Consider the following 57,671-nt stretch of genomic DNA (forward strand, 5'->3'; position numbering starts at 1 on the left):
CTGGCCCTCGTCGCCGGATTCGCGTGGGATGTCGCCGTCGCGGTGGAGCAGGAGTTCGGTGTGCCGTGGACGACCGCCATCGGGATGCCCGAGTTCTGGCAGGACACGTTCGGCTGGATGTTCGATCCTTCGAACCTGCTCACGCTCATCCTGGCGCTCGGCTTCGGCTTCCTCGGATGCTTCTGGACGCTCCGCCAGCTCAGCCGCTCCACGAAGGCGGTCGCGTCGGGCCCGGCGAGCGGTGCCGTGGCGGCTGCCCCGGCCGAGGGAACGACGGAGGGCGCGACGGCGACGGGGACGGGTGAAGCCGACTCCGGCCAGGAGCAGCGTCCTTCACCGCCTTCGGAGCCGTCTGGCTCGTAGCGCTCGCTGCGTCGCACCATCGCTGCACCCCACCTTTATTGCGTCCACGCAACACCGCGCGGCACGGCCAGGCGGCACGGCCAGGCGGCATCGCCACGGGGCATCGCGATCGCGGCTATCGTGAACCTCGACGTGAACGGAGCAACCGTGGGCAACACTGCAGACACCGTCATTCCGGCTCCCGCCTCGCAGACCGCGGGCGATGGCGCTTTCGATCTCGGCCGGGCGACGGCGATCGCCGCGACCGCCGATGCCGCGCCCGTCGGCGAATATCTGGCCTCCCTGCTTCGCACGGCGACCGGGCTGTACCTTCCGGTCGGCCGCGACGGCAACGTGGTCCTCACGATCGAGCCGGGACATCCGGAGGGCGGGTATGACCTGGCGGTGGCGCCGGACGGCATCCGTCTCGCCGCGAACGATGCCGCAGGGCTCTTCCTGGGGGTGCAGACTTTGCGACAGCTATTGCCGCCGTCATCCGCCGATTCCCCGGCATCCCTGGTACCCCCGGAGATCGCCGCGACCACGATCTCCGACCATCCGCGCTTCGCCTACCGCGGCGCGATGCTGGATGTCGCCCGCCACTTCTTCGGCGTCGACGAGGTCAAGCGCTACATCGACGACATTGCGCTGCTCAAGCTCAATGTGCTGCACCTGCACCTCACGGACGATCAAGGCTGGCGGCTCGAGATCGAGGGGTGGCCGCGGCTCACACAGCATGGCGGCTCGACGCAGGTCGGTGGCGCAGGCGGCGGCTTCTACACCCAGGACGATTTTCGCGAGATCGTCGCCTACGCCACTTCGCGCTTCATCACGATCGTTCCCGAGATCGACCTGCCCGGTCACACCAACGCTGCCCTCTCCTCCTACCCCGAGCTGACCTGCGACGGCCATGCCCCCAAGCTCTACGAGGGCATCGAGGTCGGGTTCTCGTCGCTGTGCATCGACAACGCGCACACCTACGAGTTCGTGGCGGATGTCCTCGGCCAGGTCGCCGCACTCACCCCCGGCCCGTGGATCCACATCGGGGGCGACGAGGCCCTGTCGACTCCTGACGCGGACTATCTGCGGTTCATCGAGCGGGCATCCGGGATCGCCGCCGCAACCGGCAAGACCGTGATCGGCTGGCACGAGATGGGGCGGAGCCCGGACCTGCCGGCGGGGACGGTCGGCGAATACTGGAGCTTCACGACGCCGGAGGGCGATGCGGCCGAGGTATCCCGGAGGTTCGTCGACCGTGGCGGACGGCTCATTCTCGCGCCCGCGGATGTCGCCTACCTGGACATGAAGTACGACGAGTCGAGTGCGCTCGGGCTGGTCTGGGCGAAGGGGCCGACGAGCATCGAGGATGCGTACGGTTGGGATCCCGCCGAGGTCATCCCCGGTGTCGGCGATGCGCAGCTGCTTGGGGTCGAGGCGCCGCTGTGGACGGAGACGATCGTCACGATGACCGACATCGAGTCGATGGCGTTTCCCAGGATCGCCGCGATCGCCGAGCTTGCCTGGTCGCCGCGTCGCACTCGCGACTTCACCGAGTTCGCCTCGCGTCTGGCGGCGTTCGGCGCGCACCTCGCCGCGCTCGGCATCGCCTTTCACCGCGCGCCCGGAGTGCCCTGGCGGTAGCCGGATCCCGCGGCAATCCGTTGCGGAACGAGCTGGCGGTTCCGGAATGCATCCGAGAGGGCATCCGAGAGCACGTCAGGCGGGGAGAAGCGTGGGGGTCCGCAGCGCACCACCCAGTGCATCCCGCAGCGCAGGCGACTTGGTCGGCATGGACCTGCGCGTTCGGGCGGGGTCGACATCCGATGGCGGAATGAGCCAGTACTCGCACTCGCCCGCGCCAGCAATCCCCGGTGGCCCGCCGCGCGTCGTGAGCTCGATCTCCCAGTGATTGTCGTGCAGGAGCAGGTGGTGGTGTCGGCAGAGAAGGATGCCGTTGTCGACGTCAGTCGGCCCGTGGTCGCGGTCCCACCAGCGAACGTGATGCGCCTCGGTCCACTCCGGCGGCCGCTCGCAGCCGGGCCACCGGCATCCGCCGTCGCGCGCGGAGAGCAGCCGGCGTTGGACCCGGTTGAAGTATCGCGCGGTGCGGCCGAGGTTGGCCGGCTGCATCCGGTCGTCGAAGGCGATGGTCTCGCTTCCGGCGGAGCACAGGTGGCGCTCAACGGTGGCGATGGAGACGGGAAGGTCCTGGCCTTCGATCCACCCGCGGCCGCTGCCACTCTCGAGGTCTTTCGCCGCCACGAGTATGCGCACGGCGGGGCGGTTCAGCCCGACGATCGTTGTCGGGTCGGTGTCGAGGGCAAGCTGGACGAGTTCGAGCAGGCTGTCGGATGCGAGTTGCTCCATGGTGCGCTCGTCGCGTTCGATCGCCTCCGCGCGCTCTCGTTCGCCCTCGGCGATGAATCGTGGCCCGCGGCGGCGGGGGGAGGTGATCTTGTCGTAGACGTCATCGATGAGCGCAGCACCCTCAGGGTCGAGGTCCCAGGTGTAGCGGGTCATGCCGTCCGGACGACGCCACCGACGGAACGCGCGCAGCGAACGGCGCTGCCGCTCTCGCTCGGCGATTCCCGCGGCATCCAGTTCGTCGCGGGCATCCCGCGCGAGCCGCAGCACGCGATCGGCGTCGATGGTCACCCGGCTGAGTGCCGCACCCGCCCCAGCCGAAGAGGTCCAGCTCGCGATCATGTCGACGAGCCTCGCGGCCGCTGCGGCGAGCACCTCCCGGTCGATGCCGGGTCCGGGCTCGCCGAGGCCATTGCGCAGGGCCTCGGCCGCCGCAATGCTGAGGCTCCCGGAGGCGACGGCGGCGCCCACGACGGCCAGCCACGGCTTCGACGCGATCCGGAACGCCTCCTCAGGGTCATCGACCCCGTTGGCCCGTGCCTGCCCCAGCAGGTCGGCATCGTTCAGCATGCTCCCGACGCGCACGAGAGTGCCGGCCTCGCGCGACGACGACCCGGTGATACCGCGGATGAGCGCCTCAGGCGTGCGAAACCCCTGCTTGCGAGCCAGCCCGTCCAACCCCGCCTCGGCGCAGGAGCGCCGGACGGTCTCCCCCGCCAGCACTGCCGCGCACGCGTCCACGTGCCGCTTCACCTCGGCGAGCGCGCGCTGGGCAGCCAGGAGCCCGGCGTCATCGAGTGCGCGCGAACCCGGTGCGTTCTCGCCCGCGCGGGCGGCAGCATCCGCCAACACCTCGAGTGAAGATGTGAAGATATTTGCGGATGTTGACATGCATACAGTCTTCGGGAATCGAATATCAATTTCCAGCGATGGTCCAGATCTCCGGAGAAGTCGTTCCCGGGGCACCCTGTGGAGGAGGAGTGCGGCCCTGCGCCCAGCCACACCCCGCAGCACGCTCGGCGCCGGCGGTCGCCAGAGCTCTCACCACCCGAAACCGCCCGCCTCCACCGACAGCAATTGGGGATAGTCTCATCGCAACCGCACGTCGAGATGAGGACGGTCATGGCCTTCAAGCATCGCGTCGGCTGGTACGTGCCGCTTGCGGTCGTCCTGGCCACGGCGGTCCCCGTCGCGGGCGCGACCATCTCCGGGTTCGACGAGAACGTCGCGGCGCAGGCTCTCGCACCCATGGCGGCACGGACGGTCGTTCCGGCCCCCGTGTTTCGAGTCCAGGGCACCGGCTCGTTCACCCTCGACAAGAGCACCGCCGTCGACGCACGGGATGAGGCGGCTCCCGTCGGCGAATACCTCGTGAACCTCCTCCGTCCCGCGACCGGACTTCCGCTCCCGATGTCGGGGGTCGGCGACATCGAGCTCGTCGTTGAGCCTGGCCACCCGCCAGGCGGCTACGACCTGCGCGTCTCGCCATCCGGCATCTGGATCGCCGCCGATGACGCGGCCGGCCTGTTCCTCGGTGTCCAGACGCTGCGACAGCTGCTTCCGCCCGCGTCGACCGGCACCACCCGGTTCGGCGTCGCCTCGACGACCATCTCCGACCAGCCGCGGTTCTCCTACCGCGGGGCCATGCTGGATGTCGCGCGGCATTTCTTCCCTGTCTCCGTCGTCAAGCGGTACATCGACGACATAGCGTTGTTGAAACTCAACGTGCTGCACCTGCACCTCGCAGACGACCAGGGCTGGCGCATCGCGATCGACGGATGGCCGCGCCTCACCTCGATCGGCGGCTCGAGCGAGGTGGGCGGCGGCACCGGCGGCTTCTACACCCAGGCGCAGTACCGCGACATCGTCGCGTACGCGGCATCCCGGTACATCACGATCGTCCCCGAAATCGACATGCCCGGGCATACGAATGCTGCCCTCGCCTCCTATCCGGCCCTCAACTGCAGCGGGGTGGCACCTCCGCTGTACCACGGCACGAGCGTCGGGTTCTCGTCGCTGTGCGTCGACAAATCCATCACCTGGACCTTCCTGACGGATGTCCTCACCCAGCTCGCCGCGCTCACGCCGGGCCCATGGCTCCACGTGGGTGGGGACGAGTCGGCCGCGACGCCGCTGAACGACTACTACCGCTTCGTCGCCCGCGTCGGAACGATCGTCGCCGGCACAGGCAAGACGATGATCGGATGGCACGACATCGGCCGGAGCCTGAGCCTTCCCAAGGGAACGATCGGCGAATACTGGGACTTCACAACCCCGCGGCCGGGCTCCGGCGCCCTGTCACGCAGTCTCGTGAAACGCGGCGGAAAACTCATCATGGCCCCCGCGAACGTCGCATACCTCGACCAGAAGTATGCCCTGGGCGAGAACATCGGCACCCAGTGGGCCCAGGCGCCGCTCACGATCCAGGAATCGTACGGATGGGACCCCGCGACGGTCGTGAGCGGGGTGGGAGAGGAGCAGATCCTCGGCGTCGAAGCGCCCCTCTGGTCAGAGACCTTCTCGACGCTCAGCCAGCTCGAATACCTCGCGTTCCCGCGCATCGTCGCGATCGCCGAGGTGGGATGGACCCCGCAGAAGGATCGCCACTTCAAGGACTTCGCGTCGAGGCTGGCGTCGTTCGCGAACTACCTCCAGGCACTCGGAATCAACTACAAACGCACCCCGGGAGTACCGTGGCACTGAGCATCGTCCGGGCGGCCGACATCGCCCGACGCCGCGAAGGGATACGCCCATGACCGCCGTCGTGCACGTTGTGCGGTCTCTGCTCGCTCCCCTGACGCGGACGCGCGCCTTCCGCTGGCTGGGTCCTCGGGCGCTCCCGCCGCTGGAGTTCCTCGCGAAGGGTCTGAGCGGCGGTCGAGTCCAGATCAGCGGCCTGCTCGTACACTCCCTCACCCTGTACACCACTGGCGCGCACTCGGGACAGTCGCGTGTCACCGAGCTGATGTACACGCCGGATGGCCGTGGCCGCGCCATCGTCGCCGGGACGAGCTTCGCCCGGGAACGCCATCCGGGCTGGACGTACAACCTCCTCGCGAACCCGGATGCCGTGATCACCGTGCGCCATCGTCGCCTTGCCGTGCACGCCGACGCCATCGGCGACACCGAGCGCGATGCCGCCTGGGTCCTCATCGAGGCGCAGTGGCCCGGATACCGTCACTACGAACGCGAATCGGGACGGACGGTGCGCCTCTTCCGCCTCACCCCCACCGCGGAGCTGCCTGGCGACTTGCCCGGCTGACCACTCACGGGAGCTGGCGAACGCGACGCACGCGTCGGTTCCCGAAACCGACCGAACCGGCGGTCCTCACTATGCGGCCGCCCCGCCGTCACGGGAACGCCTGACAGCGATGACCCGATCGCTGACCAGGATGAGGACGACGACGAACGCGACGACGGCGACATCCGCGAACGGGAGCACGGTGAGGCTGAAGCCGGTGAGCAGAATCGACCCGACGAGCGCGCCTCCGCCGATCCCGACGTTGAAGGAGGTCGTCACGAGGGCCGCGGACACGTCCCGGATCTGCGGGGACGCGATCTGCAGCACCCGTGTCTGGAGCAGAGCAGGCGCCCCGCCGAACGCGATCCCCCACACCACGAGCGCAATGACGACGACGACCTGCTCGTTCGGGAACAGGGCCGTCGTGAGTACTGCGAGGCCGACGAACCCGACGCTCGCGATCAGTCCTGCCCTCGGGAACCGCCCGCCGAACACGCCGACGAGAACGAGGCCGACGGCTCCGGACGCGCCGTAGACGAGCAGCAGGATGCTCACCGATTCGCCGGAGAAGCCATTGACATCCGTAAAGAAGGGGACGATGTACGTGTAGTAGAGGTTGTGCCCGATCATGATGAGCGTCGTGATGACGCACACCAGGATCACTCCCCTGAGGGTGCGATCCCTGCGCAGGGGGAGGGCGATCTCGCCCGTCGCGAGAGGCTGGATGTGGTTGACCGGCGGCAGGAACACCCACACGAGTGCGGCGAGCACGAGCACCGCGACCCCGACGACGACGAACGCGACGCGCCAGTCGAGCAGGTGACCCAGTGCGGTACCGGCCGGCACTCCGAGAACGAACGCCGCCGACCCGCCCGCCGAGGTGATCGCCACGGCGCGGGCGAGGTGTCGCTTCTCCACGAGGTGCCCCGGATACGCACCGACGACGGCCCAGAACAGTCCGTGCGCGAGGCCTCCGAGGATCCTCGAGAAGACCATGACCTCGTAGGTCGGTGCGACGGCGCTCAGGAAGTTGGACGCGGCGAAGGTGATGAGCACGACGATCACGAGCGGCTTGCGCGGGAGGCGCCGGGTGATCGCAGCGAGGGGTGCTGCACTCAGGACGACGGTCGCCGCGAACACCGTGATCAGCAGGCCGACGCTCGTCTGCGGCACGCCGAGCCCGTCCGCCATCTCGGGCAGGAGACCGGTCGGCAGGAACTCGCTCGTCACGGCGATGAAGATGGCGCCGGCGAGCGTCAGCAGGCCGACCCACGGGAACGGGGTATCTGTACGACGCGCGCGCATGGCCGGAAACCCTTCGAATGGTGTGGTGTGGTGCGCGAAGCCGCCCGCTGGATGCCGCACGAGAGCGTCATCCGTTCCAGCCTACCCGCACCGATCCAATACGCTTGGGGGCTATGAGCGAGACGATGCCGGATGGCGCGAACCGCGCGGGGCACTGGGTTCTCACGCTCGTCTGCACCGACCGGCCGGGCATCGTGCACGCCGTGAGCGGTGCGATCGTCGACGCCGGTGGCAACATCACGGAGTCGCAGCAGTTCGCGAGCCTCGACACCGGGATGTTCTTCATGCGGCTTCAGGTGGAGGCGGCAACGGACCGAGAGACCTTCCAGGCGAAACTCGCCCCGGTCACCGACCGCTACGGAATGACCTGGACGCTGGATGTCGTCGGCCGTCCCCTGCGCACCCTCGTTCTCGTGTCGAAGGCCGGCCACTGCCTCGCGGATCTCCTGTTCCGCCAGCGTGCGGGGCAGCTCAGGGTCGACCTTCCGCTCGTGCTCAGCAATCATCCGGATCTCGCGGGTCTCGCCGAGTTCTACGGTGTCGGATTCGAGGCGCACTCCGTCGTCTCGCCCGAGCAGAAGCTGGCGTTCGAACGACGCATCATCGAGACCATCGACGAGCACGACATCGAACTCGTCGTGCTCGCCCGCTACATGCAGGTGCTCTCCCCTGAGCTGTGCGAGCGGCTGCAGGGACGGATCATCAACATCCACCATTCCTTCCTGCCCGGTTTCAAGGGAGCGAACCCCTACCGCCAGGCCCACGCCAGGGGCGTCAAGCTCATCGGCGCGACGGCGCACTTCGTCACGGGTGAACTCGACGAAGGTCCGATCATCGAGCAGAACGTCGTGCGGGTCGACCACTCGCGAACGCCGGCGGAGCTCATGGCGATCGGCCAGGACGAAGAGTCCCGCACCCTCACCCAGGCGGTCACCTGGTTCGCAGAGCACCGTGTGCTGCTCGACGGCCAGCGCACCATCATCTTCCGCTGACCGCTCGGTAGGCTGAAGGCGTGTCGAACACCGCCGAGAAGGTCCGCATCGGACCCAACGACGTCGTGCGGTTCCTGCTGGAGCTGTTCGCCTTCTTCTCGCTCGGCTATTGGGGCTACCTCGCCTGGCCGTTCCCCTGGCCGGGCATCCTGTTCATGATCGGCGCGCCCCTCTTCGCCATCGTCGTCTGGGGACTGTTCCGCTCGCCCAAGGCCATCGTGCGAGTGGACATCGTCGGGCGAGGCATCGTGGAGATCGCGGTCATGGGCTCAGCGACGATCGCCTGGGCGATGCTCGGGCATCCGATCGTCGCTGTCGTCTTCGGCGTGATCGCACTCGTGAGCGGAATCATCAACCTGCGCACGGAGTCGGCGAGGGAGGCGGCATCGTGAGCATCCTGTTCCACGATGCGCGCAAACTCGACGTGGACGGCGAGGTCGATGAGTTCTGGATGATCGCAAACGGCGACACGATCACGGCGACCGGGAGCGGACGGCACCCGGATGTCGATGACGGGACAACGCGGGTCGACGTCGCCGGTCGCCGGCTCGTGCCGGGCTTCATCGACCTTCACGGCCACGGCGGTGGCGGCCACTCCTACGACGGGGACGCGAACGAGATCCGCGAGGGGATCGCGGCCCATCGCGCTCACGGAACGACCCGCACCGTGGTGAGTCTCGTCACGAACCCGCTCGACGACCTGCGCCGGAGCCTGTCGACCGTCGCGGACCTGTGTAGCGAGGACCCCACCATCCTGGGCTCCCATCTCGAGGGCCCCTTCCTCTCCGAGGCGAGGAAGGGCGCGCACAATCCCGACCATCTCCGTCCGCCGTCGGCGTACGAGCTCGAGGAACTCCTCGGCGCGAGCCGCGGCACGCTCCGCCAGCTCACGATCGCCCCGGAGCTCGCGGGGGCCTTCGAGGCGATCGACGTTCTCGTCGAGGCATCCGTCGTCGTCGCGATCGGCCACTCGGAGGCGGACTTCGACCTCGCACGCGAGGCGTTCGATCGAGGCGCCCGTATCCTCACGCACGCGTTCAATGCCATGGAAGGCATACATCACCGCGCCCCCGGACCCGTCGTCGCGGCTTTCGAGGACGACCGGGTCACCCTCGAACTCGTCCTCGACGGCCACCACGTTCATCCGGATGTCGCGCGCATGGCGTTCCACTCGGCCCCCGGCCGCATCGCGCTCGTCACCGACGCCATGGCAGCGGCCGGAACCTCGGTGGATGGCGGAGAGTATCGGGTCGGCTCTCTCGACGTGACGGTGCGCGACGGTCTTGCCGTGCTCGCCGGAACCACCACGATCGCAGGGTCGACCCTCACGCAGGACGCCGCGCTCCGGCTCGCCGTGTCGCGCGCGGGAATCCCGGCAAGGGATGCCGTCGCCGCTCTCACGTCGACGCCCGCGAAGGCACTCGGACTCGACCACCGCCTCGGCAGACTTCGTGCCGGCTTCGCTGCGGATGCCGTGATTCTCGACCACGACCTCTCGGTCGCCGCGGTCTGGGCGAACGGTTCTCCCGTCTAGTCCTTCTCCCACTCCAGGCGATTCGCCCAGGCGTACCGGTAGTACTCGGCATTCGCGAGCCCGGAGGCCGCAGCATCATCCACGATGACCATCACGCGCGGGTGGAGCTGGATGACGGAGGCGGGCACGCTCGCAGTCAACGGGCCCTCGAGCGCGTCGGCGACGATGCCGGCCTTCGCCTCCCCGAACGCGAGCAGGACGAGTCGACGAGCTCGCAGGATCGTTCCGAGCCCCTGCGTGACGCAGTGCGTCGGGACCGCCTCGAGCGAATCGAAGAAGCGGGCATTGTCGATCCTGGTCTGCTGCGCGAGAGTCTTCACACGCGTGAGCGACGCGAACGATGAGCCGGGCTCGTTGAATCCGACGTGCCCTGTGCGCCCGATCCCCAGCACCTGAAGATCGATGCCTCCCGCGGCATCTATCGCGACCTCGTAGTCATCGCCCGCCGTCTCGATCCGGCCGCTGTCCGCCGGGACGTGAACGAGCGACGGGGTGAGCCCGAGCGGACCGACGACCTCCCGGTCGATCACCGCACGATACGACTCCGGATGCCCCACGGGGAGTCCGACGTATTCGTCGAGCGCGAAGCCGCGGACGCCGGTGAGGTCGAGGTGGCGAGCCGCCAGCGCCGCCCAGGTGGTGAGCGGAGTCGATCCCGTCGCGAGGCCGAGCACGGCATCCGGCTTCCGTCTGACCAGCTTCTCGATCTCGTGCGCCGCGATCTCACCCGCTGCGGCGGCGTCGGGGACGATGACGACCTCAGCCATCAGGCCACCGTCACGGAGCCCTGTGCGCGCACGCCGGCGTATGCGGCGCCGATCGCCGCCGAAGGAAAACCGCCGGGAACGAGCCGCACGCGATCGGCGAGTTCGAGGGACGCGAGGAACGGGGACTCGGTCGCCCGCTCCGCGAGAACAGACCGAATGCCATCGATCAGAGGCGCCCCGAGGGACGAGATGCCTCCACCGATGACCACAAGATCCACATCGACAGTCAACACCAAAACCCGCACGGCCGATGCCACGTTGTCGAGGAGCCGGCTCCGCACGAGAATGGCGGACTCGTCACCGGCCTCCGCGGCTTCGAACAGGTGCTGCGCGGGCATCGGGTGATCCGTCGGCCACTGCCGGGTGATCGCGGAGCCCGACGCCATGAGTTCGAGGCAGCCGCGCTGGCCGCACGGGCACAGCGGGCCGGCCGGATCGACCGGAATGTGGCCGATCTCCCCGGCGGTCCCCCTCGAGCCGCGCCAGAGCCCCCCTGCCACGACGATGCCGGCGGCGAGGCCCGTGCCGAGATTCAGATACGCCATCGAATGGTCGTTCGCGTCAGGCCAGCCCTCGGTCTCGAGCAGGTGGTACACGCCGAGGGCTGCGGCGTTCACGTCGTTCTCGATGTGCACGTGGACACCGAGCCTCGACGAGAGCAGGTCGCCGAGGTCGAGGCCCTGCACTCCGAGGTTGACCGCGTGGGTCACCGTTCCGTGAACCGTGTCCACCCGGCCCGGCACACCGACGCCCACCGAATCCGCTTCCCTCACGGGAATTCCGGCCAGCGCGGCGACGCGGTTCACCGCATCGACGGCGGTGTTCAGCACCGCGTCGGCGCCGTACCCCGTCCCGAGCCTCACCTGGTGGAGGATCCCGCCGTCAGCGTCGATCGCCACGGCATCCGTCTTCGTCCCGCCGATGTCCACGCCGATGCGCACGCCTGATCCATTCCCGGTCATCCCTTGACCGCCCCGCTCACGAGCCCCTGCGTCATCCGACCCTGGATGACGAGGAAGAAGATGATGACCGGGATCGACATGAGGGTGGATCCGGCCATGATCGCCGCCCAGTTCGTCGTCCCGTGCGCGACCTGGAAGGTGCGCAGCCACACCGGCAGCGTCATCATCTCCGGCCGCGACATCACGACGAGGGCGAGGAGGAACTCGTTCCAGGCCTGGATGAATCCGAACACGCCCGTCGCGACGAGGCCGGGCGCCAGGAGCGGGAACGTGATCTTCCAGAACGCTCCCGTGCGGGAGAGCCCGTCGATCATGCCCGCCTCTTCGAGGTCGACGGGCACGCCGTTCACGAATCCGCGCAACGTCCAGATCGTGAACGGCAGGACGGTCGCGACGTAGACGAGCGTGAGGCCGGCGATCGTGTTGAGCAGCGCCCAGTCGTCCAGGACGCGGTAGGTGGACACGATCATCGCCTCGCCGGGGATCATCTGCACGATGAGGATCGTCAGGATGAAGGACTTGCGCGAACGGAACCGGAAACGCGTGACGGCCAGGGATGCGAGGAACGCGAAGATGAGGGCGATCACGACGGTCAGGACCGTGACGATGACGGAGTTGCCGAGGGCCGGCAGGAACTGCGCCCGATCGGTCGCGAACAGCACGGTCTCGTAATTGCGGAACGTGAAGGTCTTCGGCCAGAAGTTCACCTGGGATCCGATGATCTCGTTGTTCGGCTGGAAGGAGGTCTGCAGCATCCAGTACACGGGGAAGGCGGCGCACACGAACACGATGACCGCGATGACGCTGAGCACGATCGAACTCACGCGCCTGCGCACGCTGCGTTTGCGGTGCGGAATCCTTGCCCGCACTGTCGCGGTGGTCACAGTTGCTCCTCCTTGAGGCTCTGGCGAACGTAATAGAGGGAGATCGCCATCATGAAGAACACCGTGATGACGGCAATGGCGCCGCCGATGCCGTACTCACCCGAGCCGAGTGCCACCTGGTAGATGTAGACGCCGAGCGTCGAGGTCTGCTCCCGGATGCCGCCGATCCCCTGCAGCGCGTAGATCTGCGTGAACACGCGAAGGTCCCAGATGACCTGGAGGATCGTGACGACGAGGAAGATCGACTTGAGATACGGGAACACGATGAGACGGAACCGCTGCGTGCTGCGCGCACCGTCGAGTTGCGCGGCCTCCATGACCTCGTCGGGTATCTGGGTGAGCCCTGCGTAGACCGTGAAGGCGACGAACGGGATGGCTCCCCACACGACGATGACCGTCGCGACGAAGAAGAAGCTCAGCGGGTTGATGAGCCAGGAGTGCGCGTGGAAGTCGAGCCCGAAGAAGTTCGTGAGCGCGTAGTTGACGACGCCGTACGAGGTGTCGAACATCCAGCCCCAGACGATCGTCGCGGTGAGCGCGGGCATCGCCCAGGCGAGCAGGAGGCCGACGGACAGGAGCAGTCGGAAGAAGCGGTTCACCTTCGTCATGAGCAGCGCGATGAGCGTTCCGCCGACCATCGTGACGACGACGTTGACGAGGCAGAACAGGATGCTGCGCACCATGACGTTCCAGAACGCCGGGTCGCCGAGAACCTTCGTGTAGTTCTCGAAGCCGATGAAGGGCGCCGGCGCTCCGAACACCTGTGCGCGGCCGAACTCCTGGAACGAGATGATGAACAGCTGGATGAGCGGCCAGCCGATCACGACGAGCAGAACGGCCGTCGCAGGGATGAGCAGCATGTACGGCGTGAAGCGCGCACGCCGGTTCACCAGTGTCGACAAGGTCCAACCCTCCTTCGTGAGTCTGTCGCGCTTAAGATAGGCCGTGCCCCGACCTTTCCTAGGGCGATGGGCAGTACGAAGGGATGCTCGGCGCGACATGCACGGTCACGCCGAGCATCCTCCATGGGGCGAGCAGACTAGCCGTTCAGGATCCCGTCGATCTTCGCGTCGAGCGCCTTGGCGAGGGAGGGGATGTCCCCGCCCTGGGCGATCTGCACGAAGAAGTCGGTGAGCGCTCCTGACGCCTCGACGTCTGCCCACTTGGGCGACGCCGGGGTGAGACGGGCGTTCCCGGCGGCGGAGGAGATCGCCTTGGCGACCTCATCCGTTCCGAGGGTGCTCGCGAGCGACACCTTGGCCGGCACGAGACCGTTCTTGCCGTAGATCGTCTGGAAACCATCGCTCAGGATGATCTTCAGCGCCTTGACGGCGAGCCCGGGGTGAGCGGACTTCGCCGAGACGGCGATGTTCGATCCACCGGCGAACACCTGGCCGGCGCCTCCGTCGGCTCCGGGGAGGGCGTAGACGCCGAGGTTCGACTCCTGGTCCGGGCAACCGGGAGTTTCGGCATCCGCTGCGGCCAGGATCGACCACTTCACCCAGCTCGGGGCGGAGAGCTGCAGGGTCGTCCCCTCACAGAATCCGACCTGCGGGTTCGTCTCGTTGCCGTCCTTCGGAGCGGTCGACGCCTTCGTCATGAGCTCCTGCACCTGCTCGAGACCCTTGATGGATCCCGCCGAGGAGAACTGCGACGCCCACGTGCCGTCCTTGAACGTTGCGATCTCTCCACCGTTCTCCCAGATGAAGGGGAGCGCGTTGTACCAGTCCTGCCCGGGCCACCACAGGCCGGACTTTCCGGGGTTGTCCGCGGCGAGCTTCTCCGCGTTGGAGATGTACTGGGCGAGCGTCGTCGGCACCGTCAGTCCGGATGCTGCGAGCGCATCCTTCTTGTAGAAGACGAGTCGCGATCCGGAGTAGAGCGGTGCGGCGTAGAACTTGCCGTCATAGCTTCCGGCCTCGACGAACCCGGGTAGAAGGTCGTCGCCGCCGAGTGCCTTGTACTGGTCGGTGAGGTCGAGGAACGCGCCGGACGACGTGAAGGCCGCCGCCTGCGTGTTGCCGACCTCGACGACATCCGGGCTGTCGCTTCCCGACAGGCTCGTCGTGAGCTTGTCGACGAGGCCGGTCCAGGACTGCTCCTCGATCGTGAGCGTCGACCCGGGGTTCTCCTTCTCGAACGTCGTCTTCAGATAGTCGCGAGCGTCCTGTGGCGTATCGGTGCCCACAAGCCAGACGCGGATGTCCGCGGGTCCGTCGTCGGCGGCGGGAGTCTTCGTCCCACCTCCGGCGCAACCCGCGAGGGTGATCGCAGCAGCAGCGGCAAGAGCCACAAAGCTGAGCTTCCTCATGGTGTTTTCCTTTCCTAGGGCGATGGTGTCAGCGCGGTGCCGGACACCCCGTGGTGCGCGGAGTCAGGAGACCCCGAGTTGCGCGGAGAGCACCATCACGGCAGCGCCGCGCACGACGATGTCCTCTCCGAGCGTTGTCATCCGTAACGTGAGATCGCCGTGGAACTGGGCCATCGTGCGGTTGCGGAGTGTTTCGATGGTCGCCGCGGCGAGCGGGCCATCAAGCAGGTGGGTCGGACCGCTCAGGACGATCTCGGCCAGATTGAGCGCTCCGACGATCGCGGCGAGGGAGATGCCGAGGTGCCGGCCCGCTTCTGCCAGCACGTCGTCGGTGGATGCGCTGTTCGCGCGGGCGGCGGCGAGCGCCGCTTCGAGGCGGGGAGCCGCGAGCCAGGTCTCGAGGCATCCGTTCTTGCCGCACACGCACGGAAGGCCGCCATCGGTTCCGACGACGACGTGGCCGATCTCGCCCGCCGCGAACCGGCTGCCATACAGTGGGGTTCCGCCGACCAGGAGGCCCGCGCCGACACCGTGCCCGACCTTGACGAGCATCATGTCGCGGTCGGCTCCGCCGAAGCTGTGCTCGGCGAGCACGGCGGCGTTCGCGTCGTTGCCGACGACGACGGGGAGCGAGAACTCCTGGAGGAGGATGCGCTGCAGCGGGACGTCTGTCCAGCCGAGATTCGGTGCGGAGAGCACTGTACCGGTGAAGTCGACGACGCCGGGGGAACCGACTCCGATGCCGAGGATCGGGCTGGTGGCGAGCGCGAGAAGTTCCCCGACGAGCCCGACGACCTTCGCCGCGGCATCCGCCCCCGTGCTCCCGGCCAGTGTCACCTCACGGTGTTCGAGGATCCCGCCGTCCAGGTCGAGCAGCGCACCGCGGAACATCGCGTAGTCGCTCAGGTCGATCCCGACGATCTGGAAAGCGCTTCGGTTGATGTCCAGGAGGGTCGCCGGCTTGCCGGGGCGAGCATCCTCGCGCTGGCCGGTCTCGACGATGAGGCCCTCGGAGATGAACTCGCCGACGAGGTCGGAGATTGTCACCCGCGTGAGCCCGGTGCTGCGCGCGATGTCCGCGCGGCTCTGCTGGCCGGCACGGTAGAGGGTCTGGAGGACGAGAGAGCGGTTGTGGCTGCGCGCGTGCTCCGGCAGGATCTTCGCGCTCGGGCGCAGCGCGCGACCCGAGCTGAATCCCTGGGTCGTGTGGTCGGCGATACCGGGTCCGCGAGCCGCCGTGGCGGACGTCGGGGAGAGGCTTCGCTGCGCTCCCGCTGCAGTCATTTTGTTAGTAAACCGTACAAACAAACTCCTGTCCAGTGTTTCGGCAACTTTTTCATGTCGAGACGCGCGACCTCCTTAGTGAGCGCGATTCGATTGATACTGTCGACGGGGGTAGAAGGGACTTCTCATGCGGACTGTGGGCCTTGTCTTCCGCAGGTCCACGTCCCAGTCCGGACTCCTCTCCACGGTCGGTGCCGTCGCACTCGTCCTGACGGCGCTCGTCGTCGGACTGTTCGGCTACCTCGACTTCTCCGCCACCATCAACACCCGGCACTTCCTCGCGGATGCCGCTCCGACGGCGAGCAGCCTCCGCGTGGAGGCGAAGCTCGGCAGCGACCCCGCGGCGCAGACATCCGCCGCAGACGCGTTCTTCGCGCGCACCTTCGCGGGCATCCCGGTCACGATCGATCGGACGCTCATCGACTTCCCCCTGTCCGCGGCGAAGGATGGCAAGCAGCTCACCCTGGACGATGGAAGTGAAGCGCGCATCACGCCGTGGTCGGATGCCTCTCTCGCCGACTTTGCCAATCTCGTCGCTGGCACGTGGCCGACGACGACCACCACGAGCGACCCGCTGCAGGGAGCGCTCCAGGCCGAGGCGGCGAAGCGGCTCGGCCTCTCCGTCGGCGACGTCCTGTCGGTCGGAAGCGGCTCAGAGGCGAAGGATGTCGAGATCGTCGCGACCTGGCTGCCGAATAACGCACTCGACCAGCACTGGTTCTCCGACCCCGGCGTCGCGACCGGAACGGCGATCCCTGCCGGGGACGGCACGCCGAGCTTCGGCCCGCTCATCGTCGACGAAGCGGCGATCGCGACGCTCGGCCCGATCCCCTCCGTCCACTGGACGATCGCCGCCGACTCGCACGTCATCACCCCCTCCGAGCTCGACCGCCTGGGCACGATCGCCACGACACTTCGGGACTCCATCGCCGCCGACGAGAAGTTCGACGCCGGCGGCGCCCTCGTAGACGGCACCCTCGCGCAGACCGCCTCGACGGTCCAGCGGAACCTCGAGTCCGTGCGCGGGGTCACGCCCGTCGGCATCCTGCTCGTGGCCCTCATCGGCCTCATCGCCCTCATCCAGTTGGCCCGGCTGCTGTCGCTCGCGCGGAGGCCGGAGAACGCCCTCCTGAGGTCGCGCGGCGCCTCTGCGCAGTGGCTGACGACGGCCGGGCTCATCGAATCGGCGGTCGTGGCCGCCCTCGGATGTGCAGCAGGGTTCGCTGCCGCGGCCGGCGCACTCCTCGCACTGTTCGGTGCGGATGCCGCGGCCTTCGCACCCTGGGAGTTCGCCCTCGTCAACGCTGTCGCCGTGCTCGTGATCTTCGGCCTCACGGCGTTCCTCGACTCGATCCGGCTCGCCAAGCGCGATGCGATCGACGACTCCGGCCGGACGCAGGCGGCAGCGACCATCGGTACGGCCGTGCTCGCTCTCGCCGCAGCAGGGGTCGCCGTCTGGCAGTCGCTACTGTACGGTTCGCCGCTCATCACGAATGCCGCCGGCCGCACGACCGTGAATCCGCTCGCCGTTATCGCCCCCACGCTCGCCCTCATCGCCATCGCCCTCGTCCTGCTCGTGGTGTTCGGCCCGCTCGCCTCCGCCTGGCAGCGGATCGCCTCCGCGCGACCGCGGTTGCAGCCGTCCTACTCCGCGCGGCAGGTGGCGAGGGGGCTCGGCAGCTATGCGGTCGCCGTGCTGGTGGTTGCGCTGGCCGTCGGCGGCGTCGTCATCGCATCCGGGTACTCCGGCTCCTGGCATTCGCTCACCCAGCGCAATGCAGAGCTCGTCACGGGCGCGGATGCCAAGGTCGCCCTCACCACGTCTGCCTTCCCGCAGGCGGATGCCACACCGGTGACCGGCGCAGAGTTCCTCGACGTGCCGGGAGTGACGGCCGCCGCTCCCGTGCTCTCCACCACGATCTCGATCGGCGATGGCGACGACGGCCAGCTCACCGCTATTCCTCACGACGAGATCGAGAAGGTCGTGACGCACGCCGGCGGTTCTCTCGATCCGGCAAGGCTCGCGCGCGAAGTCGGCGACTCCAAGGTCAACGGCATCGAGTTGCCCCAGGATGCCACCGCCTTCTCCCTCACGATGACGGTCCGCCAGGGCTTCGATTCCGAGTCCTCCTCTCACATTCCCAACAGCGGCTGGGTGCAGGGAGTCGTCTGGCTCCGGGATGCAGCGGGTGCCGTCATCACGATGAAGCTCCCCCAGATCGACATCGCGCCGCTGAGCTCCGAGGATACGGTCGTGACGACCGCGACCGTCGATCTTCCGACGAGTCGCGACCCGTGGCGGCTCGTCGCCATCGACTATTACGTGAGTGCGTACCAGGGTTTCCTTAACACGACGTTCAGCGATCTCGAGGCGACCACCGCATCCGGCCCTCAGCACGTCGCCCTCGACACGAGAAGCTGGGGGATGCCGCTCCTGTTCGCGTTCGGGTCCAGCACGGTACCTGCCGCCGACGGGCTGACCCTTGGCATACCCGGCGATCAAGGTCGGCCGTATAGCCTGCGCTTCGCCGTGCAGGGCGATGACCCGGAGTCCTCGGTCGCGCCCGGCGCCGGCATCAACAGCTACTTCGAGTCGCCGCCGCTCCCTCTCGTGGTGAGCAAGGAGCTCGCGAGCCACTACGACGTCGGCCCCGGCGACCCCTTCACCCTCCGTTTCGCGGGAACCGGTCTGAGCATCAACGGCAGGATCGCCGCCGTCGCGAGCCTGCTGCCGGGCGTCCAGTCCCCGCATGCGATAGTCGTCGACCTGAACGCCCTCACCGAATACATCATGGCCTCGAGCAATGTCGTACCCCGCGCCAACCAGGTCTGGCTCGCGACCGATGGAGCGGTCGACCTGGGAAGCGCCGTTCCGAATGACGCGACCGTCGTCACCGCGAACGACGCGGTCGATTCCGCGTTCGCCGCGCCGGCAGAACTCGCCCTGTGGATCGCGGCGATCGGATGCCTGCTCCTTGCAGCGATCTCGCTCGGCGCCGTCGCACTCACCCTCGCCCGGGCACGCCGCGGCGAGGTCGCAGTACTGCGCGCGGTGGGCGTCTCCGCCCGGCAGCAGTCACGCTCCCGCTTCATGGAACTCGCGGTCGTCATCCTGGTCTCGGTCGTCTTCGGCGTGCTGGCCGGGGTCGCGGTCTCAGCGCTCACCCTGCCGAACCTGGCGCGCTCTGCGATCCAGAGCGTTCCGGATGCCCTCCCCGCGACGCTGACGTTCGCCCTCGCCCTCGGCGGTGCACTTCTCGCGGTGGCTCTCATCGTCATGCTCGGGATCGCCGGATTCTCCGCCGCCCGGGTACGACGCCAGGCGCTCGACACGAGCGAAAGGCTGGAGACCCGATGAGCCGGAGATCCCGCATGTCGCTCTTCGGACTGCTGGCCCGCCAGTTCCGGTCGGACCTCGGCCCGTTGCTCGCGCTGGCGGTCATCGTTCTCGTCGTCGCGACGCTCGCCGCGACGGCTCCCCTCGCGCTGCGCTCCATGACCTCCGCCGAGGTGGCGTACCAGATGGATAACCTCCCGGCGGTCCGTCGCGACCTGCTGAGCCGCGCAGCAGGAAACCCGACGATCACGCCGGGGACGGCACCGTTCGTCCAGTTCGAGGGCGCGTTGAAGGCTGCGACGGAGAGCGCTCCGAATCCCCTGCGGAAGGCGCTCGGGGAGGCGAACTTCGTCGTCTCCACCGACAGCCTTCAGGTCGCACGGCTCGGGGTGGAGTGGAACGATCCGATCACGCCGATCACGCTCAACGTCGCTCCGGCGCTCGAGGACAACATCACACTCACGGCAGGGGCGATGCCTGCCCCGTTCGATCAGGTGCTCGCACCCCAGGACCCCACCCGATTCCCCATCAACCAGTTCACACGCGATCCTGTCGACCCGAGCATCGACATCCTTCTGTCCACGGCGAGCGCCGACCAGGCCGGATGGAAGGTCGGCGAGGAACGGCTCGTGCGGGTCAGCCAGGATGATGGCTTCTACGCAAAGCTCAGCGGGACGTTCGACGCCCTCGACGAGGCGGATGGTTTCTGGGCAGCGGCCCGCTCGGCACTCCAGCCAGGCATCTCCCATACCTCGTTCTCCGGTTCCAACACCCGGATCGTGACGAGCGCCGCCTTCATCGACCCCGGATCGTGGGCCACGTTGATCGACGAGACGCGCCTGTCAGCGACGACATCCGTGGGCATCCCGCTCTTCACCGACGGACTCACGGTCGACGAGGATGAGGAACTGCTGCCCCAGCTGCGGCACTACCTCAGCCAGCCGCAGCAGGTCGCCAAGGTCGCGAACTCGACCACCGTCTCCTCGCTCATCTTCACCTCGGATGCCGACTCCACCCTCGAGACCGCCCTCTCCCGCGCGTCCACCGCCATCTCGGTGCTCGTCATGGTGGCGTCGGGGCCGATCGGGGTCGCCATCGCCGCCCTGTGGCTGCTGTCACGGCTCATCCTGTTGCGGCGCAGGGATGCGCTCACGCTCGCCTCGGCGCGCGGCGCGAGCGGAGTGCAGCTGCGCACGGCCCAGGCCCTCGAGATCCTCGCACTCTCCGTTCCGGGGGCCGCGATCGGCGCTGTCATCGCGTACCTGCTCTTCCCGTCAGCGTGGTCGGATGTCTCGGTGATCCTCGCGGGCGTCGTCGCCCTCGTGCCGCCCGTCCTCACCGCGATAGCGACCTCTCCGCGCAGCCTGAGGAGCGCGCGTGGCGACATCGACCCGCGGGTCCGGGGACGCTACCGGTGGGTGCTCGAGGTGATCGTGCTCGCGATGACCGCACTCGCGGTGTTCCTGCTCCTCCAGCGAGGACTCGCGTCCAGCAATGGAAGCGTCACGGTCGACCCGCTCCTGGCCTCGACTCCGCTCCTCCTCGCGCTCTCCGCGGGACTCATCGTCCTGCGCGTGTACCCGATCCCGCTCATGGGGTTCGCGCGCGCGGCGAAGAAGCGGAAGGGGATCGTCGGATTCCTCGGAGCGAACCGCAGCATCCGCGACCCCGCTGCCGGCCTCGCGCCCGTGCTCGCCATGGTCGTCGGCCTCGCCGTCGCGGTCTTCTCCGGGGTACTCCTCGGAACCGTCTACGGCGGGGTCGACTCCGCAGCGCACTCGAGCGTCGGCGCGGACCTCCGCATCGACTCGCCGATTCTCACCCAGGAGCAGCTCGACGAGATCGCGGCGGTGCCCGGCGTCGCGGACTCCGTCGCGATCTACCAGAACAACAAGCTCCTGAACCTGTCCGTCGAGGCCAACATCGCCGTACCCATCCTCGTGGTCGACACCGCTGCCCTCGAGCGAGTGCAGGCGAATGTGCCTGGCGCTGCGCACTTCGACGGCGACATGTCCGGGAAGGTCGGCGAACGCATCCCCGTACTCCTCTCCCCGGATCTCGCCGCGCAGTACACCGTGGGGAAGGATTCCACGCTCGGCCCCGAAGACATCGTCGACGGCGGCGATCCAGGCACGTCACCGTCGCTCAGCGGTGTTCAGGACTGGGTGCTCATCGATCGCGCGAACAGTGCGGCGTTCGACATCGACAAGTTCCTCCCCCGCATCACCCTGATCACGCTCGACGACGGCGCAGACGCCGGCGCGGTCACCGCAGACCTCGCGAAGATCGTGGGTTCGGACGCGACGATCGAGAGCCCCGCGGATGCCTCGGCGCTGCTCGACGGCTCCCCCGTGTCCGGCGGTCTGCAGCTCGCTCTCCTCGCGCTCATCATCGTCGTGGCGCTCCTGTGCGCCGCGACCGTCGTGCTCGCACTCATGATCAGCGGTCCGGCCAGGGAGCGCCTTCTCGCGCTCCTGCGCACGCTCGGTCTCACCCGGTCGCAGGCCCAGGGAATCACGGGATGGGAGATCGGCCCGACCGCGCTCGTCGCGATAGTGGTCGGCCTCGTGCTCGGTGCCGTGCTCCCCCTCATCGTGCTGGCCGGTGTCGATCTCCGCCCGTTCACGGGCGGCGTGCTTCAGCCCGCCGTCATTCTCGACCCCGTACTCCTGTCGCTCATCATCGGCGGATTCGCCCTGCTCGTCGTGATCGCCACCATGGTCGCCATCGCGACCGCTCGCAGGGTGAGTCTTGCCAAAACCCTCAGAACGTCCGAGGAAGGATAGAACCATGACGACCGATACAGCACCTCCCGGGTCGCCACGCGCGGCGACCGGCGACACCGAGCCGCACATCCTGTGCTCGGATCTCGTGCGCATTTTCGCGGCGGAGGGCGTCGAAGTGCAGGCCCTCCAGGGTCTCAATCTGAGCGTCGACCGCGGAGAGATGGTCGCGCTCGTCGGCGCATCCGGATCCGGCAAGTCGACGCTCCTCACGATCCTCTCGGGCCTCGACACCCCGACGGCTGGCGTCGCACGATGCGCTGGCAGCGACCTGCTCACGATGGGGCGTAAGGAGCGCGTGCAGTACCAGCGGCACAGCGTCGGGTTCGTCTGGCAGCAGACCTCGCGGAACCTCCTGCCCTACCTCACCGCGGCGGAGAACGTCGCGATGGCCATGGTGGTCGCAGGCAACCCGACGAAGGATCGCCGGGCGCGCATCCGGGAGCTGCTCGACCTGCTCGAGGTCGGATACTGCGCGGACCGCAAGCCCACGGAGATGTCCGGCGGCGAACAGCAGCGCAGCGCGATCGCGGTGGCGCTCGCGAACGACCCGCAGGTCCTGCTCGCCGACGAACCGACAGGCGAACTCGATGAGGCCACATCCTCCGACGTGCTCGAGGCGATGCGCGGCGTGAACGAAGGGCTGGGGATCACGACCCTCATCGTCACGCACGATCCGGCGGTCTCCGAGCACGTGAACCGCACGATCCAGATCCGCGACGGCCGCACATCCACCGAGGTTCTGCGGCGCCGCGAAGTCGATGAGCACGGGCAGGAACAGCACATCGCCGAGGAGTTCGCGGTGCTCGACCGCGTCGGGCGCCTTCAGCTCCCGGATGACTTCACGAAGGCGCTCGAGCTGCGCGAGCGCGTTCGCCTCGCCCTCGAGCCCGACCACGTCGGCGTATGGCCGGGGCATCGCCCCGCGAGGTCTGCCCCGGATGCCGTGGCCGACCCGACCCCGCCGGATGCCGCCACCCGGGACAGTGCGCCCCTCGACCCCCCAGAGGACCGATCATGATGGAAGACCTTCGGCCGGCTCTGCGCGCGGAGAACGTCAGCCGGACCTTCACGACCGGCGCGGGCGACGTGAATGCCTGCACCGACATCAGCATCCAGGTGCACGCGGGCGAACTGCTCGTCGTCCGGGGCAAGAGCGGCAGCGGCAAGACGACGCTCCTCAACATCCTCGGCGGTCTCGATCGACCCACCTCGGGCGGCGTCTGGATCGGCGACCAGGACCTGACCGCCCTCAACGACAACAAACTCGCCGAAGTACGACGCGGAAGGATCGGGTACGTCTTCCAGACCTTCGGGCTCATCCCCGTGCTCTCCGCGGCGGAGAACATCGAGGTGCCGTTGCGGATCCGCGGCACCGACCCCGCAGAGCGCGAGACCATGGTGGCGGAGATGCTCGACCTCGTCGGGCTCGCCGACCACGCCGCCCAGCGGCCCTACGAACTCTCCGGCGGCCAGCAGCAACGCGTCGGACTCGCCAGGGCGCTCGTCGGCGAGCCCGACATCCTTCTCGCCGACGAACCCACCGGACAGCTGGACTCCCGCACGGCCGCGACCATGATGGACCTCATCGAAGAGTTGGTGAAGGCGAAGGGAATCGCGGCGGTCGTCTCCACCCATGACCCCCTTCTCGTTGCGCGCGCCCACAACGTCGTCGACCTGCACGACGGACGACTGGTCGAGCAGGAGACCCGCCGCGGCCGGCATGCGAGCGACACAGAGTAGCGAGGGCCATTTCTGACCCCCGCCACCCCGTGCTGCACCTCCGTCAGTTGACGGTGACCGGTAACTTCCGCTGTCCGGTCGCGACCGACACCACCGTCGATGCCCCGCTGTCCCCGTAGTACACGAGGCCGAGGTAACTCGTCGACGCCTTGAGCTTCGACCACGATGCCGTGTAGGTCGTCTGCACTCCCGCCTGGCCGGACAGCTCCGACGGATCGAGCGTGAGCGGTGACCCGCCCGGCAGCACCGAGAACGTGGTCAGGTCGAACGCCGTCGCCGGGTTCGCAGAGTACACGTCGACGTACACGAGGTACTTGGCCGCATCCGGCGAGTAGAGGTCCACCCGCTCATCCGCGGAACCGCTCGCCGACTGCCAACCCGCGATCGGAGTGCCCTTGCTGTCGAGCTCGTACACCGTGAGGTCGAGGTCGGCCGTGTCATCGATCGAGTTCAGGTCGAACCTGGCCAGCACCGTGCCCTTCGCAACCTTGACCGTGTACTGGAACGAGTCCCCGGTCTCCCCGGATCCCGAGTGGTCCTTGACCGTATTGGTCGGATCGCGCTGCAGCGTTCCGGGGGTCAGCCCGGTCGTGCTGAGCGGAATCACTCCATCACCGCCAGGAGTCACCGTCACGTCCACGGAACCGGTGAGACCGGTACCACTCGCCTCGGCGGGCGCGACGATCGTGACCGGCTGCACCGCGATGGGTGACCGGACGACCGTCGAACCACTCGTCCACGTCAGCGCGCCGGTGGCGAACTTGTCGAGTGGAGCATTCGTCCGACTGAACGTCACCGAGAAGCTGGCCGTGTCACCGGGGCTCGCGAAACTGAGCGTCGACGGCGAGACGACCACGTCGATCCCGGGGATCGAGGCCGCCGCGGTGAAGGTTCCCGCCTGCGTCGCCGTCACCGTGCGAGTGATCGTCTCCGGAGCCGTGAGGGCCCCGATGGCGATCGATGCCAGGTTGAGGTTGCTCGGATCGATGGGATCGGCCCCGACGTCGTAACCGATGCCCTGGATGTACGAGAGCCAGTCGCCCACGTCATTCAGGTACAGCAGTCCCGGCTCGAAGTACTTCGTCGGATCGACATGGCCTGCGCCCTGCACGAACGGGTTCGTGACCGGTTTGCCTGCACTGTCGAGCGTGTTGTACGCGCTCGTCATCATGGCCGACTTGATCTCGGACGGGCTCGCGTTCGGCGACTTGCCGAGGTACAGCGCTGCGAGGCCGGTGATGTGCGGCGCGGCCATCGAGGTTCCGGAGAGGAACTGGAAGGTCGGATCGCCACCCTCGGCATTCGCACCGTCGGCGATGATCGCCACACCCGGAGCCGTGATGTCCGGCTTCAGGATGTCGCTGCCGTCGGCCAGCACCGGTCCCCGCGAGGAGAACCCGGCGACCTGCGGAGTAGCCGGTTCGATGCCCGTCGAGTTGCCCGCGGCCATGCTGACCGTCGCCCCCGCCGTCGCCGCGTACGCCATGAGCGCGTCATGGAACTGCACGTCGAGGTGGATGGTCGGTACAGAGTGGTTGTCGAGGTCCGTCGACCCAGCGACGACGTTGATCAGGATCATGCCGATGCCGCCGACCCTGGCGACCTCGGCAGACTTGGCCACCCGGTCGTTGAGCCCTCGCTCACACACCACGATCTTGCCGGCTGCGAGCGCCGGGTCGAGCGTGTCGGCGAAGCACAGGTTCGCATTCACCGCACCGGAGAGGGCCACGGCCGACGCCAGTACGAGGTCTCCCTCGAGCGGAGGCGCGCCCGGCGTCATGTCGAGGGTCACGGATGCCCCTGCCATCGCCTGTCCATCGCCGAGCGTGGCCGTCGCCTCATAGCTCGGGATCGTGCTCGCGGCGACCGTGGTGATCCACGGTGACGCGTTGTCGAGCGTCGACGAGGCCGGCCCGTCGTTCCCGGCGGAAGCCGAGACGAAGACGCCGGCAGCTGCCGCACCGAGGAAGGCCTGGTCGGTCGCGGAGACCGTGGTCTGGGCCGCGCCGCCGCCGATGGAGAAGTTGATGACGTCGACGCCGTCGCTCACCGCGGCGTCGATCGCGGCGACGAGGTCGGATGTCGCGCATCCGTCGTCCGTCGTCACCGTCGGATCCTGACCGGTCCAGCACACCTTGTATGCCGCGATCTTCGCCGCCGGTGCGACACCCGTGATGGTCCCGAAGCTCACGCCGTTGATCGAAGCGGCGACATCCGGGTTGCCGGCCGCCGTGCTCGAGGTGTGAGAGCCGTGGCCGTCACCGTCGCGCGGCGAGAGGTACTCGCCGAGGTCGGTCCCGCCGATGTTGCCCGCCCCGAACCCGTTGACGAAGTAGCGTGCGCCGACGATCTTCGTGCTGCAGTCGGCCGCGGTGAACTGGACGCCGGTCTGGCATGTTCCCGTGAAGGTGTTCCCATCGCCCTTTGCGAAGGTGATCGTGCTGCCGTCCAGGTACGGGTCGGCACCCGCCGCCGTGCCGAGCGAGTCGCCGGCGAAGGACGGGTTCTCCGGCGCGATGCCGGTGTCGAGCATGCCGACGACGACTCCGGCGCCGGCATTGCCCACACCCCCCAGTGACGCCCAGACGCCACTCGGACCATCGAGGCCGAGGAAAGTAGTGGAGGGGACCGCCGTCACATGCTGCAACTCGTCGGGAACGATGCTCGCGACGTCTTTGTTCATCGAGAGTGCGACGGCCTGCTTGGTGGAGAGTGTGGCGGAGAAGCCGTTGAGCGTCAGGGTGTAGGAGTAGTCGATCCTGGCGCCGACGGAGGCGGCGACATCCTTCTGCTGAGCTTTGAGGTAATGGGAATAGTTCTCAACGGAACGGCTCTTCGCGTTCAGCTGCTTTCCCTTGCTCGGCCTGGTGGGAGTGAAACCGTTCGTTCCCCCGGTGTAGGTCGCGGCAGCCGCGTCCACGAGAGTCACGATGTAGTGGCCAGGCGCGAATGTCGACTGGCCGTGACCGCCGATCGCGGTCGGTGCGGCGGCGGCCCCTAGCGCGGTTCCCGCGACGAGGCCCGATGCGAGCAGTGCGCTGGTAGCGACTGCCGCAAGGATTTTTCGGTAGCCCACGGTGTATCCCTTCTGAGCAACGGAGTGGGTGGATGCCGCAGTCGGGATCTGCGTTGGGCTTTACGCTAGACCCGGTCTACCCCCGTAGGGGGTACTTTGTTACCAATCCGTTATCAACTTTCCCTCCGCTCTCCTGATTCGCGGAGGGCGAACGCCATTCACTGGCACTCTCATGGATAGAGTGCTAATTTCTTAATAGTTGAGCCGACTCGACTCAAGTACTGAAGGAGTGAAGAATATGGCCCTGTACTTCGACCCGTTCCGTGAACTGGACCGCGTCGCCTCGAACCGGCTGGACTCGCGGCGGCCCCGCCTCATGCCGATCGATCTGCACAAGGACGGCGACCTGTACGTCCTGAACGCCGACCTCCCCGGGATCGACCCCGGCTCGGTGGACGTGGATGTCGACGGCCAGCTGCTCACCATTCGCGCGGAGCGCACCGCCCGCAGCGAAGACGTCACATGGCTTGCCCATGAGCGTCCGAGCGGCTCGTTCCTGCGCCGGCTGAACCTCGGCGACGGAATCGACACCGAGCACATCAGCGCCGCCTACGACAACGGCGTGCTGAGCGTCATGATCCCGGTGAGCGAGAAGGCGAAGCCGCGCAAGGTCGCGGTGCAGTCCGGCGCCGCGTCGACCCCCGTCGAGGTCGCCGCAGCCTGACCATCACGATGCGGCGTTTCGTCGGTGATGCGGGTCTTCACACGACCGCATCGCCGACGGGGCGCCGCATCGTCGTCTTCCGGAGAGCGACTGTCCTGCCCGGCAGGAGCGCCCGCAACGCGTTCAGGATCGTGATGAGGTCGACGACCTCCTGAAGAGCCGCTCCCACGATCGCGGGCAACCACCCGAACGCCGCCGTGAGCATGAGTGCGACGCTGATCGCGATGCCCAGCCAGATGCTCTGAAGGGCGATGTGCACCGTGCGGTGCCCGATCTCCACCGCATCCGCCACCCTCGACACATCGTCGACGAGGATCACGACGTCGGCGGACTCACTCGCCGCCGTCGAACCCCGCGCACCGAGTGCGATTCCGACATCCGCGACAGCGAGGACCGGTGCATCGTTGACGCCATCACCCACCATGATGACCGGCCGCGGTCTCGCGGACCGAACCAGTTCCACCTTGTCCTGCGGGAGGCACTCGGCGTGCACGTCGTCGATCCCCAGCCGTTCCGCTATCGGCCTCGCCGTCTGCTCCACATCCCCGGTGAGGAGGATGACATGTCGGATGCCGCTGCGGCGCAGACGCTCCAGGGTCGCCGGCGCCTCCTCCCGCATTTCGTCGCGCAGCACCACTGTCCCGGCGAATCGGCCGTCCAGGGCGACGTACACGGCTGCTTCGCCGCTGGCGAGCGTCCGACGCTGAACGCCGGTCGCCCGATCGGCGACGAAGCTCGGCTTGCCCACGATGATCTCGCGTCCGTCGATCGTCGCCTCGACTCCGTGCGTCGCCACCTCCCCCGCCCTGCTCGCCTCCCGCAGTGCGATCCCGCGATCCGTCGCGGCCTGGCGGAGCGCCGCCGCGAGCACGTGTGATGAGTACTGCTCAGCCGACGCGACGACGCCGAGCAGCTCATCAGGACCGAAATCAGGACCGAAACCCGGCTCCGGATACAACGCGACGACCTCCGGCACGCCGTTCGTGAGCGTGCCCGTCTTGTCGAAGGCGACGGTGCGCGCCGCGGCGAGCTGCTCGAGGGCGGAGGCGCCCTTGACGACGACGCCGGACTTCGATGAGCGGCTCATACCGGCCATGAACGCGATCGGCGCGGCGAGCAGCAGCGGGCACGGCGTGGCGACGACGAGCACCTCCGCGAACCGCACAGGGTCGCCGGAGATCGCCCACGCGATCGCCCCGATGACGAGCGCGATGATCGTGAATGGGATCGAGTAACGGTCGGCGAGCCGAACCATGGGCGCCTTGCTCGCAGACGCTTCGGCCACGAGCTTGACAATGAGCTGGTACTGGCTCGCACTCGCGAGCGTCGTGGCCCGGATGTCGACGGCACCCGACCCGTTGACAGAACCGCTCCAGAGCTGGTCGCCCCGCACCTTGTCCACGGGCATGCCCTCGCCCGTCAGCGAGGACTCGTCGAGGGAGGCCTCCCGCCCCTCCAGCACGGCATCCACGGGGACGATCTCCGATGGACGCAGCAGGAGCCGGTCACCGACGGCCACCTCATCGACGGGGACGTCCTCGATCCCCCCGGATGCGGTGTATCGGTGCGCTCGCACGGGAGCCCGGTCGAAGAGCGATCGCAGGTCGCGTTCTGCACGGCCGGCGGCGTAGTCCTCCAGCGCCTCCCCGCCGGAGATCATCAACACGATGATGAGGCTCGCCCAGTACTCTCCGACGATGACCGTCGACACGATGGCGATGACGGCGAGCACGTCGAGCCCGAACTGTCCGCGCATGAGCCGACGCACCATGGACCAGGCCTGCATCGCAGCGACGATGAGCGCGAATGCGCTGATGACCCACTGCGCGACGGCACCGTTGCCCGTCGCGGCGAGGCCGAGGCCGACGAGTCCGACCACCACCGTGATCGCCACGATCGGGTAACGCCGGACGGCGGCCACGAACCAGGTCATGGCCTCAGTACTACCCGCAACCGGTCACGGTTTCCAGCAAGGTGAGCCTGACCTTTCCGGGGGTACCGTGTCCCATCGGGGCGCACCCGTTGAAGCCCGGATGCGCGGGTCAGCCGAGTCGTGCCTTGAGGTTGTCGGCGAGAGCCCCGAGGAACTCCTCCGTCGTCAGATAACCCTGATCGGGGCCGACGAGGAGGGCGAGGTCCTTCGTCATCCTGCCGGACTCGACCGTCTTCACCACGACATCCTCGAGGGTGTGAGAGAAATCGATGAGCTCCTGGTTTCCATCGAGCTTGCCGCGGTGGGCGAGCGCACGCGTCCACGCGTAGATGGAGGCGACCGGGTTCGTCGAGGTCGGCTTGCCCGCCTGGTGCTGGCGGTAGTGGCGGGTCACGGTGCCGTGGGCCGCCTCCGCCTCGACGATCTTCCCGTCGGGGGTCGTGAGCACGCTCGTCATGAGACCGAGCGATCCGAAGCCCTGCGCGACGGTGTCGGACTGCACATCCCCGTCGTAGTTCTTGCACGCCCAGATGTAGCCGCCCTCCCACTTCAGGCTCGCAGCGACCATGTCGTCGATGAGCCGGTGCTCGTAGGTGAGGCCCGCGGCGTCGAACTTCGCCTTGAACTCGTCCTCGAAGACCTCGGCGAAGAGGTCCTTGAACCGGCCGTCGTAGGCCTTCAGGATCGTGTTCTTGGTCGAAAGGTAGACCGGGTAGCCGCGGTCGAGTCCGTAGCTGAGCGAGGCGCGCGCGAAGTCGCGGATCGAGTCGTCGAGGTTGTACATCCCCATCGCGACGCCGGAGCCCGGCGCCTGGAAGACCTCGAACGACTGCGGTTCGCCGCCGTCCTTCGGCGTGAAGGTCATCGTGAGCGTGCCTTCGCCCTCGAAGCGGAAGTCGGTCGCGCGGTACTGGTCTCCGAACGCGTGGCGGCCGATGATGATCGGCTTGTTCCAGCCGGGAACGAGGCGCGGGATGTTGGAGATGATGATCGGCTCGCGGAAGATCGTGCCGCCCAGGATGTTGCGAATCGTGCCGTTCGGACTCTTCCACATCTTCTTGAGGCCGAACTCCTCGACGCGAGCCTCGTCCGGCGTGATGGTCGCGCACTTGACGCCGACGCCGTGCTTCTGGATGGCGTGGGCCGCGTCGATCGTGATCTGGTCGTCCGTCTCGTCGCGCTTCTGGATGCCGAGGTCGTAGTACTCGAGGTTCACGTCGAGATAGGGGTGGATCAGGGTGTCTTTGATGGCCTGCCAGATGATCCGGGTCATCTCATCGCCGTCGAGTTCGACGACGGTCCCTTCAACCTTGATCTTCGACACGGGGTCTCTCCTTGGGTGCTTCGCGCTGGGCCCATTTCGGCCGAGAACCAGCTTACAGGCACCGCGTAAGTATCTCGACATCGAGATATCTCTAGGTTTGCGTCGCTTCGTGTGGTTAGCCTGTCATCATGGCCAACCTGAGACTGGAAGAGTTGTCCGGGAGCAACGCGCTCGCCGCGAACAAGCTCACACTGCGGCGCGGGCAGGAACAATTCGTGATCCCGCCGACCTACGCGATCGCCGATGCCTACCTCGATGCGACGACGAGTTGGCCGCGCGTCGTCCTCAAGGATGACGTCGTAGTCGGGTTCATCCGGGGCAATTTCGACGAGGATGCCGCGGAGGAGGAGTTCCGCAGTTGCGTCTGGCGCGTCCACGTCGCCGCGAACCAGCAGGGGCAGGGTGTCGGCACGTTCGCCGTGCTCGCACTCGCCGAGGAGGCCCGCCTCCGCGGGTTCACGAGACTCTCCGCCTTGTGGGAGCCCGGCGACGACGGGCCGGAGGCCTTCTTCACGAACATGGGCTTCGCGGTCGAGCGGGAGACGCAGTACGGCGAGAAGTTCGGCGTCCTGGCGCTGTGACAGACCCGGGGGAGGACTTCGTCTCCCGGGTGCTGAGCGTCGTCGAGGCGATCCCGCCCGGACACGTCATGGCCTACGGAGACATCGCGGCGGCCGTCGGATCGCGTGCGCCGCGAGCAGTAGGCAAGGTCATGGCGTACTACGGCAGCGACGTCCCGTGGTGGCGTGTGATCCGTGCGAGCGGGCATCCGCCGCTGTGCCACGACGACGAGGCGCTGCCCCACTACGAAGCGGAGGGCACGCCGATCGTGCCCACGGCATCCGGCTACCGCATCGACCTGCGGGTGGCCCGCTACCGCCCGTGACGCGGCCGGCGGATCAGACGAGCGAGTCGCGCCAGGCGGCGTGCATCCTCGAGAACTTGCCGGTGCCCGAGATGAGCGCTGCGGGAGTTCCATCCTCGATGATGCGGCCGTGCTCCATCACCAGCACCCGGTCGGCGATCGCGACGGTCGACAGCCGGTGCGCGATGATGACCGCGGTCCGGTCCGCGAGCAGCGTCTGCAAGCCCTCCTGCACGAGCCGCTCGCTCGGGATGTCGAGCGAGGCGGTCGCTTCGTCCAGGATGAGCACGACGGGGTCGGCGATGAATGCTCGCGCGAAGGAGATGAGCTGCCGCTGGCCGGCGGATACCCGTCCTCCGCGCTTATTCACATCCGTGTCGTAGCCGTTCGGCAGCCCCTCGATGAACTCGTGGGCGCCGACCGCCCTGGCAGCTGCGATGACCTCCTCGCGCGTCGCCTCCGGTTTGCCGAGCGCGATGTTGTCGGCGACGGTGCCGGAGAAGAGGTACGCCTCCTGCGTGACCATGACGATCGCGCGGCGGAGGTCCTTCGGGTGCAGCTGGCGCAAGTCGACGCCGTCGAGCGTGACCGAGCCGGACGTCGGGTCGTAGAAGCGCGAGATCAGTTTCGCGAGCGTCGACTTGCCCGCCCCTGTCGACCCGACCAGGGCGATGGTCTGGCCCGCGGGAATGTCGAGGGTGAAGTGCGGCAGGACGACGCGTCCCTCCTTGTAGGAGAACTCGACATCGTCGAAGCGCACGGCGCCCTTCGCCTTCCACAGGTCGATCGGGCCGGTCGGATCCGGAACGCTCGGCTGCTCCTCGAGGACGCCGGAGATCTTCTCGAGCGCCGCAGCAGCGGACTGGTACGAGTTGTAGAACATCGCGATCTCCTGCGCGGGCGCGAAGAAGGATCGCGTGTACAGGAGCGTCGCCAGGAGCGCTCCGATGGCGAGGCTGCCACCCGCGACGCGAAGGCCGCCGACGAGCAGCACGACCGCGAGCGTCACGTTGCCGATGAGCACGAGCCCAGGGTCGAAGATCCCGAACAGGTTGATCGCCCGCTCGTTCGCGTAGCGGTAGTCCTCGACGAGTCCGCCGAACTCCTTCGCATTGCGCTTCTCCTTGCGGAACGCCTTCACGGCACGGATGCCGGTCATGGTCTCCACGAAGTGCACGATCACGCGAGCGGATGCCGTTCGGGTCTGCCGGAACACCTTCTGCGATGCGAGCTGGAACCAGCGCGTGAGGAACCACAGCGGGATGAGCGACCCGAACAGCACGAGCCCGCTGACCCAGTCAAGCCCGAACAGAGCGATCGCGATGAACGCCATGTAGAGGCCACCCTGCACGAGCTGGCTGATCCCGGAGTCGAGAAGCTCACGGATCGCGTCGAGGTCGCTCGTCTGGCGCGCGATGATGCGCCCGGAGGTGTAACTCTCGTGGAATTCGAGGCTCAGCCTCTGCGTGTGCAGGAACACGCGCTTGCGCAGTTCGATCAGGATGGCCTGGCTGATCCTCGCGGTGAGCACCGTGTACCACGCGATGAGCACCGCACCGATGATCCCGGTGAACAGGAACGCGCCGACGGCGACGCCGAGCGGCATCCAGTCCTGTTCGAGCATCGCCGGAAGTCCGTTGTCGATTCCGAACGCGATGAACGCAGGGCCGGCCACCTGGGCGGCCGTGCTGACGACCACGACGACGATCGTCAGGATGATGCGGCCCCACAGCGGCCGAACGAGCGATCCGAGGAGTGTGAGCGACCTGGCACGGATCTGCCTGCTCTCCTCCTTGGTGAAGTCGTGGCGCTCTTCGCCCTCTACTCCCGTGACGCTCATGATCCGACCTCTGTGCTGGGGCGGCTCACGCCGCTGGTGACGATGGGGATGGGTGTCGTCGGCGGCGACGGGGTGTATCCGGGCCCATCGCCTTCGTCTTCGAGGCTCGAGATCACGAACCGGTAGTGCTCGCTCGAGGCGAGCAGCTCCGAGTGGCGCCCGACGGCCGTGATCCTGCCCTTTTCGAGCAGCGCGACGCGGTCGGCGAGCATGACCGTCGACGGGCGATGGGCGACGATGAGCGCCGTCGTCGAGGCGAGCACCCTCCGCAGGGCGGCCTCGACGAGCGCCTCGGTGTCGACGTCGAGCGCGGAGAGCGGGTCATCGAGCACGAGCACGTCCGGCTTCGCGGCGACGGCGCGCGCGAGTGCGAGTCGTTGCCGCTGCCCACCGGAGAGGCTCATGCCCTCTTCACCGACCTTCGTGTCGAGACCCTCCGGCAATTCGCGGGCGAAGTCGGCCTGCGCGATGTCGAGCGCCTCGTCGAGTTCGGCGTCGCTCGACTCCGGACGGCCGAGCAGCACGTTGTCCCGCACGGATGCCGAGAACAGGGTCGCATCCTCGAACGCCATCGCGACGTGCGAGCGCAGCTCTTCGAGGCTGAGCTCCCGGATGTCGACCCCGTCGAGGGTGATCGACCCGCTCGTGACGTCGTAGAGCCTCGTCGCGAGCGCGGTGACGGTGGACTTGCCACTGCCGGTGAGGCCGACGAGCGCCATGGTCTCGCCGGGCTCGAGCTCGAGGTCGATGCCGTCCACGAGGTCCGGGAACCGTTCGGGCGAGTCCGCATAGCGGAAGTGAACGTCGTGGAAGACGAGGCGCCCCTTGGGCTTCTCGATCGTACGAGGCGACTCCGGGTCGACGATCGTGTTCTTCTCGTCCATGACCTCGAAGAACCGGTCGGCAGCGGTGCGCGTGTCGAACGTCATCGACAGGAGGAAACCGATCGACTCGACCGGGAAGCGAAGCACTGTCGCTGTCGCGAAGAACGCGACGAGTCCTCCAGGCGTGATCTGGCCGACGCTCGCCAACCAGACGCCGCCGCCGAGGCACAGTGCGAACGTGACATCCGGGACGAGGAGGAGCCACAACCAGATGCCGGCGATCGCCTTCGCCTTCTCGATCTCGGTGCCACGCAGAAGTTCCGCCTGCGACTCGAAGTTGCGCAGGGCGTGGGCTCCCCGACCGAACGCCTTGAGCACCCGGATGCCGTGGACCGATTCCTCGACCGTCGTGGCGAGGTCTCCTGCCTGGTCCTGGCTGCGCCGGGCGACGACCGAGTACTTGTTCTCGAAGAGGTACCCGTAGATGACGAGCGGGACGGAGCACACCAGGAAGATCACGCCGAGGATCCAGTTGATGCTCGCGAGCACCACGATGCCGACGACGATCGTGATGGTGTTCACGACGAACAACACGAGGCCGAAGGAGAACCAGCGGCGGATGAGGTTGAGGTCGCTGATGGCGCGCGACAGGAGCTGTCCACTCGGCCAGCGGTCGTGGAAGTTGACCGGAAGCTCCTGGAGCTGGTTGTACAGTCCGTTGCGCATGCGCGCCTCGATGTGGGTGCCGGGCTGCAGGACGAACCAGCGGCGGAACCAGATCATGATCGCCTCGATGACGCCGAGGATGAGCACGATGCCCACGGGCCACCAGATCTCGCTCGAGTCGCCATCCTTCAGCGGACCGTCGACGAGGGATCGCAGCACCTGCGGGATGGCGAGTGCGACGAGGGCCGCGAGCATGGCGGCACCCATGCCGAGGTAGATGCGCGGCATGGCGGGTTTTGCGAACGGGTACACGCGCATGATGGCGGCGAAGGTTCCCGGTCGCTTCTCGTGGACGTCAGAGGACAACAGTTTTCCTTGCATTGGTCAGGGGACGGCAATGCCGACACTAGTGAGGGGAGACCGTCTGGGCCTCCGCGATGCCGACGGCGGGGCGCCGCGTTCGCCCCACTCCGTCAGCGCAGCCTTCCAGAATATGCCATGGTCATCCGCGCCGCAAATGGCCATGGTCGGGGCGCCCGCTGCAGGCGGACGCGCCCGCTGTGGCAATCCCCCAAGCCATTGGTTAGGATTGCCTTACCTTCATGATCGGATTCCCGTGACCCGTATTGACCGCCAGACCGCCCGTGCGGTGCGACCATGATTCCCCTGGCGACCTCGAACCTCGGCGACGAGATGGGCGACCTCCTCTCGGCGGCCGGGCCGATCATCTTCTACGTCATCGTCTGGGGGCTCGTCTTCGCGGGCACGGCGATCTTCCTCGGGCTGTTCATCCCGTTCATCACCGGTGACTCCCTGCTGTTCGCCGCGGGGCTCATCACCGCATCCGCCGCGAGCCTCAACATCGTCATCCTCGCCGTCGGTGTGGGGATCGCCGCGTTCCTCGGGGACCAGGTCGGCTTCCTCCTCGGGCGCCACTACGGGCGCGGCTACCTCGATCGCCACGGCGGCAGGCGCACCCAGAAGGCGATCTTCGTCGCCGAGACCTTCTACCAGCGCTACGGATGGTGGTCGATCGTCGTCGCCCGCTTCGTCCCGTGGGGCAGGGTGTTCATCCCGGTCATCGCCGGGGTCGGCCGGATGAACTATTACCGGTTCGTGTCCAGCAACCTCGTCGGAGCGCTCGCCTGGGGAGTCGGGATCTCCCTCGTCGGCTACTTCACCGCTACGATCCCCGGAGTGAAGAGCGCCTCGTACGTCATCGCCGGTGTCGTCATCGCCCTGTCGATCATCGCCGGCATCCGCACCTGGCGCGCCACCCGGCACGAGCAGGCCGCCGCCGCAGAGTGAGTCGAGCGACTCGAACTACCGGATGCGCACCGACAGGCAGGTCACGCAGCCCTCGAGCTTCTCGAACTCGCTGATGTCGACGGTGACGACGCGATAGCCGAGTTCGGTGACGAGCTCGGCGCTCTTCGGCGCTGAGGCGGCCATGAGCACGGTGTCGTCGCTCAGCACCACGACGGCGACGCCCGTCTCCTCCGGCACTGCGAGGAATCGATCGAACATCCCGGGGTTGTCGACGAGCGGCGGGTATCCGAGGATCGTGCCGTCCGGGAGGGCGGTGACCCCGCTCTTGAGGTGCAGCACGCTCGCCACGGGAACCGCCACGACCGTGTAGCCCAGCGGGCCGACGATCGCGCGCAGCTGTCGGATGCCCTCGGCATTCGTCCTCCCGCCGCGTCCGACGTATGCGGTCTTGCCGACCTTGAGAACGTCTCCGCCGTCCAGGGTGCCCGGCAGTTCGATGCGGGCGATGTGGAGGCCGAGTTCCCGCACCGTGTCCTCGACGCCGGCGATCTCCGACCTGCGCGACTCGTGGCCCGGGCTCGTGATGACCGCCGTCTCCCCGAAGATGACCACGGCATCCTCGACGAAGACGGAGTCGGGGGCATCGGCCGCGACGGGCACCTCGATCGTGTCCCAGCCATTGTCGATGAGGGCGGCGACGTAGGCGTCCCACTGTTCATCCGCCTTCTCGGCGTCCACGACCGAGCGGGCGATGTGCGTCACCTGGCCCTCGGCGAGGTTCGCAGCCGGAAGTCGAACGAGGGCGACCCTCCGGTCGAGGGCGGGCGGGGCATCCAGCGTCGACTGGGTGATATAGGCCCACAGCCGGCGACCCACCGTGGCGGCGGCCAGGACGGCGGCGATCGCGAAGACCAGTTTCGGTCCGACGAGCGTGCCGAACAGGAACGCGATCGCGCTCCCGTCGATGGTCGCCCCACTGCCGAGGATCGTCGCGAGGCTGCCGAAGAGGCTCGAGAGGAGGGCGGCGACGATGGCCAGCGGCACGGCGACGTACCAGCGCCGCAGGCCGTCCAGTCCCGCCACGATCGCGATGATGAGGAAGAGGATGAGACTCGACGCCAGGAAGTAGCCGCTCAGCTGCTGCAGCGACGACGGATCCGCGCCGGACGCCGAGAAGAACACCAGCACGCTCGCGAGGTGCGCGATGACCGCGGATGCGAGGGAGGCCGTGACGGCGCCGGCGATGCGGCGGACCATGGCCAGCGGTCCGGTGGAAGAAGTCATGCTGCGAGACTATTGGATAAGCACGGTCCAGATACACACCTGCGTTCTCCGGCACTCAGTGGAAGAAGTGTCGCTCGCCCGTGAAGTACATCGTGACCCCTGCGTCGCGCGCCGCGGCGATGACCTCGTCGTCGCGCACAGAGCCGCCGGGCTGGACGACCGCGGTGACCCCGGCATCCAGCAACACCTGCAGGCCGTCGGCGAACGGGAAGAACGCATCGGATGCCGCGACGCTTCCGCGCGCGCGGTCGCCCGCCCGTTCGACCGCGAGCCTGCACGAGTCGACTCGGTTGACCTGGCCCATGCCCACGCCGACGGACGCTCCATCCCGTGCGAGGAGGATCGCGTTCGACTTCACCGCGCGCACTGCTCGCCAGGCGAACTCCAGGTCCGCGCTGGTCACGGCGTGCGCCGGTTCGCCCGACACGAGTCTCCACTCGTCGAAGGGCGCGAAGTGCGTGTCGGGAGTCTGGACGAGAAGGCCGCCGGACACCTGCCTCCACTCGAGGGTTTCGCGCGAGTAGTCCAGCGGGAGACGGAGCAGTCTCAGGTTCTTCTTCGCCGTGAGCACCTCGAGCGCATCCTCGGTGAAGTCCGGAGCGACGAGGACCTCCGTGAAGATGTCCTTGATCGATTCGGCCGCCGCGCGGTCGATCGTGCGGTTCGCCGCGATCACCCCGCCGAAGGCCGAGACCGGATCGCACTCGTGGGCGAGGCGATGGGCGGTGGCGATGTCCGGACCGACGGCGATGCCGCACGGGTTCGCATGCTTGATGATCGCGACGGCGGGCTCGGAGAAGTCGTGGGCGGCGCGCAGTGCTGCGTCGGCATCGACATAGTTGTTGTACGACATCTCCTTGCCGTGCAGCTGCTGCGCCTGCGCGATTCCGCGCCCGTCGGCCGCCGGGTACAGGATTGCGGACTGGTGTGAGTTCTCGCCGTAACGCAGTGCGGTACCGGCCTCGAACGCCAGGGTCAGGCCGCGATCATCGGCCTGGTTGCGCTCACGATCTGCGCGGATGCCGACGCTTGCGGTGAAATACTCTGCGACGGCGGTGTCGTAGGCGGCAGTGTGCGCGAACGCCTCACCGGCCAGTCGCTGCCGCTGGGCAAGGGTCGTTCCTCCGAGCGTCAGTGCCTTGATGACCTGCGCGTAGCTGGTCGGCGAGACGACGACCGCGACGTTCGCGTGGTTCTTCGCGGCGGAGCGCACCATGGCCGGGCCGCCGATGTCGATCTGCTCGATCACCGCATCCGGCCCTGCACCGCTCGCGACCGTCTCGACGAAGGGGTAGAGATTGACGACGACGAGTTGGAAGGCCGCGAAGCCGAGCGCGGCGAGTTCCGCCTCGTGGCCCGGCAGACGCAGATCGGCGAGGATCCCGGCGTGCACGGCAGGGTGGAGGGTCTTGACGCGCCCGTCGAGGGACTCGGGGAACCCCGTCACCTCGCTCACCTCGGTGACCGGATGCCCGGCTGCAGCGATCTGTCTGGCGGTCGACCCCGTCGAAACGATGTCGACGCCGGCGTTCGCGAGCGCGGCGGCGAGCTCGAGCAGCCCCGTCTTGTCGCTCACCGACACGAGCGCCCTTCGAATCGGGATGACGTCGCGTTCCGAGGCATCCCGGGAACCGGTGGGCGGTGTGGTCGCGCTCATGCGAACTCCTTCAGGTCGATGACTCCCCGGGCGATATCCAGTACTGCCTGCACGAGCAGCCGGCGTTCGACGAGCTTGATGCGGTCGTGAAGAGAGTCTTCGGTGTCGCCCGCGACGATCGGCACGCGCTCCTGGGCGATCACGGGGCCGCTGTCGACACCGTCGTCGACGACGATGATGCTCGCGCCCGTCAGTGCCGCCCCGGATGCCAGCGCGTCCCGTACGCCGTGAGCGCCGGGGAACTCTGGCAGGAACGCCGGATGCGTATTGATGAGCCGCGGGGACAGGGCCGCCACGACATCGGGAGGCAGGAGACGCATGAAGCCGCTCAGGATGACGAGCCCAGGGTTCCATTCCTCGATCTGTTCGAGGAGCGCCGCACCCCACGCCGCGCGATCGGGAAAGTTCGACCATGAGACAGCGAAGGTCGGGACGCCGAACGCCTCAGCGTGAGCGAGCCCCGCTGCGTCGCGATCGGTGCCGACGGCGACGATCCGCGCGGGGAAATCCGCACCAGCGGTCGCCTCGAGCAGTGCACGGAGATTCGAGCCGGCCCCGGAGATGAGGACGACGACCGAGAGCATGCACTCAGCCTATTTGCTGCGCGGAGGGCGCCCCACCATGAGTCCGATGATCGCGGGGACCGCGAACTCGAGCGCTGCCCACAGGCCGACCTGGAACGCATCCGGGCCGACATCGGCCAGCCGCCCAGGGCCGGCCGCCCCACCGGAGAACCAGGCAAGGAGCCCGAGCAGGATGCCGCCGGCGATGCCGACGCCGAGCCCCGTGAGTGCGAGCAGCGAAGCGCGCTCACCGACGACGCGCAGCACTGCCGGGCGCACGAAAACGCCGACAAGGAACCCGGCGACCACGGGCACGAGAAGTCCCAGGAATCCGAACGCGAAGTCACCCGTCGGTATGGCGCCGAAGATCGGAATCGCGGGCAATGGGCCGAGGCTCGTGCCGAGCGGGCCGACCGACGAGCCGGCCCCGATCGCGAACCCGGGGCCGACGAGCCACGCGGCGCACCAGACGACGAGGTTCGGGAGGAACGCGAATTCAGCGAGGGTCACGGCGATGCCGCCGAGCACCCCGGAGTGGATTCCCTCGTACAGCGCGATGATGCGCCCGTAGTCGACGAGGATCATGACCGCGAGGAGAAGTCCGGACACCATGAGGACCATGGCCACCGCGGCCACTCCCCCGCGCAGGGATTGGCCGACGACCGCGCGCACGGCATCCGGTCGCGACGCCCACCACTCGCGCACAGGCGATCGGCCCGGTACCCGACCGGGCATCCGGTCGAGACGCCGCCTCGCGATACCCACACCGATCAGGAGACCGACAGCGAAGACGAGTGTCGGAAGCAGCGCCCCCTGCCAGAGCGACGGCCGGGCGAAACGGTGCACGGCGCTCACCGTGGCGCCGACGGCGAGCCCGGCGAAGACGAGGATGGCGATGATCGTGCCGAGGCGCACATACGGAGTCTCAGCGATGCGCCTTCCCGCCCGCACCGCGAGCAGGGCGGTCAGCAGTGCGATGCCGAGGGCCGCGATCGATAGGACGAAGGGCGCGCCGGCGTCAGGGAAGCCCACGATGTGCGCGGTCACGGGGTCGAGGGTGAGGGTCACATCGGCACCGTGGCCGATGAGCCAGGTGTCGACCGAGGCGCGCCAGAAGACCGTCCAGTCGAGCTGGAGGCCGTACTGGAACGCCCACAGGAAGGTGAGAGGGACGAGAGGGATGCCGATACCGATGCCGACGACGAGCAGCGCCTCGAGCGCGGCGAAGAGGGCGGTGATCGGACGGTTCATACCCGTCGGAGCCTACCGCCGCATCCGCCGCTCACCCCGGTGCCACTCCCGACCGCGAAGGGTCGTTACTGTTCTTCGTGAGCGTCACGAAGGGCAACAACCGACCCCGCGCGAGGTGTGGACGCTACAGGGCGGCGAGGATGTCGCGCATGAGCTGGGCGGTCTCGGACGGCGTCTTGCCGACCTTGACGCCCGCAGCCTCGAGCGCTTCCTTCTTCGCCTGCGCCGTGCCGGCGGAGCCGGAGACGATCGCGCCGGCGTGACCCATGGTCTTGCCCTCCGGCGCGGTGAACCCTGCGACGTAGCCGACGACGGGCTTCGTGACGTTCGCCTTGATGAAGTCGGCCGCGCGCTCCTCGGCGTCGCCGCCGATCTCACCGATCATGACGATGGCCTTCGTCTCCGGGTCGGCCTCGAACGCGGCGAGCGCGTCGATGTGGGTCGTTCCGATGACGGGGTCGCCGCCGATTCCGATCGCCGTCGAGAAGCCGAGATCCCGCAGCTCGTACATCATCTGGTAGGTGAGGGTTCCCGACTTCGAGACGAGACCGATCGGACCCTTGTGGGTGATGTTCGCGGGTGTGATGCCGACGAGAGCCTCGTCGGGGGTGATGATGCCCGGGCAGTTCGGGCCGATGATGCGCGTCGCGCCGCCCTTCGCCTTGGCGTGCGCCCACGCCTCGGCCGAGTCCTGCACGGGGATGCCTTCGGTGATGACGACGAGCAGCGGGATGGCTGCGTCGATCGCCTCGATCATGGCGTCCTTGGCGTGCGCCGGCGGGACGAAGATGATCGAGACATCCGCCCCGGTCTTCTCCATGGCCTCGACGACGGTGCCGAACACCGGAAGTTCGACGGCATCCCCGGATGCCGTGGTGTGCGCGACGGTCGTGCCCGCCTTCCGCGCGTTCACACCCCCGACGACCTGCGTCCCGGCCTTGAGCATGAGCGCAGTGTGCTTGGTGCCCTCGCCGCCGGTGATGCCCTGGACGATGACCTTCGAGTCCCTGGTGAGGAAGATTGACATGTCCCGATCCTTACTTCGAAGCCAGCTGGGAGGCCTTGTCGGCCCCCTCGTCCATGGTGTCGGCGAGCGTGACGAGCGGATGCGCGGCCTCGTTCAGGATGCGCCGTCCCTCCTCGACCTTGTTGCCGTCGAGCCGCACGACGAGCGGCTTGTTCGCGCCGTCCCCGAGCTTCGCGAGCGCACCGACGATGCCGTTCGCGACCGCATCGCACGCCGTGATCCCGCCGAAGACGTTCACGAACACGCTCTTGACCTGCGCGTCGCCGAGAATGACGTCGAGCCCTGCGGCCATGACCTCTGCGCTCGCCCCACCGCCGATGTCGAGGAAGTTGGCCGGCTTCACGCCGCCGTACTTCTCGCCTGCGTATGCGACGACATCCAGCGTGCTCATGACGAGTCCCGCTCCGTTGCCGATGACGCCGACCTCGCCGTCGAGCTTCACGTAGTTGAGGTCAGCCGCCTTCGCCTTGGCCTCGAGCGGGTCGGTGGATGCCGCATCCTCGAGCGCGGCGTGGCCCGGATGGCGGAAGTCCGCATTGCCGTCGAGTGTGACCTTGCCGTCGAGGGCCAGAATGTCGCCCTCGGCCGTGAGCACGAGCGGGTTGACCTCGACAAGAGTGGCATCCTCGCCCGTGTAGACCTCATAGAGCTTGACGATGACGGGCGCGACCTTCGCGATGAGCTCTTCGGGGAAGTGACCTGCACGCGCGATCTCGGCCGCCTTCTCCTCGTCGATCCCGGTCGCGGGGTCCACTTCGACGCGGGCGAGGGCATCCGGGCGCTCGACCGCGAGCACCTCGATCTCCATGCCGCCCTCGACGCTGCAGAGGGAGAGGTAGGAGCGGTTGGCCCGGTCCAGCAGTACGGAGAAGTAGAACTCGCGCTCGATGCTCGCGCCGGCCGCGACCATCACCCTGCGGACGACGTGGCCCTTGATGTCGAGGCCGAGGATCTGCTCTGCCGCGGCGAATGCCTCATCCGGACTGTGCACGACCTTGACGCCGCCCGCCTTGCCGCGACCGCCCACCTTGACCTGCGCCTTGACGACGACGGTGCCGCCGAGCTTCTCTGCGGCCGCGCGGGCCTCCTCGGGGGTGTCCGCGACGATGCCGGCAAGTACCGGCACTCCGTAGGATTCGAAGAGATCCCTGGCCTGGTACTCGAATAGATCCACGCTGCATTTCCAATCGCGTTGCTGAGCAAAACTGCCACAGAAGATCCTACCCGCTTGCGCTGGCACCGACTTTCAGGCCAAGGGATGCGAGGAAGTCGTCCACCGTGTGGGTGAGGGGGATCGGCTTTCCCAGTTCGGAGCTGATCTTGCCGTGACTCATGGCAACCGGAAACACCTGAATGCCCACATCGCTGCCTGCGGCCGCCTGCTTCCGCACGGCATTCTCGAAGCCTTGCGCCTGCGGACAGGCATCCGCCCGCGCGCTGCCGCAGACGAGAAGCATGGGCGCTGGAACGCCGCTCAGGCGAAGCGTCGGTGAGGAGTCCTTCCACAGCTGCTCGTCATTGCCGAAGACCGGATCGTAGAGGGCAAAGTGCGGCTTCTCCATGATCGAGACGATGTCGAAACCCGCGCCGTCGAGGGAGACGGTGCCACGCCATGCGCCGGCTCCCGCGTTCGCCGCAAAGCTCGGGTCGGCCGCGACGAGGGATACCAGATTCCCGCCGGCAGAGTGGCCCATGAGGACCACGTCCTCGCCGGATCCTCCCCATTCTGCAGCGTGCTTCTGCACGAAGGCGAGCGCAGCAGCCACATCGCCGGCTTCGTCGACGGGAGTCACCGCTGGCGAGAGTCGATAGTTCATCGAGACGAACACGAAACCCATCGGCAGGTAGTGCGCGACCTTGTTGTCGACGACACCGGCGGCCGCCTTGTCGCCCCGAACCCAGCTGCCGCCGTGGACCATGAGAATGACGGGCGCGCCGCTGACGCCCCCTGGCGCATACACGTCCAACACCTGAAGCGGATCGGAGCCGTAGGCGACATCGCGGTGGATCTCAGTGGCGGCAGGCAACCACGCACCTGAAACGACCGCATCTCCGCTGGCGGATGTGGTGGTGACGGGTGCGCACCCGGCAAGGACGAGCGCCGTCACGGCGACCGCCGCGGTCACGATCATTCTTCGCATGGAAGAACGCTACCGAGTCCGCGGCGGTTCTCCCTATGGCGCACCTATGACTTCTTCGCGGTGAAGCGAACCGTCCCCGTCGCGATGTCCGCCGTGACGAGCCGTGCGGTGATGACCGCTCCAGCTTCGAGGTCGCCGTCGCAGGATGCCGTCACCGCCGGGTCGACGAGCTGGATCTGGGCCGTGCCGTTCGAGGCGGCGATGACCGTCGCGTCGAACTCCTCGCCGACGCGCGAGCTCAGCACTGCAGCCTCCACGGCGCTCACCGCCGCGTGGTCCGCCCGGCCGGCCACGGCATCCGACGCCGCCATGATCGGGGGGAGCTCTGGGAGGGCGGTGCGCGCCCAGGCGGGGATGCTGCGCCCGTTCGCGAGCGCATCGCAGACGACGAGTACGAAGCGATCCACGAGCCTGCGCAGCGGCGCGGTCGTATGCGCGTACGGGGCGCCGACGGCCGACTGGACCGAGTTCTCGGGCACGTCACCCTCGAATACGGTGTAACCGGCGCCTCGGAAGAGGGACGCGGCCGCATGCATGATGGCGAGCTGCCTCGGGTCATCGGGGTCGAGCGTGCGGAGGTATTCGCCATACTCGACGGTGGCCGGCCACGGCGTTCCGAGTGCTGCCGCACGCCTCCGGAACCAGGAGATCGACTCTTCGCTCGGCGGCGGCATGGTGCGCAGGATGCCCACCCTCCCCTCGATCATGATGCGCGCGGCCGCCATGCCGGTGAGGACGGAGATCTGGGCGTTCCAGTCCTCCGCGGGAAGCGGATGCCGACGGATGAGCTCATAGCGACCGCCGACGTCGCGAACCTCCTGCTCCGGCCTCCCGAGGCTCGCGCCGCCGCGGTCGCGTTCCCGCTGGATGAGCACGAGCCCGATCTCCTTGAGCAGCGCGAGCGACTCGGGAGCGGTGCCGGCGTCGATCGACGACTGCACCGTCTCGTAGTCGAGGCGTTCCGTGCTCCGAATGCGGGCGCGGCCGAGGCTGATGGCCGTCTGTCGCCCTTCACGGTCGAGTTCGAAGGTCCAGACGTATGCACCGCGCACCTGGCCGGGCAACAGTGACGCCGCCTCCTCGCTGATGACGAGCGGATGCAGCGGAATCCGGCCATCCGGGAGGTACAGGGTCTGCCCCCTCGAGCGCGCCTCCGCGTCGATCGCCCCGCCCGGCCTCACGAACGCGGGCACGTCGGCGATCGCATAGCGCACTCGATAGCCGTCATCCGTGCGCTCCAGATGCATCGCCTGGTCGAGGTCGAGGGAGCCGGCCGGGTCGATCGTGAAGAACGGCACGTCGAGCAGGTCGGCGTCGGGGAGGGTCGCGTCCGCCGCAGCGGTCCTGGCCTCGGCCTCCACCTCTGCGGGGAACGCGGCCGTCACATCGAGCTCGGCCCGCAGGGCGGCGAGGGCTGCTGCGAGCTCGCCATCGGCGTCGCCGAGCCGCACGGTGGTGAGGGGCATCAGAGCTTCTCGATCGGCACGGTCGCGAACAGCGAACGTGCATCAGGTGGGTTCGAGAAGCTCATGCGAGCTTCTCGATCGGCACGGTCGCGAACAGCGAACGTGCATCAGGTGGGTTCGAGAAGCTCATGCGAGCTTCTCGATCGGTGAGATCTTGATGAGGAGGCGCTTCCGCCCGGCCGTCTCGAACTGCACTTCGGCGACCGCTTTCGGCCCCGTCCCCGTCACCGCCGTCACCTTGCCGTCGCCGAAGTCGACGTGCCGGATGCGGTCGCCCGCCGCGAGCGTGAGATCGCCGTTGTCGCGCACCGTGCTCGTCACCCGACTCGTCCACTCGGTCTTGGGGCGCTCGGCAGCCCTGGCCGCCGCGCGAGCCCTCGCAGTCGCACCTGGACCGCCGGACTCGATCGCGTATCCGCCAGGCCCTCCGAGTGAGCTGCCCGCAAGGGAGTTCTCGGCCCCGAACCCTCCGCGCCGGGCATTGAGGGCCCTCGGCTCGGTGCCGCCGCGCGAGTTGGCCATTCCCGGCGACTGTCGCCAGTCGATGAGCTCGGTCGGGATCTCCTGCAGGTATCGGCTGGGCATCGCGACCGTGACGTCGCCGAACTGGGCGCGCGTCATCGCGAGCGAGAGGTACAGCCGCCGCCGGGCACGCGTGATGCCGACATAGAACAGCCGGCGTTCCTCGGCCGGGCCGCCCGGCTCGCCCGCCGACATCTGGTGGGGCAGCAGCCCCTCCTCCACGCCGGTCAGGAAGACGGCCTCGAACTCGAGCCCCTTCGCCGTGTGGAGCGTCATGAGCGAGACCGTACCGCTCGAGTCGTCGAGCTCATCCGCCGCCGCCACGAGCGAGACCTCGGTGAGGAAGTCGAGCAGGGTGCCGGTCGGATTGTTCCGGCGGAACTCGCGCGTGACCGCGAGGAGCTCCTCGACGTTCTCGGCCCGCGCCTCATCTTGCGGGTCTCGGCTCGCCCGCAGCGCCTCGATGAAGCCGGTGCGCTCGAGGAGGGCGGCCAGGATGTCCGCAGGAGCCGCCGTGTCTGCCGTCGCCCCCACCTCGTCCAGGATCGTCGCGAGCCCCTCGATCGCCGCCGTGACCTTGGGTCCGAGCCCGAGTTGGTCCGACTCGCGCAGGGCATCGCGCAGCGTGCGCCCGTCCTTGTCCGCGTGATTCTGCAGCGCGGCTTCGGTGGCCGGCCCGATCCCGCGCTTCGGCACGTTCATGATGCGGCGCAGGGCGAGCGGGTCTGCGGGGTTCGCGACGGCGATGAGGTAGGCCATCGCATCCTTGATCTCGGCACGCTCGTAGAACTTCGTGCCGCCGATCACGCGGTAGGGCAGCGCAGAGCGGATGAAGACGTCCTCGAGCGCCCGCGTCTGCGCGTTCGTGCGGTAGAAGACCGCCACGTCGCGGTAGTCCATGCCCGCCTCGCGGAGCTCCACGATCTCGTCGGCGATGAACTGCGCCTCGTCGTGCTGACTGTAACCGGTGAAGCCGACGATCTTCTCGCCGTCGCCGATCGTCGTGAAGAGCTTCTTGTCCTTGCGATCGAAGTTGTTCGCGATGACCGAGTTCGCCGCGCTCAGGATGTTCTGCGTCGAACGGTAGTTCTGCTCGAGCAGGATGACCTTCGAGTTCGGGAAGTCGCGCTCGAACTCGACGATGTTCCGGATGTCCGCCCCGCGGAACGCGTAGATCGACTGGTCCGAGTCACCCACGACGGTCAGCGATGCGGGCGGAAGAGGGCGATCGTATTCCTTCAACGGCATGCCGTCGAATCCGACAGCGCCCTTGAGATGCTCGGGCTTCGGCGCGCGGGTGAGCTCGCGGATGAGCGAATACTGCGCGTGGTTCGTGTCCTGGTACTCGTCGACGAGGATGTGCCGGAACCTCCGCTGGTACAGCGCTGCCACCTTCGGGAACGCCCGGAACAGGTACACGGTCTGCGCGATGAGGTCGTCGAAGTCGAACGCGTTCGCCCGGGTGAGCTCGCTCGAGTACCGGCGGAACATCTCCACGAAGACGGCTTCCGCCGGGTCGGCGAAGTTCGCGTTGCGGGAGTAGCTCTCGACCTCCTGCAGTTCGTTCTTGGCCTTCGAGATGCGCCCGGCCACCTTGCTCACGGTGAACCCGAACGTGTCGGCGTCGAGGTCCTTGATGATGCGCTTGATGAGGGCTCGCGAGTCCGCGGAGTCGTAGATCGTGAAGCTCTTCGTGTAGCCGAAGGTCTCGGCCTCGCGGCGCAGGATGCGCACACAGGCCGAGTGGAACGTCGAGATCCACATGCCCTCCGCTGCCTGCCCGATGAGCGTCTCGACGCGCTCGCGCATCTCGGCAGCCGCCTTGTTCGTGAACGTAATCGCGAGGATCTGGCTCGGCCAGGCATCCTTCGTCTCGATGAGGTGTGCGATGCGGCGGGTGAGCACGCTCGTCTTGCCCGAGCCGGCGCCCGCGACGATGAGCAGCGCCTCACCACGATGGACGACGGCCTCGCGCTGCTGCGGGTTGAGCCCCTCGAGCAGCCGCGACTCGAGGGCGGGATCCGGCAGCTCGGGGATGAACGTCATGACCCGTCAATTCTAGGCGCGGGCGCCGACGGGGCCATGCCGGGCCGCCGGAGTCAGAGCGCCGCGCGCGCCTCGATCGCGAGATCCGCCTGGTCGGAGAACACGCCGTCGAGGCCCGTGCGCATGAGCAACTGGAACTCGCCGAGCCAGTCGCCGTAGTCGCGCGCGTTCACCCCGCGCCGGAGGTTCTTCGCGAGGAACTGGTTCTCTGCGCGCAGCGTCCAGCAGTACACGTCGAGGCCCGCGGCGTGCGCGCGCTGCACGAGGTCGGTCGTACCCGTCGCATTGCCGGCCTTGTCGAGCTCCAGCAGCATCCGCTTGTCGACGCTGATGCCCTGGAGCCCGGATGCCGCCAGCGCCACGAGCCCGCCATCGGTGAGGTACGCGGAGAACGGTTGTGCTGCGGACCCGTGCGCGGCCACCTGGTCGGCTGGAGCCCCCGCGGCTTCGAGCAGGAACACGTACTTCGCCTGCACGCCGCGATTGCGAATCCGCCCGAGCACCGTGGTCTCGAAGCACTCGACGGTGAGCCTGGGGTCGCTGCTCCATCCGGCGGAGCTCAGTTCGGCGGCGAACAACTCGTCCAGCGGAAGGCCGATGGATTCGAAATAGGTCGCATGCTTGATCTCCGCGACCATCCCCGCTCCGCCGCGGTCGTCGAGCAGGTCGAGCAGGTCGGTGAGGCGGAGGATCCCCTCTTCCCCGTCGAATGCACGGCTCCGCAGTTTCGGCAGCCTCTCGCGCACGCGCAGGGTCCTCAGTTCCTGCCAGGTGAAGTCCTCGGTGAACCAGCCGGTGAGTTTCTGTCCGTCGATGACCTTCGACGTCCTGCGGTCCGCGAATTCCGGATGCGCCGCCACATCCGTCGTGCCGGAGATCTCGTTCTCGTGGCGAAGCACGAGGATGCCGTCCTTCGTCGCGACGATGTCGGGCTCGACGGCATCCGCCCCGAGGTCGAGCGCGAGGTCATACGCGGCCAGGCTGTGCTCCGGCCGGTATCCGCTCGCTCCACGGTGCGCGATGACCAGGGGTCTCGCACTCGCGGAGTTTTTCACAGTGCAACGGTACGCGATGCCCGCTGTTGATAACCTGCTGGATATGGAGCGATGCGAGAGTTGCGGTCGCGAACTCTCTGCAGAATGGAAGTACTGCATATACTGCGGGCGACCGATTTCGCGCAGTGCGCTCTCCCGAGTCGATGCCGCCAGAACCACCGTCGTCCCCCGGGCGGCCCCCACCCGTTCCGGAGCGGAACAAGAGGTGATCCCGTCCGCGTTCCGCCCGGATGTCGACGAGCCGCAGACCCGCAAGTACGACGCCCCGTTCTGGGTCGGCGTCGGCATGGGCATTCTCGGCCTCACGCTCATCATCTACGCCGCCGTGATCATCTACGGATCCTGATGCCCGACCCGAACTCCCCCTGGCGTGAACCGACGAAGTCGCTTCGGCTGCGTTGGGGTTCGTATCGCGGCCGGCTGATGTCGGGCATCGCGCTGATGTTCGTCGGTGGCGTACTCATCCAGTTGACCTCGGCCTACTCGCTCTACGTCCTGCCCCTCGGCCTGTTCGCGCACATCGTCGGCTGGTGCATCCTGCCGGGCATCGGATGGCGGAGGGTCGTCGGCGCCGCCGTGAGCGCACTCACCATGGTCGTCATGCTCAACGGGGCCCCATCGACGGTCTTCCTCGTGCTGCCGCTCGCCTGCTGGCTGTTCACCCGGCAGCGCCCTCTCCTCAGTTACGCGGCACTCGTCATCATCCCGGTGGCTGCCCTGCTTCTCGCCCAGGCGTTCCCGGACTACGGATGGGGAATCGTCGTGGTGTCGATCGCGGGAACGGTCGTCGTCGGCTCGGCCTGGGTCGCCCGTTCGCTCGTTGCGATCGGCGGGAAATCCACAGCAATTGCACGATAGGTTTGCCTGAAGAGCGATTCCCCAGAAAGCAGAGGAACCCATGGCGTCATCGAACCCGGCATTCACGAACTCGCCCGCCTTCACGGCGAACGCGGCGAAGGCTGCCCAGCTCACGCGTCCGACACCGCAGGATCTCACGGCGGAGCAACTCACCGAGCTGTACTCCCGGCCGTCGGCGACATCGGCCGACACCGATCGCATGGGTTATGAGGACACGATCGTCAAGATCGTCATCAGCTTCGCCATCCTGCTCGGCGGCGCGGTCGTCGGATGGGTCATGCCGGTGCTGTTCCTGCCCGCGATGATCGTCGGTTTCGTCCTCGCCCTCGTCAACATCTTCAAGAAGAAGCCGTCTCCCGCACTCGTGCTCGTCTACGCGGCGGTCGAGGGTGTGTTCGTCGGCGGCGTGACCAACTTCTTCGAGACGATGTTCCCGGGGATCGCCGTCCAGGCGGTCATGGGCACGCTCGCCGTCATCGGCGTCACGCTGGCCCTCTTCGCGAGCGGCAAGGTGCGGGCGTCGAAGCGGGCCACCAAGGTCTTCCTGATCGCCATGGTCGGCTACCTCGGCTTCTCGGTGCTCAACCTCGTCCTCATGTGGACCGGCGTCAACAACCAGCCGTTCGGACTGCGCAGTGCGGAAATCTTCGGCATTCCGCTCGGCCTGATCCTCGGTGTCCTCGTCATCCTGATGGCGGCGTACTCGCTCGTCCTCGATTTCGACAACATCAAGACCGGTGTCGAGCGGGGCGCACCCCGCATCTACGGTTGGACCGCGGCGTTCGGCATCATGGTGACAGTCGTCTGGCTGTATCTGGAGATCCTTCGCCTGCTGGCCATCCTGCGCCAGTAGCGCCGCGGGGCGGTGAGGCCGCGATCGACGAACTGATCCCTCGAGAGGCAGGCGGATCCGTCCGAACCGCCGCTCGCATCCGTCATGAGCAGGCAGAGCCCCTCAGCGGTCAATGGGTCACTCCCACTCGATCGTCCCCGGCGGCTTCGACGTGACGTCGAGCACGACCCGGTTCACGCCGGGCACCTCGTTGGTGATCCGGTTCGAGATGCGCGCCAGCACGTCGTACGGCAGCCTCGACCAGTCGGCGGTCATGGCATCCTCGGAGGACACCGGCCGCAGCACGATCGGGTGCCCGTAGGTCCTCCCGTCGCCCTGCACGCCCACCGAACGCACATCGGCCAGCAGCACGACGGGGCACTGCCAGATCTCGGCGTCCAGGCCGGCTGCGGTCAGCTCGGCACGCGCGATGGCATCCGCCTCCCGCAGGAGAGCGAGACGCTCGCGCGTGACCTCGCCGACGATCCGGATGCCGAGGCCCGGGCCGGGGAACGGCTGGCGTCCCACGATCGCCTCGGGAAGCCCCAGTTCGCGCCCGATCGCCCGCACCTCGTCCTTGAAGAGCGCCCGAAGCGGTTCGACGAGTTCGAACTGCAGGTCCTCCGGGAGCCCTCCCACGTTGTGGTGGCTCTTGATGTTCGCTGTGCCGCTACCGCCGCCGGACTCGACGACATCCGGGTACAGGGTCCCCTGCACGAGGAAGCGGATCGCCTCGCCATCGGCCTGCGCCTCCCGCACGAGCGCATCCGCAGCGCTCTCGAAGCACCGGATGAATTCCCGCCCGATGATCTTGCGCTTGGTCTCCGGGTCGCTCACCCCGGTCAGGGCGTCGAGGAACTGGTCCACCGCGTCGACGGTGACGAGCCGCACGCCGGTGGAGGCGACGAAGTCCTCTTCGACCTGGCGACGCTCATCCTGCCGAAGAAGGCCGTGGTCGACGAAGATGCAGGTGAGCTGGTCGGCGACGGCTTCGTGGACGATCGCCGCAGCGACGGCGGAGTCGACGCCACCGGAGAGCCCGCAGATGACGCGGCTCGTCCCCACCTGTTCCCGAATGCGGGCGACCTGGTCCGCGATCACACTGTCGCTCGTCCAGTCCGCGGGAATGCCTGCCGCGTCGTGCAGGAAGTTCTCGAGCACGCGCTGCCCGAATTCGGAGTGCTTCACCTCAGGGTGCCACTGCATGCCGTAGAGGCGGCGTGCATCATCGCCGAACGCGGCGACGGGCGTCGACGGGCTCGACGCGAGCACGGTGAATCCGGCCGGGGCTGCGGACACCGAGTCACCATGGCTCATCCACACGGTCTGCCCCGCCGGCTGGCCGGCCAGGAGTGGGCCGCCCTCCGTCGTGAGAGTCACCGTCGTCGCCCCGTACTCGCGGCGCCCCGTGTGGGCGACCTCTCCGCCGAGCTGAGCGGCCATGACCTGAAACCCGTAGCAGATCCCGAGCACGGGAACGCCGAGTTCCAGGATGCCGCGGTCGAGCTCTGGCGATCCGGCCTCGTAGACGCTCGAGGGGCCGCCGCTCAGGATGACCGCAGATGGAGCGCGTTCGGCGACCTCGGCGGCCGTGATGGTGTGTGGCACGATCTCGGAGTACACGTTCGCTTCGCGCACGCGGCGCGCGATGAGCTGGGCGTATTGTGCGCCGAAGTCGACGACGAGAACCGGGCCGAGTCCGCTCACGCAGGAACCTCCAGCGTCGCGAGCTGCGCGTTGACGCGGGTCGGGACCGTGCGCTCGTAGAAGAACGAGAGCAGCGGAACGACACCGCCGAGCGCGATGAGGAGGAATCGTCCGAAGGACCACCCCATCAGCCGCCAGAGCACGAAATCGCATCCGAGGTAGAAGACGTAGAGCCAGCCGTGCACGATGAGGATGATCGTGGAGAGGTTGACCGCGGTGATCGACTCCTTCGGGGTGAGCGTGAGGAAGCCGAAGGGGCCGCCTAGCTCGATGTCCACGCCGAATCCGTAGCGGAGCACCATCATGACGCACAGCAGCAGGAGAAAGGAACCGGTGACGATGGCGGACACCTTGTACAGCGAAAGGGTGGTGCGGATGCGGGGGACGTCGGCCGATCGGGGCAACAAGGGCATGCCACCAGTTTAGGCGCGACGCTCGCGCTCCCAGACGTCGCGAACCAGTCGCCACCAGAGGAAGACCGCGAACCCGGCGAAGATGACCCACTCCGCGGCGTAGAAGAGGTTCAGCCAATTGAGTTCCACGTCGGTGACCGGCCTGGGGGCGTGGATCGCCTCGAGGCCGGTTGGCGGGTCGGCGGAGACGATGTAGCCGTTGTAGACGCCCCGGGCATCCGTTGTGGACCAGAGGTTGACCATGGCGCCGGCTGACAGCGTGCTGAGCTCTCCGGACTGGAAGTCCCCGGTCTGCGGACCTTCATCGGCGACGAGACGACCGGTGACTGTCGCATCCCCGCCATCGAAGGAGGATGCGGCCGATTCGGCCGTGTTTTGGGATGCCGTCCAGCCGAGCGCGACGGCGACGCCGGCCCCGTCGGTCTGCAGGTGGGCGACGACCCAGTACCCGGACTTGCCCTCATTGAGCCGATCGCTCAGGACGAGTGTGTCCGCGGGAAGGAACCGTCCGGCCGCCGCGACCCGTTGGCCGTCGGCCGCCGCCGGGAGCGGTGCCTGCGGTGTGGCCACCTCAGTGAGCGGAAGAACGGTCTCCGTCGGGCGCTCGACGACGGTGCCCGTGCTGACACTCCGGGAAAGCTGCCACTGGCTCAGAAGGGCAAATCCGGCGGCGACGGCGAGCGCGAGGATGAGGGCGGCGATCCACCGTGGGCGCAGGGCGATCTTCCACATGGGGTCGGGGTTCACATTCTTCAGGCTGGTGGCGTCGCCAGTCTACCAACCAGGCGTTAACGTCTGAGTGGGGCCCGCCTTCCGGCGGGCCCCACTCAGTTATCTATTCGGGTGTCTCAGTCGCAGACGGTGAGGCTCTCTACCGCCGAGCTGAGGACGCCGGTTCCGCCGAGCGGCACCAGGCTCGTCGCCCCCAGGCTGATGATCGCGTCCATGACCGACTGCGGGATGCAGGTCGTCATGCTCACGAACAACGGAGCCCCGTTATTTCCGGCGAGGGCCGCACCAGCCAGCGCATCCGGGAACCCGGTGCCCTGTGCAAGGTAGACGGTGGAGGCCGAGCTGAACTCGTCGGCGTTGATCGCCACCGAGGTTGCGTAGCGGTCAGCACCACCGGTGCGGGTGACGTTGGTCGGTCCGAAGATCGTCTTCGCCTGCGCTTCAATCGCAGTGCTGACAACCCCGGTACCACCGGCAATCTTGACCTTGTCAACCCCCAGCGAGGTGAACAGTGCCTGTGTTGTCGCGTCGATCGAACTCGCCATTCCCGGGATCAGGATCACCGGACCATCGAAGTGAGCCGCTGCGGGCGCCGCAGACAGAGCATCCGGGAAATTGGTTCCGGTTGCCAAATAGGCGGTTCCAAGCGAACTGGCACCCCACGTGTCGAGCGCGATCGCCCGAGACGTTGCGTACCGATCTCCACCGGCTACTCGCTTCACCGTCGGGGTGAACGTCAAGCTGTTCAGTGCGTTTTCAACCGCCGCGCTCACCGCTCCGGTGCCACCGACGATCACGATCTCGCTCGGGTGCAACCGGTTGAGCTCGGTGACGACGACCGCGGGAAGCGAATCCGGTGCGGTCAACAGCAACGGCGCATTGAAGTGAGCAGCGGCTGGGCCCGCACTCAACGCGTCGGCATATCCGAGGCCGTTCGCGATGTAGACCTTTGTCGCGGTAGTCCACTGCTGCGAGATCGCCACGGCGGTCTCATAGCGGTTCTGGCCTGCGATGCGAGTGACTACGAGCGTGCCGTTCGCCACCGGCGCGGTACCGAGCGAGGTCGCCGATGCGGTGGTGTAGCCCGTCTGGGTACCGGTCACCTTCACGGTGATGATGGCACCGAGATCGGCTGCCGCAAGCGTGTAGGTCGAACCGGTCGCACCCACGATCGCGACATCATCCGCGTACCACTGGTAGGTCAGCGCCGCTGTCCCAGGAGCCCAGGTACCCGCATTTCCTGTCAGCACCTCTCCCACCACTGCGTTACCCGAAATGGTGGGCACCGCCGTCGTGATCGTGCCTGCGGCGATCGTCACACCGAGCGAGGTGGAGGACACATCCGCGTAGTGATCGGCAGAGCCGGTCACGGTCACTGTGATCGTGCTTCCGACCTGGTCGGCCGTCGGCGCGTAGGTGTCGCTGTTCGCAGCGGAGATCGGGGATCCGTTGTCCTTCCACTGGTAGGCGAAGGTCACGTTCGACGGCACCCAGGTTCCCGCGTGAGCGGTGAGGGTGTCGCCGAAGGTCGAGCCGCCGGTGATCGTCGGGAACGATGACGTGATCGCACCGTCGAAGTAGTAGCGCGTGTCACCCCAGGTGATGTCGGTGACGAGTGCGTCAACCGTCGTCTGAACACCGAAGCCGATCGCCACAGCATCCGCCTGCGCGTTCAACGCGTCGAGGATGACCCCGAGCGGATACTGAGTGCCGGCCAGGATCGTGCTACCGATCGCGTTGCTTGAGAGCCAGGGGCTGCTGAGCGTGAACGTGTGGGAACCCGTGGACAGGCTCGCCGACCGCAGCGTACTCCAGCCACCGGTCCAGCTCACCGGAACCTGGTAGGTCACGTCACCGCCGGCGCCGGTGGTGATTCCGGCCTGTGAGGTGAGCAATGCGTACAGGTCAGCTCCGGCGACGGGAGTCGTCAGGCCGTTGAGAATCTGCGTCCGCGGCGTTACCGGGTCGTTACCGGGCGTGAGGATCAGCCCGTCATCCCCGACCGCGAAGGTCTGGTTGACTCCCGTCTGGTTCGGGTACCCCTGGTGCCAGCCCTCGTAGGTCGACTCATCGAGCGCGATCTCAGGCTGCGTCACACGAACCTCGTTGGTCGGCGCAGTTACCCCGGTCGGGACGAAGACGTACTTCGTTCCGTTGAAGATGAGGTTTTGGAACACTGCCGGGGAATCGGCTTGGATTCCGAATCCCTGCACCTTCACGTTTCCCTGTGCGTTCAGGAACGCGACAAGGTCTGCAATCGGGGCCGTGTAGTTGGTCGTCGTGACAGTCCCGTCGACGTTATCCACGAGCGCCCTGGTCGAAACCCAGTTGTCGGCGACCGAGAAGTGGTTATCCGAACCGGTCAGGCTCTGCGAGCGCAGCGTCGTGAAAGTGTTGCCGTCGCCGTAGCGCATTGCCAGTTGGTAGGTGACGCTTCCGCTGCTGACATCCACACTCGCACCGGTGATGAGCGACTCAAGATCCGTCGTCGTCATGGGTGTGGGATACGTGTTGATAATCTGCGTCGCGTGCCCGTTTCCGATGTGAGCACCATCAGACTGGGTCGAGTATGACCGCGGTGTGTAGCCGTAACCGTCGCCCCAGCCGACGTAGTCCTCGATGGGGAAGATCTCGGTGTCGTTGACGTTCACCGTGCTCGTCGGAGTCGCGTAGGTGTCGTCGGAGGTGAAGCCGTAGGTCGTGCATCCGGCAGTGATTCCGGTGATCGTCCAGTCGCCGAGGACGCCCGAGCCGAGCGAGTAACCGACCGCCATGATCTTCGCATCCGGCCAGGCCTCAAGCCAGGCATCGACGGACCCGCCCTTGCCCGTGCCGCCGCCGTTGATCGTCGTCGGCGCTGCGGAAATGTCGAGATGCGACCAGTTGCTGGACAGCCACACATTGTTCACGCCATAAGCGGCCTCTTCGTAGACGAGGTAGCCCTCGGGGTTTCCGTCGTTGTTCAGGTCGACCATGAGTTGCAGAGACGGCCCAAAGCCGGGTCCGCCCGTCTGCGTGATGCCGAAACCTTGACCGAGATCAGCCAGATTGAATGACGCAGCCTTGTAGCCGGCGGCCTTGTCGGTTGAGGTGCTGCCTTCGGTCCAGACGTGCAGGCCACCGTCGACAAACTCGTTGTGACCGGTCGCACGGGTCTCACCGAACGTCCAGCCCTGCGAGTCCTGATTGGTCGGTACTGCAGCCGCCGAAGTCGACGTGCACGCCTGCAGGACCGGCTGCGCAAACACGTACTCTGTGGCACCCCACGTAAACGTGTGAACGATCTTCTGTGCTGCGGAAGTCTCTGCCTGCATGCCGTAGCCGAGAACTTGAACGTTCCCGAACCCGTTGATGATGTCGAGAAGGTCACCGAGTTTGATGGGAATGTTTTTCCCAATCAACAGAGTCTTGCCGATTTGCGTGGAGTTACTGGCAGTACCGTCATCATAAATAAACTTGGACGACTGCCAGGGGTCATTGAGTGACGGTGAGTAAACGCCCGTCGTAAGGAAATCCGACTTGAGTGTCGCGAAGGTGTTTCCGACCCCGAACGTCACAGGAACCTGCATGGTCAGATCCGCGCCGGTCACATCCATGCTCGCCGACGTGATCAGTCCAATTATGTCGGTCGTGGCGATCGGAGGAACCAGTCCCAGTGTTATCTGCGACTGCGATGGGCTGCCGAAGTGAAGGCCGTCTGCCCCAACAAAGTAGGACGGCGTCGCGTTGTTGTACCCCTCGTGCCATTCCGTGTAGTCGGCAGAAGTCGGGTAGACATCGACCTGACGCACGGGGATCGTGGTGGTC

Annotated in this window: 45 protein-coding genes (2 of these 45 only partly in view); 18 read left to right on the plus strand and 27 right to left on the minus strand. The window is 67.4% G+C overall.

Annotated elements, in window-relative coordinates; translation table 11 throughout:
• Both BKA04_RS05355 and BKA04_RS05360 read left to right on the plus strand, forming a co-directional pair.
• On the plus strand, nt 1–363 hold the 3' portion of the coding sequence (locus BKA04_RS05355; protein ID WP_104095481.1) for a hypothetical protein. Its footprint begins 237 nt before the window's first position; only the last 363 of its 600 coding nucleotides appear in the window; the start codon falls outside the window, past its left edge; it ends in the stop codon at nt 361–363.
• A 147-nt stretch (nt 364–510) separates the two neighbouring features.
• Nucleotides 511–1,983, plus strand: coding sequence for a beta-N-acetylhexosaminidase (locus BKA04_RS05360; protein ID WP_198413298.1), 1,473 nt, complete (start codon nt 511–513; stop codon nt 1,981–1,983).
• A 75-nt stretch (nt 1,984–2,058) separates the two neighbouring features.
• Here the strand turns inward: BKA04_RS05360 and BKA04_RS05365 are convergent, their stop codons facing one another.
• Complete coding sequence (locus BKA04_RS05365) at nt 2,059–3,597, minus strand: HNH endonuclease signature motif containing protein (protein ID WP_104095483.1); 1,539 nt, start codon at nt 3,595–3,597, stop codon at nt 2,059–2,061.
• A gap of 231 nt (nt 3,598–3,828) precedes the next feature.
• Here BKA04_RS05365 and BKA04_RS05370 point away from each other — a divergent pair, with 231 nt between their 5' ends.
• A complete protein-coding gene (locus BKA04_RS05370) occupies nt 3,829–5,409 on the plus strand; it encodes a beta-N-acetylhexosaminidase (RefSeq protein WP_167309677.1) in 1,581 nt (526 codons plus the stop codon).
• A gap of 49 nt (nt 5,410–5,458) precedes the next feature.
• Nucleotides 5,459–5,968 carry a nitroreductase family deazaflavin-dependent oxidoreductase gene (locus BKA04_RS05375; RefSeq protein ID WP_104095485.1) on the plus strand — a complete coding sequence of 170 codons (510 nt, stop codon included), beginning with the start codon at nt 5,459–5,461 and terminating at the stop codon, nt 5,966–5,968.
• Between the two features lie 69 nt (nt 5,969–6,037).
• On the opposite strand, the gene BKA04_RS05380 is transcribed toward BKA04_RS05375, so the two are convergent.
• Nucleotides 6,038–7,312 carry an MFS transporter gene (locus BKA04_RS05380; RefSeq protein ID WP_333473433.1) on the minus strand — a complete coding sequence of 425 codons (1,275 nt, stop codon included), beginning with the start codon at nt 7,310–7,312 and terminating at the stop codon, nt 6,038–6,040.
• 53 nt (nt 7,313–7,365) lie between these two features.
• Between BKA04_RS05380 and purU the strand changes: the two genes are divergently transcribed.
• The 3 genes from purU to nagA are packed head-to-tail and all read left to right on the plus strand — an operon-like array spanning nt 7,366 to nt 9,778.
• Nucleotides 7,366–8,244: a formyltetrahydrofolate deformylase gene (purU, locus tag BKA04_RS05385; RefSeq protein ID WP_408646445.1), complete on the plus strand. Its 879-nt coding sequence runs from the start codon at nt 7,366–7,368 to the stop codon at nt 8,242–8,244.
• A gap of 20 nt (nt 8,245–8,264) precedes the next feature.
• Nucleotides 8,265–8,636 carry a YrdB family protein gene (locus BKA04_RS05390; protein WP_104095487.1) on the plus strand — a complete coding sequence of 124 codons (372 nt, stop codon included), beginning with the start codon at nt 8,265–8,267 and terminating at the stop codon, nt 8,634–8,636.
• The gene (gene nagA / locus BKA04_RS05395) at nt 8,630–9,778 is read left to right on the plus strand and encodes an N-acetylglucosamine-6-phosphate deacetylase (RefSeq protein ID WP_104096649.1); all 1,149 of its coding nucleotides are present in this window, start codon (nt 8,630–8,632) and stop codon (nt 9,776–9,778) included. Before BKA04_RS05390 ends, nagA begins: the two co-directional genes overlap by 7 nt.
• Here nagA and BKA04_RS05400 read toward each other — a convergent pair.
• The 6 genes from BKA04_RS05400 to BKA04_RS05425 form a co-directional block, all read right to left on the minus strand.
• Nucleotides 9,775–10,545, minus strand: coding sequence for a glucosamine-6-phosphate deaminase (locus BKA04_RS05400; RefSeq protein WP_104095488.1), 771 nt, complete (start codon nt 10,543–10,545; stop codon nt 9,775–9,777). The two genes, nagA and BKA04_RS05400, sit on opposite strands and share 4 nt — an antisense overlap.
• Nucleotides 10,545–11,507, minus strand: coding sequence for an ROK family protein (locus tag BKA04_RS05405; RefSeq protein WP_174719816.1), 963 nt, complete (start codon nt 11,505–11,507; stop codon nt 10,545–10,547). The genes BKA04_RS05400 and BKA04_RS05405 overlap by 1 nt, the downstream gene beginning before the upstream one ends.
• Nucleotides 11,504–12,391 carry a carbohydrate ABC transporter permease gene (locus BKA04_RS05410; RefSeq protein ID WP_167309678.1) on the minus strand — a complete coding sequence of 296 codons (888 nt, stop codon included), beginning with the start codon at nt 12,389–12,391 and terminating at the stop codon, nt 11,504–11,506. Before BKA04_RS05410 ends, BKA04_RS05405 begins: the two co-directional genes overlap by 4 nt.
• A complete protein-coding gene (locus BKA04_RS05415) occupies nt 12,388–13,293 on the minus strand; it encodes a carbohydrate ABC transporter permease (RefSeq protein WP_232841974.1) in 906 nt (301 codons plus the stop codon). Before BKA04_RS05415 ends, BKA04_RS05410 begins: the two co-directional genes overlap by 4 nt.
• 137 nt (nt 13,294–13,430) lie before the next feature.
• A complete protein-coding gene (locus BKA04_RS05420; RefSeq protein WP_104095490.1) occupies nt 13,431–14,702 on the minus strand; it encodes an extracellular solute-binding protein in 1,272 nt (423 codons plus the stop codon).
• 63 nt (nt 14,703–14,765) lie between these two features.
• Nucleotides 14,766–15,986 carry an ROK family transcriptional regulator gene (locus BKA04_RS05425; RefSeq protein WP_104095491.1) on the minus strand — a complete coding sequence of 407 codons (1,221 nt, stop codon included), beginning with the start codon at nt 15,984–15,986 and terminating at the stop codon, nt 14,766–14,768.
• Between the two features lie 127 nt (nt 15,987–16,113).
• On the opposite strand from BKA04_RS05425, the gene BKA04_RS05430 reads away from it, so the two are divergent.
• The 4 genes from BKA04_RS05430 to BKA04_RS05445 are packed head-to-tail and all read left to right on the plus strand — an operon-like array spanning nt 16,114 to nt 23,849.
• On the plus strand, nt 16,114–19,344 hold the full coding sequence (locus BKA04_RS05430; RefSeq protein WP_104095492.1) for an FtsX-like permease family protein: 3,231 nt from the start codon (nt 16,114–16,116) through the stop codon (nt 19,342–19,344).
• Nucleotides 19,341–22,109 (plus strand): FtsX-like permease family protein, encoded by a 2,769-nt coding sequence (locus tag BKA04_RS05435; protein WP_134542242.1) that lies wholly within the window; start codon nt 19,341–19,343, stop codon nt 22,107–22,109. Before BKA04_RS05430 ends, BKA04_RS05435 begins: the two co-directional genes overlap by 4 nt.
• A gap of 4 nt (nt 22,110–22,113) precedes the next feature.
• Nucleotides 22,114–23,127, plus strand: a complete 1,014-nt coding sequence (locus BKA04_RS05440) for an ABC transporter ATP-binding protein (protein ID WP_104095494.1) — start codon at nt 22,114–22,116, stop codon at nt 23,125–23,127.
• A complete protein-coding gene (locus tag BKA04_RS05445) occupies nt 23,124–23,849 on the plus strand; it encodes an ABC transporter ATP-binding protein (protein WP_104095495.1) in 726 nt (241 codons plus the stop codon). Before BKA04_RS05440 ends, BKA04_RS05445 begins: the two co-directional genes overlap by 4 nt.
• Before the next feature lie 43 nt (nt 23,850–23,892).
• Here the strand turns inward: BKA04_RS05445 and BKA04_RS05450 are convergent, their stop codons facing one another.
• Entirely contained in the window at nt 23,893–26,925 is a 3,033-nt protein-coding gene (locus BKA04_RS05450) for a S8 family serine peptidase (RefSeq protein ID WP_232841975.1), read from the minus strand.
• 238 nt (nt 26,926–27,163) lie between these two features.
• On the opposite strand from BKA04_RS05450, the gene BKA04_RS05455 reads away from it, so the two are divergent.
• Nucleotides 27,164–27,589, plus strand: coding sequence for an Hsp20/alpha crystallin family protein (locus BKA04_RS05455; protein ID WP_104095496.1), 426 nt, complete (start codon nt 27,164–27,166; stop codon nt 27,587–27,589).
• Between the two features lie 37 nt (nt 27,590–27,626).
• Here the strand turns inward: BKA04_RS05455 and BKA04_RS05460 are convergent, their stop codons facing one another.
• Complete coding sequence (locus tag BKA04_RS05460) at nt 27,627–29,522, minus strand: heavy metal translocating P-type ATPase (RefSeq protein ID WP_104095497.1); 1,896 nt, start codon at nt 29,520–29,522, stop codon at nt 27,627–27,629.
• Nucleotides 29,523–29,631: 109 nt separating this feature from the next.
• The gene (locus BKA04_RS05465) at nt 29,632–30,846 is read right to left on the minus strand and encodes an NADP-dependent isocitrate dehydrogenase (protein WP_104095498.1); all 1,215 of its coding nucleotides are present in this window, start codon (nt 30,844–30,846) and stop codon (nt 29,632–29,634) included.
• A gap of 128 nt (nt 30,847–30,974) precedes the next feature.
• On the opposite strand from BKA04_RS05465, the gene BKA04_RS05470 reads away from it, so the two are divergent.
• Together BKA04_RS05470 and BKA04_RS05475 are read left to right on the plus strand one after the other, a co-directional pair.
• Nucleotides 30,975–31,427: a GNAT family N-acetyltransferase gene (locus BKA04_RS05470; RefSeq protein ID WP_104095499.1), complete on the plus strand. Its 453-nt coding sequence runs from the start codon at nt 30,975–30,977 to the stop codon at nt 31,425–31,427.
• The gene (locus tag BKA04_RS05475; RefSeq protein ID WP_104095500.1) at nt 31,424–31,732 is read left to right on the plus strand and encodes an MGMT family protein; all 309 of its coding nucleotides are present in this window, start codon (nt 31,424–31,426) and stop codon (nt 31,730–31,732) included. Before BKA04_RS05470 ends, BKA04_RS05475 begins: the two co-directional genes overlap by 4 nt.
• 13 nt (nt 31,733–31,745) lie before the next feature.
• Here BKA04_RS05475 and BKA04_RS05480 read toward each other — a convergent pair whose 3' ends face one another.
• A complete protein-coding gene (locus BKA04_RS05480; RefSeq protein ID WP_104095501.1) occupies nt 31,746–33,551 on the minus strand; it encodes an ABC transporter ATP-binding protein in 1,806 nt (601 codons plus the stop codon).
• Complete coding sequence (locus BKA04_RS05485) at nt 33,548–35,359, minus strand: ABC transporter ATP-binding protein (RefSeq protein ID WP_232842060.1); 1,812 nt, start codon at nt 35,357–35,359, stop codon at nt 33,548–33,550. The genes BKA04_RS05480 and BKA04_RS05485 overlap by 4 nt, the downstream gene beginning before the upstream one ends.
• 339 nt (nt 35,360–35,698) lie before the next feature.
• On the opposite strand from BKA04_RS05485, the gene BKA04_RS05490 reads away from it, so the two are divergent.
• Entirely contained in the window at nt 35,699–36,349 is a 651-nt protein-coding gene (locus BKA04_RS05490; protein ID WP_232841976.1) for a DedA family protein, read from the plus strand.
• A 15-nt stretch (nt 36,350–36,364) separates the two neighbouring features.
• On the opposite strand, the gene ddaH is transcribed toward BKA04_RS05490, so the two are convergent.
• The 10 genes from ddaH to BKA04_RS05540 all read right to left on the minus strand — a co-directional run bounded on the left by ddaH (nt 36,365) and on the right by BKA04_RS05540 (nt 49,322).
• The gene (gene ddaH / locus BKA04_RS12145) at nt 36,365–37,594 is read right to left on the minus strand and encodes a dimethylargininase (RefSeq protein ID WP_104095503.1); all 1,230 of its coding nucleotides are present in this window, start codon (nt 37,592–37,594) and stop codon (nt 36,365–36,367) included.
• Nucleotides 37,595–37,649: 55 nt separating this feature from the next.
• On the minus strand, nt 37,650–39,251 hold the full coding sequence (gene purH, locus BKA04_RS05500; RefSeq protein ID WP_104095504.1) for a bifunctional phosphoribosylaminoimidazolecarboxamide formyltransferase/IMP cyclohydrolase: 1,602 nt from the start codon (nt 39,249–39,251) through the stop codon (nt 37,650–37,652).
• The gene (gene purN / locus BKA04_RS05505) at nt 39,248–39,835 is read right to left on the minus strand and encodes a phosphoribosylglycinamide formyltransferase (protein ID WP_104095505.1); all 588 of its coding nucleotides are present in this window, start codon (nt 39,833–39,835) and stop codon (nt 39,248–39,250) included. Before purN ends, purH begins: the two co-directional genes overlap by 4 nt.
• Before the next feature lie 9 nt (nt 39,836–39,844).
• Nucleotides 39,845–41,065 carry a cell division protein PerM gene (locus BKA04_RS05510; RefSeq protein ID WP_104095506.1) on the minus strand — a complete coding sequence of 407 codons (1,221 nt, stop codon included), beginning with the start codon at nt 41,063–41,065 and terminating at the stop codon, nt 39,845–39,847.
• Between the two features lie 124 nt (nt 41,066–41,189).
• The gene (gene sucD, locus BKA04_RS05515) at nt 41,190–42,092 is read right to left on the minus strand and encodes a succinate--CoA ligase subunit alpha (protein WP_104095507.1); all 903 of its coding nucleotides are present in this window, start codon (nt 42,090–42,092) and stop codon (nt 41,190–41,192) included.
• A 10-nt stretch (nt 42,093–42,102) separates the two neighbouring features.
• On the minus strand, nt 42,103–43,266 hold the full coding sequence (gene sucC, locus BKA04_RS05520) for an ADP-forming succinate--CoA ligase subunit beta (RefSeq protein ID WP_104095508.1): 1,164 nt from the start codon (nt 43,264–43,266) through the stop codon (nt 42,103–42,105).
• Between the two features lie 46 nt (nt 43,267–43,312).
• Nucleotides 43,313–44,233 carry an alpha/beta hydrolase fold domain-containing protein gene (locus BKA04_RS05525; protein WP_104095509.1) on the minus strand — a complete coding sequence of 307 codons (921 nt, stop codon included), beginning with the start codon at nt 44,231–44,233 and terminating at the stop codon, nt 43,313–43,315.
• 44 nt (nt 44,234–44,277) lie between these two features.
• Nucleotides 44,278–45,699, minus strand: coding sequence for an RNB domain-containing ribonuclease (locus BKA04_RS05530; RefSeq protein ID WP_104095510.1), 1,422 nt, complete (start codon nt 45,697–45,699; stop codon nt 44,278–44,280).
• Between the two features lie 126 nt (nt 45,700–45,825).
• Complete coding sequence (locus BKA04_RS05535; RefSeq protein WP_104095511.1) at nt 45,826–48,267, minus strand: ATP-dependent helicase; 2,442 nt, start codon at nt 48,265–48,267, stop codon at nt 45,826–45,828.
• Between the two features lie 53 nt (nt 48,268–48,320).
• Complete coding sequence (locus BKA04_RS05540; protein WP_232841977.1) at nt 48,321–49,322, minus strand: glycerophosphodiester phosphodiesterase family protein; 1,002 nt, start codon at nt 49,320–49,322, stop codon at nt 48,321–48,323.
• A gap of 205 nt (nt 49,323–49,527) precedes the next feature.
• Here BKA04_RS05540 and BKA04_RS12000 point away from each other — a divergent pair, with 205 nt between their 5' ends.
• From BKA04_RS12000 to BKA04_RS05555, 3 genes are read left to right on the plus strand one after another with little or no spacing between them, the layout of a single operon-like run.
• Nucleotides 49,528–49,668: a hypothetical protein gene (locus tag BKA04_RS12000; protein ID WP_232841978.1), complete on the plus strand. Its 141-nt coding sequence runs from the start codon at nt 49,528–49,530 to the stop codon at nt 49,666–49,668.
• Nucleotides 49,668–50,180: a hypothetical protein gene (locus BKA04_RS05550; protein ID WP_104095513.1), complete on the plus strand. Its 513-nt coding sequence runs from the start codon at nt 49,668–49,670 to the stop codon at nt 50,178–50,180. Before BKA04_RS12000 ends, BKA04_RS05550 begins: the two co-directional genes overlap by 1 nt.
• A gap of 40 nt (nt 50,181–50,220) precedes the next feature.
• Nucleotides 50,221–51,033 carry a Bax inhibitor-1/YccA family protein gene (locus BKA04_RS05555; RefSeq protein ID WP_104095514.1) on the plus strand — a complete coding sequence of 271 codons (813 nt, stop codon included), beginning with the start codon at nt 50,221–50,223 and terminating at the stop codon, nt 51,031–51,033.
• Between the two features lie 117 nt (nt 51,034–51,150).
• On the opposite strand, the gene guaA is transcribed toward BKA04_RS05555, so the two are convergent.
• From guaA to BKA04_RS05570, 4 genes are all read right to left on the minus strand, one after another.
• Nucleotides 51,151–52,719 (minus strand): glutamine-hydrolyzing GMP synthase, encoded by a 1,569-nt coding sequence (gene guaA / locus BKA04_RS05560; RefSeq protein ID WP_232841979.1) that lies wholly within the window; start codon nt 52,717–52,719, stop codon nt 51,151–51,153.
• On the minus strand, nt 52,716–53,132 hold the full coding sequence (locus BKA04_RS12005; RefSeq protein WP_104095516.1) for a DUF3817 domain-containing protein: 417 nt from the start codon (nt 53,130–53,132) through the stop codon (nt 52,716–52,718). Before BKA04_RS12005 ends, guaA begins: the two co-directional genes overlap by 4 nt.
• Before the next feature lie 9 nt (nt 53,133–53,141).
• Entirely contained in the window at nt 53,142–53,879 is a 738-nt protein-coding gene (locus BKA04_RS05565) for an SURF1 family protein (protein ID WP_232841980.1), read from the minus strand.
• A 101-nt stretch (nt 53,880–53,980) separates the two neighbouring features.
• Nucleotides 53,981–57,671 carry the 3' portion of a cell wall-binding repeat-containing protein gene (locus BKA04_RS05570; protein WP_104095518.1) on the minus strand. The gene runs 665 nt beyond the window's last position, so only the last 3,691 of its 4,356 coding nucleotides appear in the window; its start codon lies off the right edge, out of view; the stop codon is at nt 53,981–53,983.

Origin of the sequence: Terrimesophilobacter mesophilus (assembly GCF_014200375.1) — a bacterium.
GTDB lineage: Bacteria > Actinomycetota > Actinomycetes > Actinomycetales > Microbacteriaceae > Terrimesophilobacter > Terrimesophilobacter mesophilus.

Bases quoted from the DNA above. Each gene is read 5' to 3' on its own strand.
- BKA04_RS05365 (WP_104095483.1), bottom strand. From the start codon at position 3,597: ATGTCAACATCCGCAAATATCTTCACATCTTCACTCGAGGTGTTGGCG.
- BKA04_RS05370 (WP_167309677.1), top strand. From the start codon at position 3,829: ATGGCCTTCAAGCATCGCGTCGGCTGGTACGTGCCGCTTGCGGTCGTC.
- BKA04_RS05375 (WP_104095485.1), top strand. From the start codon at position 5,459: ATGACCGCCGTCGTGCACGTTGTGCGGTCTCTGCTCGCTCCCCTGACG.
- purU (WP_408646445.1), top strand. From the start codon at position 7,366: ATGAGCGAGACGATGCCGGATGGCGCGAACCGCGCGGGGCACTGGGTT.
- BKA04_RS05400 (WP_104095488.1), bottom strand. From the start codon at position 10,545: ATGGCTGAGGTCGTCATCGTCCCCGACGCCGCCGCAGCGGGTGAGATC.
- BKA04_RS05405 (WP_174719816.1), bottom strand. From the start codon at position 11,507: ATGACCGGGAATGGATCAGGCGTGCGCATCGGCGTGGACATCGGCGGG.
- BKA04_RS05420 (WP_104095490.1), bottom strand. From the start codon at position 14,702: ATGAGGAAGCTCAGCTTTGTGGCTCTTGCCGCTGCTGCTGCGATCACC.
- BKA04_RS05425 (WP_104095491.1), bottom strand. From the start codon at position 15,986: ATGACTGCAGCGGGAGCGCAGCGAAGCCTCTCCCCGACGTCCGCCACG.
- BKA04_RS05430 (WP_104095492.1), top strand. From the start codon at position 16,114: ATGCGGACTGTGGGCCTTGTCTTCCGCAGGTCCACGTCCCAGTCCGGA.
- BKA04_RS05435 (WP_134542242.1), top strand. From the start codon at position 19,341: ATGAGCCGGAGATCCCGCATGTCGCTCTTCGGACTGCTGGCCCGCCAG.
- BKA04_RS05440 (WP_104095494.1), top strand. From the start codon at position 22,114: ATGACGACCGATACAGCACCTCCCGGGTCGCCACGCGCGGCGACCGGC.
- BKA04_RS05445 (WP_104095495.1), top strand. From the start codon at position 23,124: ATGATGGAAGACCTTCGGCCGGCTCTGCGCGCGGAGAACGTCAGCCGG.
- BKA04_RS05455 (WP_104095496.1), top strand. From the start codon at position 27,164: ATGGCCCTGTACTTCGACCCGTTCCGTGAACTGGACCGCGTCGCCTCG.
- BKA04_RS05460 (WP_104095497.1), bottom strand. From the start codon at position 29,522: ATGACCTGGTTCGTGGCCGCCGTCCGGCGTTACCCGATCGTGGCGATC.
- BKA04_RS05470 (WP_104095499.1), top strand. From the start codon at position 30,975: ATGGCCAACCTGAGACTGGAAGAGTTGTCCGGGAGCAACGCGCTCGCC.
- BKA04_RS05480 (WP_104095501.1), bottom strand. From the start codon at position 33,551: ATGAGCGTCACGGGAGTAGAGGGCGAAGAGCGCCACGACTTCACCAAG.
- BKA04_RS05485 (WP_232842060.1), bottom strand. From the start codon at position 35,359: ATGCGCGTGTACCCGTTCGCAAAACCCGCCATGCCGCGCATCTACCTC.
- BKA04_RS05490 (WP_232841976.1), top strand. From the start codon at position 35,699: ATGATTCCCCTGGCGACCTCGAACCTCGGCGACGAGATGGGCGACCTC.
- ddaH (WP_104095503.1), bottom strand. From the start codon at position 37,594: ATGACTTCTTCCACCGGACCGCTGGCCATGGTCCGCCGCATCGCCGGC.
- purH (WP_104095504.1), bottom strand. From the start codon at position 39,251: ATGAGCGCGACCACACCGCCCACCGGTTCCCGGGATGCCTCGGAACGC.
- purN (WP_104095505.1), bottom strand. From the start codon at position 39,835: ATGCTCTCGGTCGTCGTCCTCATCTCCGGGGCCGGCTCGAATCTCCGT.
- BKA04_RS05510 (WP_104095506.1), bottom strand. From the start codon at position 41,065: ATGAACCGTCCGATCACCGCCCTCTTCGCCGCGCTCGAGGCGCTGCTC.
- sucD (WP_104095507.1), bottom strand. From the start codon at position 42,092: ATGTCAATCTTCCTCACCAGGGACTCGAAGGTCATCGTCCAGGGCATC.
- BKA04_RS05525 (WP_104095509.1), bottom strand. From the start codon at position 44,233: ATGCGAAGAATGATCGTGACCGCGGCGGTCGCCGTGACGGCGCTCGTC.
- BKA04_RS05530 (WP_104095510.1), bottom strand. From the start codon at position 45,699: ATGCCCCTCACCACCGTGCGGCTCGGCGACGCCGATGGCGAGCTCGCA.
- BKA04_RS05535 (WP_104095511.1), bottom strand. From the start codon at position 48,267: ATGACGTTCATCCCCGAGCTGCCGGATCCCGCCCTCGAGTCGCGGCTG.
- BKA04_RS05550 (WP_104095513.1), top strand. From the start codon at position 49,668: ATGCCCGACCCGAACTCCCCCTGGCGTGAACCGACGAAGTCGCTTCGG.
- BKA04_RS05555 (WP_104095514.1), top strand. From the start codon at position 50,221: ATGGCGTCATCGAACCCGGCATTCACGAACTCGCCCGCCTTCACGGCG.
- BKA04_RS12005 (WP_104095516.1), bottom strand. From the start codon at position 53,132: ATGCCCTTGTTGCCCCGATCGGCCGACGTCCCCCGCATCCGCACCACC.